Annotated in this window: 32 protein-coding genes; 12 read left to right on the top strand and 20 right to left on the bottom strand. The window is 43.1% G+C overall.

What is annotated here, in order from left to right; genetic code table 11:
• Nucleotides 1-478 precede the first annotated feature (478 nt).
• From HMPREF0106_RS03315 to HMPREF0106_RS03390, 16 genes are all read right to left on the bottom strand, one after another.
• Nucleotides 479-1,288: a Fic family protein gene (locus HMPREF0106_RS03315; protein ID WP_004313831.1), complete on the bottom strand. Its 810-nt coding sequence runs from the start codon at nucleotides 1,286-1,288 to the stop codon at nucleotides 479-481.
• Nucleotides 1,289-1,501: 213 nt separating this feature from the next.
• On the bottom strand, nucleotides 1,502-3,754 hold the full coding sequence (locus tag HMPREF0106_RS03320; RefSeq protein ID WP_009040970.1) for a glycoside hydrolase family 3 C-terminal domain-containing protein: 2,253 nt from the start codon (nucleotides 3,752-3,754) through the stop codon (nucleotides 1,502-1,504).
• Nucleotides 3,755-3,939: 185 nt separating this feature from the next.
• Nucleotides 3,940-5,937, bottom strand: coding sequence for a DUF5125 domain-containing protein (locus tag HMPREF0106_RS03325; RefSeq protein ID WP_009040969.1), 1,998 nt, complete (start codon nucleotides 5,935-5,937; stop codon nucleotides 3,940-3,942).
• Nucleotides 5,938-5,959: 22 nt separating this feature from the next.
• A complete protein-coding gene (locus HMPREF0106_RS03330) occupies nucleotides 5,960-7,450 on the bottom strand; it encodes a glycoside hydrolase family 30 protein (protein WP_009040968.1) in 1,491 nt (496 codons plus the stop codon).
• Between the two features lie 30 nt (nucleotides 7,451-7,480).
• The gene (locus tag HMPREF0106_RS03335; RefSeq protein ID WP_008023874.1) at nucleotides 7,481-9,016 is read right to left on the bottom strand and encodes a RagB/SusD family nutrient uptake outer membrane protein; all 1,536 of its coding nucleotides are present in this window, start codon (nucleotides 9,014-9,016) and stop codon (nucleotides 7,481-7,483) included.
• Complete coding sequence (locus HMPREF0106_RS03340) at nucleotides 9,016-12,021, bottom strand: SusC/RagA family TonB-linked outer membrane protein (protein ID WP_009040966.1); 3,006 nt, start codon at nucleotides 12,019-12,021, stop codon at nucleotides 9,016-9,018. The genes HMPREF0106_RS03335 and HMPREF0106_RS03340 overlap by 1 nt, the downstream gene beginning before the upstream one ends.
• 210 nt (nucleotides 12,022-12,231) lie before the next feature.
• Complete coding sequence (locus HMPREF0106_RS03345; RefSeq protein WP_004313825.1) at nucleotides 12,232-13,875, bottom strand: DUF6377 domain-containing protein; 1,644 nt, start codon at nucleotides 13,873-13,875, stop codon at nucleotides 12,232-12,234.
• A 123-nt stretch (nucleotides 13,876-13,998) separates the two neighbouring features.
• Nucleotides 13,999-16,506, bottom strand: a complete 2,508-nt coding sequence (locus tag HMPREF0106_RS03350; RefSeq protein ID WP_009040965.1) for a family 20 glycosylhydrolase — start codon at nucleotides 16,504-16,506, stop codon at nucleotides 13,999-14,001.
• Between the two features lie 17 nt (nucleotides 16,507-16,523).
• Nucleotides 16,524-17,426: a glycerophosphodiester phosphodiesterase family protein gene (locus tag HMPREF0106_RS03355; protein ID WP_008023870.1), complete on the bottom strand. Its 903-nt coding sequence runs from the start codon at nucleotides 17,424-17,426 to the stop codon at nucleotides 16,524-16,526.
• 57 nt (nucleotides 17,427-17,483) lie between these two features.
• Nucleotides 17,484-19,634, bottom strand: a complete 2,151-nt coding sequence (locus HMPREF0106_RS03360) for a fimbrillin family protein (protein WP_032851618.1) — start codon at nucleotides 19,632-19,634, stop codon at nucleotides 17,484-17,486.
• 18 nt (nucleotides 19,635-19,652) lie between these two features.
• Nucleotides 19,653-20,546, bottom strand: a complete 894-nt coding sequence (locus HMPREF0106_RS03365; protein WP_009040962.1) for a fimbrillin family protein — start codon at nucleotides 20,544-20,546, stop codon at nucleotides 19,653-19,655.
• 19 nt (nucleotides 20,547-20,565) lie between these two features.
• On the bottom strand, nucleotides 20,566-22,017 hold the full coding sequence (locus tag HMPREF0106_RS03370) for a right-handed parallel beta-helix repeat-containing protein (protein ID WP_009040961.1): 1,452 nt from the start codon (nucleotides 22,015-22,017) through the stop codon (nucleotides 20,566-20,568).
• 55 nt (nucleotides 22,018-22,072) lie between these two features.
• Nucleotides 22,073-23,848 (bottom strand): RagB/SusD family nutrient uptake outer membrane protein, encoded by a 1,776-nt coding sequence (locus HMPREF0106_RS03375; protein WP_009040960.1) that lies wholly within the window; start codon nucleotides 23,846-23,848, stop codon nucleotides 22,073-22,075.
• Between the two features lie 13 nt (nucleotides 23,849-23,861).
• Nucleotides 23,862-26,858 (bottom strand): SusC/RagA family TonB-linked outer membrane protein, encoded by a 2,997-nt coding sequence (locus HMPREF0106_RS03380; RefSeq protein WP_008023865.1) that lies wholly within the window; start codon nucleotides 26,856-26,858, stop codon nucleotides 23,862-23,864.
• A 31-nt stretch (nucleotides 26,859-26,889) separates the two neighbouring features.
• Nucleotides 26,890-28,062 (bottom strand): glycerophosphodiester phosphodiesterase family protein, encoded by a 1,173-nt coding sequence (locus HMPREF0106_RS03385; protein ID WP_008023863.1) that lies wholly within the window; start codon nucleotides 28,060-28,062, stop codon nucleotides 26,890-26,892.
• A gap of 219 nt (nucleotides 28,063-28,281) precedes the next feature.
• Nucleotides 28,282-29,931, bottom strand: a complete 1,650-nt coding sequence (locus HMPREF0106_RS03390) for a DUF6377 domain-containing protein (RefSeq protein WP_009040959.1) — start codon at nucleotides 29,929-29,931, stop codon at nucleotides 28,282-28,284.
• Between the two features lie 278 nt (nucleotides 29,932-30,209).
• On the opposite strand from HMPREF0106_RS03390, the gene HMPREF0106_RS03395 reads away from it, so the two are divergent.
• On the top strand, nucleotides 30,210-30,998 hold the full coding sequence (locus HMPREF0106_RS03395; RefSeq protein ID WP_009040958.1) for an aspartate dehydrogenase domain-containing protein: 789 nt from the start codon (nucleotides 30,210-30,212) through the stop codon (nucleotides 30,996-30,998).
• On the opposite strand, the gene HMPREF0106_RS03400 is transcribed toward HMPREF0106_RS03395, so the two are convergent.
• Both HMPREF0106_RS03400 and HMPREF0106_RS03405 read right to left on the bottom strand, forming a co-directional pair.
• Nucleotides 30,981-31,865 (bottom strand): NAD(P)-dependent oxidoreductase, encoded by an 885-nt coding sequence (locus HMPREF0106_RS03400; protein ID WP_004309884.1) that lies wholly within the window; start codon nucleotides 31,863-31,865, stop codon nucleotides 30,981-30,983. The two genes, HMPREF0106_RS03395 and HMPREF0106_RS03400, sit on opposite strands and share 18 nt — an antisense overlap.
• A 171-nt stretch (nucleotides 31,866-32,036) precedes the next feature.
• Complete coding sequence (locus HMPREF0106_RS03405) at nucleotides 32,037-32,660, bottom strand: HU family DNA-binding protein (protein WP_008023859.1); 624 nt, start codon at nucleotides 32,658-32,660, stop codon at nucleotides 32,037-32,039.
• A 416-nt stretch (nucleotides 32,661-33,076) separates the two neighbouring features.
• On the opposite strand from HMPREF0106_RS03405, the gene HMPREF0106_RS03410 reads away from it, so the two are divergent.
• The 8 genes from HMPREF0106_RS03410 (at nucleotide 33,077) to HMPREF0106_RS03435 (ending at nucleotide 44,486) form a co-directional block, all read left to right on the top strand.
• The gene (locus HMPREF0106_RS03410) at nucleotides 33,077-33,643 is read left to right on the top strand and encodes an RNA polymerase sigma factor (RefSeq protein ID WP_008023858.1); all 567 of its coding nucleotides are present in this window, start codon (nucleotides 33,077-33,079) and stop codon (nucleotides 33,641-33,643) included.
• A gap of 148 nt (nucleotides 33,644-33,791) precedes the next feature.
• A complete protein-coding gene (locus HMPREF0106_RS03415) occupies nucleotides 33,792-34,739 on the top strand; it encodes a FecR family protein (protein WP_009040957.1) in 948 nt (315 codons plus the stop codon).
• A gap of 222 nt (nucleotides 34,740-34,961) precedes the next feature.
• Entirely contained in the window at nucleotides 34,962-38,216 is a 3,255-nt protein-coding gene (locus tag HMPREF0106_RS03420) for a TonB-dependent receptor (protein ID WP_009040956.1), read from the top strand.
• Nucleotides 38,217-38,221: 5 nt separating this feature from the next.
• Nucleotides 38,222-39,508, top strand: coding sequence for a RagB/SusD family nutrient uptake outer membrane protein (locus tag HMPREF0106_RS03425; RefSeq protein WP_004313820.1), 1,287 nt, complete (start codon nucleotides 38,222-38,224; stop codon nucleotides 39,506-39,508).
• A 10-nt stretch (nucleotides 39,509-39,518) separates the two neighbouring features.
• On the top strand, nucleotides 39,519-40,460 hold the full coding sequence (locus HMPREF0106_RS03430) for a phosphodiester glycosidase family protein (RefSeq protein ID WP_225473428.1): 942 nt from the start codon (nucleotides 39,519-39,521) through the stop codon (nucleotides 40,458-40,460).
• A 12-nt stretch (nucleotides 40,461-40,472) separates the two neighbouring features.
• On the top strand, nucleotides 40,473-42,254 hold the full coding sequence (locus HMPREF0106_RS0125190) for an IPT/TIG domain-containing protein (protein ID WP_004313818.1): 1,782 nt from the start codon (nucleotides 40,473-40,475) through the stop codon (nucleotides 42,252-42,254).
• A gap of 6 nt (nucleotides 42,255-42,260) precedes the next feature.
• Nucleotides 42,261-43,520, top strand: a complete 1,260-nt coding sequence (locus HMPREF0106_RS0125185) for an IPT/TIG domain-containing protein (protein WP_004313817.1) — start codon at nucleotides 42,261-42,263, stop codon at nucleotides 43,518-43,520.
• Between the two features lie 63 nt (nucleotides 43,521-43,583).
• Entirely contained in the window at nucleotides 43,584-44,486 is a 903-nt protein-coding gene (locus HMPREF0106_RS03435; protein WP_009040955.1) for a glycerophosphodiester phosphodiesterase family protein, read from the top strand.
• Between the two features lie 141 nt (nucleotides 44,487-44,627).
• Here HMPREF0106_RS03435 and HMPREF0106_RS03440 read toward each other — a convergent pair whose 3' ends face one another.
• On the bottom strand, nucleotides 44,628-45,725 hold the full coding sequence (locus HMPREF0106_RS03440; RefSeq protein WP_032851617.1) for an SGNH/GDSL hydrolase family protein: 1,098 nt from the start codon (nucleotides 45,723-45,725) through the stop codon (nucleotides 44,628-44,630).
• A gap of 58 nt (nucleotides 45,726-45,783) precedes the next feature.
• Nucleotides 45,784-47,004, bottom strand: coding sequence for a M16 family metallopeptidase (locus HMPREF0106_RS03445; RefSeq protein WP_009040953.1), 1,221 nt, complete (start codon nucleotides 47,002-47,004; stop codon nucleotides 45,784-45,786).
• 105 nt (nucleotides 47,005-47,109) lie between these two features.
• Between HMPREF0106_RS03445 and HMPREF0106_RS03450 the strand changes: the two genes are divergently transcribed.
• From HMPREF0106_RS03450 to HMPREF0106_RS03460, 3 genes are read left to right on the top strand one after another with little or no spacing between them, the layout of a single operon-like run.
• A complete protein-coding gene (locus HMPREF0106_RS03450) occupies nucleotides 47,110-47,643 on the top strand; it encodes a TIGR00730 family Rossman fold protein (protein WP_004313813.1) in 534 nt (177 codons plus the stop codon).
• A gap of 4 nt (nucleotides 47,644-47,647) precedes the next feature.
• Complete coding sequence (locus tag HMPREF0106_RS03455; protein ID WP_004313812.1) at nucleotides 47,648-48,253, top strand: SIS domain-containing protein; 606 nt, start codon at nucleotides 47,648-47,650, stop codon at nucleotides 48,251-48,253.
• A complete protein-coding gene (locus HMPREF0106_RS03460; RefSeq protein WP_009040952.1) occupies nucleotides 48,241-49,161 on the top strand; it encodes a carbohydrate kinase family protein in 921 nt (306 codons plus the stop codon). Before HMPREF0106_RS03455 ends, HMPREF0106_RS03460 begins: the two co-directional genes overlap by 13 nt.
• The last annotated feature ends 435 nt before the right edge of the window (nucleotides 49,162-49,596 follow it).

The following is a 49,596-nucleotide window of genomic DNA, read 5'->3' as shown; positions in this document are numbered from 1 at the left end:
GCCTTGGCTTGTTTAACGCTATAGCCCCGTCTGGACATCCAGGAACTCATACCACCAAAAGTGGTATGCTGATCGCGGCAAACATCGGCTAAAGAACAATTGTAGTCTACTTTCAATACTTCAAGGAAATGTTTCCAAGTTTTTCCAAATCGATTTTCTGCTAAATCCATAATGCTTCATTTTTATACATCGCAAAAATATAAGAATGAAAAAAGGGCGACAAGATAGAATCGCGGAGACGCTTACGAGTGTGAAGGATGATTCTTTATTATTTTATGTACCTCTTCCACCATAAATATCTGGTCTATAACTATTCAGCTAACGGTGAAACTGATGAACCTTTATTTAAAACTATTAGAGAATTACATAAGTTCGATATTAATAAATGCAACCGCCGTTACTGTAATGGTGATTTCGTTAATGAAAAACAACACAATATACAATGGGTGGAAGTCTTATCAAAAGAAGCCCTACAAGATTAAAACATAAAACTAAATCCTTTATCGTGAGAAGCTTTATATTTTTGAATTTCCAAAGACAGTGATTTTTTCAATTGCACCGCCATGAAATCCAAAAAAGGCTGGTTGGTTTCATCATCTTGCGCCTGTTGTAAAGAAAGGATATAATCTGCCCTATCCTCCTTAAAAATCTTAGCGGGGAAAAGATGATAGCAGAATTGAATATAGTTCATCAGTAAGCGAGCTGCTCTCCCGTTGCCATCCACCCAAGGATGAATAGTCACTAAATTGAGGTGAGCATTAAAACTTAATTCGTATTGTTCACGGAACGTTTCCACATTCTTTTGCCGTTCCTGCAACAAGAAACAAAGTTCTTCTACTTTAACAGGTACTTTTTGATAACCCATATAAGAACGCCCACCTACACCAGCCGTAACGCCACACAAACGGAACTCACCTCTGGAAGAATCGAAAGAGCCGCCTATTGTATTATGCCTTCCCCCTGTTGTCCGCATCAAAGTAGCGTTTAACTTCTGCAAAAAAGCAGGAGTTATAACAGTATTGCGTTGCGCTTCCTTTTTAGCAAGCTCGTATGCTTTCTTCAAGTCCTCATTCATCAGATGATATACCAACGGCTTTCCTTTAGCTGTTACACCTTCATCGAAAAGAAGCTGTGCATCCATTTCGGTTAGTGTAGAACCCTCAATGGCTGTAGAATGGGTAATAAGAGAATAGAGGTAGTACTTCTCATAGTCCACCGACTGACTGATACCGAGTTGCTGAAACTCCTTATACAGTTCCTCTATTTCCAGCCAAATACCTTTTTCCATAATTAGGTTACCTTAATTGTTATTTTTCCCAAAATTACTTCTGATACAACACTTTACCAAGCGAAACGACTACTTTCTTACTATTTTTTTGCAAACGCTGGGAAAATTAGGCAATAAAAAAACGCTAAGTCGATTTGTTGCAATCACTTAGCGTTTTCCGAGTACCCAGACTCTCTGTCATCTCCTTAAAAAAATCTCTAACCAAACATCTACCTATTTCAACTCAAATGGTACAGTACCTTTAATATCTCTGGATGAACTACCGATGATTGCCTCAAACTTACCCGGTTCGGCCACCCATTCGTGTTTAGCATCATCGAAGAAGCTCAATGCTTTCTTATCAATCGTCAGCGTTACCGCCTTCTCTTCTCCCGGAGCCAGTTTCACTTTCTGAAAACCTTTCAACTCTTTTACCGGACGAGGGAGAGAGGATTTCTTATCACTGATATAAAGCTGAACAACTTCCTGACCTTCACGAGTGCCTGTATTCTTCACATTGACTGTGAAAGAAATGGTATCATCTGCAGTCATTGTTTTCTTGTCGGCCGAGGGTTTTCCATAGGCAAAAGTAGTGTAGCTCAATCCATGTCCGAACGGGAACAGCGGTTTGATTTTCTCTTTATCCGCCCAGCGATAACCTACGAAAATATCCTCCCGATAGATTTCATTAATGGTGTCCCCTCTATGTTTAGACTGTGCCAGCTCTTCTTTATTACCGGGATATTCGCCCAGTTTATGAGCACCTACATCTTCCAGTTTTGCAGGGAAGGTGAAAGGAAGTTTTCCTGAAGGGTTAGCGTCTCCCACCAATACGGAAGCAAGAGCTGTTCCGGCTTCCGAACCTAAGAACCAACCCTGAACAATAGCAGGCACTTCATTCACCCAAGGCATAGCCACTGCATTGCCGGAGATATTGACAACAATCAGGTTTTTATTCACCTTTGCCAGTTCGCTTATCACTCTATCCTGCGCGTAAGGCAAACCTAAAGAAGCGCGGTCCGAATCTTCACAATCCTGATGATTGCTCTTGTTCAAGCCACCGAAGAAGACTACATAGTCGGCATCTTTAGCCACTTGCAAAGCTTCTGCAAGCAATTCATCTTCCGAACGGTTATCTTTCAAGTCCTGACCGGTTTTCACACCGTTATACTCTCCTGTCGGGTCGCCTACATACCCACGGGCATATACTATTTCTGCTTTTGAGCCCACACGACTTTTCAGTCCATCCAACGGAGAAATCTCATATTTCACTTTCAAAGAAGAGCTACCACCGCCCACAGTCATCATCTTAATGGCATTTTCACCGATAACGGCTATTTTCTTAGCTTTATTCAAATCGATAGGCAATAAGTTACCGTTGTTCTGCAACAGTACAATCCCTTCTTCTCCAATCTGACGTCCGGCTTGCCCGTGTTCGGGAGAGCCTAAAGAGCCAAATGGTTTGTGCGGGTCCATTGAAGTACGGAAAATCAGACGAAGGACATTACTAACCTTTTCATCCAGTTCCTTTGTTCCTACTTTACCTTCCTTGATTAATTTCAGGTAAGGGAAAGCAAGGAAATAATTATCATAGGCATTTCTCGTTCCGGCAGACAGTCCGTTCGTCCATGAACCAAACTCCAAGTCCATGCCATTGTGAATAGCCTGTTCGGTGTTGTGCACACCTCCCCAGTCGGACACTACAACGCCATCAAAACCCCATTCATCACGAAGAATATCTTTAAGCAGACGTTTGTTGTGACAAGCGTGCTGTCCCTGATAAAGATTATAAGAGCCCATAATCGACCATGTTCCACCTTCCTGAACAGCCGCTTTAAAAGCAGGCAGGTATATTTCATAAAGAGCACGATCACTCAATTGCACATTGGTGGTATGACGGTTGAACTCCTGATTGTTCAATGCATAATGCTTCACACAGGCAGCTACCCCATTCTCTTGTACACCTTTGATGTAAGGAACCACCATAGTGGCGGACAGATACGGGTCTTCTCCCATATACTCGAAGTTACGTCCGTTCAAGGGAGTACGGTAGATATTCACACCGGGCCCCAACAAGATGTCTTTCTTGCGGTAACGCGCCTCTTCACCGATACTTTTCCCATAAAGATGCGACATTTCGGGATTCCATGTAGCAGAAAGACACGTCAATGCCGGATAGGCAATACAGGAATCGTTTGTCCATCCAGCCTGATCCCATTCATCCCACAACACTTCCGGACGGATACCATGAGGACCGTCGGTAGCCCATACTTCGGGAATTCCGAGGCGGGGAACGCCTGCCGAACTAAATTTAGACTGTGCATGAATCATCTTCACCTTTTCTTCAAGGGTCATCCGGTTCAATGCATCTTTCACTCTCTCTTCGATAGGCTTACCAGTGTCCAGATACACGGGCTTCTGCGCAAAGGCAGGCAACGCAGTTATCACAGACAAGCCAAGTAACATTGCTTTGAATTTCATGTTCATTTATGATATAAGAAATAAGTTCATACTTTATTTATATAGACTCCCAAACAGGGGATATTTCCTAGTTGCGGACGAGTTTATTAATGTTTTTTACATTATTCCGACCAAAGATGAATCCTGAAAGGGTACAATTCATCATACCCTTTCAGGATAGTTTCAATAAAAATCCGGCATTAATCTTCAGATCAATTTATTTTCTCAACCTTCAGATCAGCATTTGCATTGCCATTCGTTACATCAATGATAAATCGATAGACAGCTCCTTCTTCAAATGCTTTATTATCCTGCATTTCCAAATTTCCGGAATCTGCAAGTTTAAGCTGTTCCACTAAAATAGAGCTTGCATAATTGCCGAATTCTCCTCCCCAATCATTTTGATGGAAGAACTTAAAACTAATCACTTCCGGGTCACCACTAGTCTTCAACGTTTCCCCGGCTTTCAAGGTTAGCTGATACTTTTTAGAAGCAACTTGCGCCAGACAGAGCGCTTTACTTGGCTCCCAACCTACTTCGGAAGACGTAACAGAAGGCTTACCGATTCCTTTTCCGATAGCCCAGATTGCACCCGTTCCGTCATCTTGCAATTTGGCCGGTTTACCATCTTTCAAAGCCATTACAGAAAAATACTTCAAAACAGCATTAGCTGTCACCCGATAATCTCCGTTAATCGGCAGGAACTTCAATGCACCATCACTTTGTTTCTCAAAGAAGTCAGGATCGATCCACCATTCATTCAAATTATCAATGCCTGTAACAGTTATCATTTGTCCTTGTGTAAACGCCTGATCCGACTTATATATATCAGTATCTGTCACCTCCATCTTATCATTACCAAAGAAAATATCCGGTGCAGGTAAATCTACCTTCCCTACTTTCTCCACTGTCAACACAGCCTTGGTATTGCCTTTCGTCACATCAACTGTAAACCTGTAAATACCTCCTCTTTCGAACTTTTGACCTTCTTCCAGTCCCAAGTTTCCGTCCGATGAGATTTTAACCAATTCACTCGTTGTAGAAATAGCATCACCCTTAAACTCGCCGTTGTCCCATTTATTGATATGGAAGAACTTAAAGTTAATATCATCCACTTTCATGGTAACGCCAGCTATAAATGTCAGTTGATACTTCTTCGCAGTAAGCTGTGGCATACACAGACCGTTTTCCGGAGTCCACCCTACTTCAGAAAGTGCCACCGACGGTTTACCGATTCCTGTTCCAATAGCCCAGATAGCACCTGTTCCATCATCCTGCAACTTGGCAGCCTCACCATTCTTCAAAGCAATGACAGAGAAATACTTCATTTTACCATTGGCTGTTATTTGGTAACTTCCGTCAATCGGCAGGAATTTCAATGTTCCATCTTCCTGCTTTTCAAAATAATCCTGGTCTATCCACCAATTATCATAATCAGGCACCCCTTCAAACGCTAGAATGTCATTCTTCTTCAAAGTCAACTTGATTGCATAGATATCATTCTCTACCAATTCCATATCTTCACCGTTCACCTTTAACTTGGCAAATGGTTCTGCCTCGTAAGTCAACGTATTAAACTTGATAGCATAATTTCCCGGTTCCGTATTAGAAAATGAGATAGCATTAGTAGAACCGGCTTCAATCGTTCCATTCTCCCAGCCGAAGGTCAATTCGTTCCCATTCTCTCCCACTTTCGGAGTCTTGATATACGCTTTCATCTTTTGCGAGAAGTCTCCTGTCACACTATACTTGTACATGGATTGACGTTCCATCCGGTACTCTTTTCCTTCCTCATCCACTAATGTCAGATAGGGGAAGTCCGGTCGTGCCAGAGCGAGTTCTTTCGTCATTTCTGTGGTAGTAAAATGAATGTTCTGAAGAATATATTTCAAAGTTGCCTTTCCATTAGGAATATTAGCATAATAAGGAACAAAGATTTTACCAGTATAGTCATTTCCGCTTGTCTTTGTACGGATGACCGTTTCAGACACTTGTTCTTCTCCATAAAAAAGCTGTGCTTTCAACGTAGAAAGAGGCACATCCACATCCGAGGCTTTAATCGTAAACGGAAGACTGTCACCAAAAAGAGCATCTGCATTCTCTGCTTTGATTTCCATACTCGGATTACCGGGCAAGAATTCGTCATCATTACAGGAATTCATGGATAACATTCCTGCCAAAGCCAATATAATATAACTGTTTTTTTTCATTGTCTTGATCGTTTTAAAGTTCTTATTCCGACTTTGCCCAACGATAGGAAGTCACAGATTTGCCCGGAACATCATAAGCAAAATGACGCTTACCATCACTTAAGGTTATCTTTTTAGTCTTTTCATTATTATTCATCAGTACAAAAGCGTATGTTCCATCCGGATTCTCGAAAGCAGAATACATGATATTGCTATCAGCATAGCCGGATGCACCGATACGTACCGCTCCCGGTTTCACCACACTTGAGAGATGGGCGATGATATAATAATGCGAGTTGCGGATAATTGTCTTATAGTCGCTATTACTGATATCCACCGCTCCGTAGCAAGTCTGGCAACCGCCTTCACGGTTAGGAGCACGGTCATTATCAAGCATCAGGTTCCACACTATAACTCCCCTACACCAGTTGTTGATCGTACCCAATGCTACTTCTTTCATATCTTCCAGCAATCGTTTCGACAAATCACGTCCGCTATTCCATGTTCCGATAGAAGTCTCCGTGAAAAGAAGTTCCTTTTCAGGATAGGCTTTATGTATATTTAAAAGCTCTTCGCGATTCCCGCCATAGTTGTGATAAGCTGCTCCGGCCAGGTATTGGGAAGCAGCTGCGTCCTCATACATCTTACCGGGGTAGTTCTTTTCTGTTGCAATATCACTATAATCATAGTTATGATCGTATGCATAAATTTTCGTAGCTAGTCCGGCTGCCTTGAATTTAGGTCCGAGTGCTGTTTTCACAAAGTCCCTCTGTTCTTCCCAACTCATATAAAGTGAAGCGGAATTACCACGGTTCAACGGTTCGTTCTGGGGAGTTACAGCATAAATATCAATGCCTTCGGCGTTGAAGGCTTGTACCCATTTCACAAAATAAGTGGCATAGTCCTGATAATAGGCTGGATTCAGCTGACCGTTTGTCCATGAATCTAGCGGAGTAAGATCTGTGAGACTCTTTACTTTCATCCATTTTGGACAAGTCCAAGGGGCGGCAATGACTTTAATAGAAGGATTGATGCTCAAAATCTCTTTCAGAATCGGAAGGATATAGTCTTTCTCTTCACTTTGCAAAGCAAAATGCTCAATACCTTTCGTATCACAGCAGGTATATTCGCTCAATGAAAAGTCCGAGCAGCCGATAGAGATACGGATATAGCTAAATCCGAAGCCTTTGTCGTCAGAGAATGTTTCCGTAAGAAAAGCGTGACGATCTTCCGGTTTCATTTGCAGAAGATTAAAACAAGTGGCGCCTGTGATAGCAGCTCCGAAGCCGTCCATTGTCTGATATTGTTCAGTCGGGTTCAATGTGATTGAAGTAGGTGCCAAATTATCTTTCGAACTGAAATTAACGGCATCACGGGTCAAATCGCGAGTCAGGCTGCTAGTGGTTGCATAAATAGTCACATCTCCGGTCGGAACAGGTGTAACCGGTTTCTCCGCATCGTCACTGTTGCTGCATGCAGCTAATATGGTGAAGCATCCTAAAAAGGTCAATGCTATATTTCTCATGTCTATCATAATCTTAAGTTTTCTATGTTTTTAGTTGAATTAATAACCCGGATTCTGGTGAATCTTATCATTCGCGTCGATTACCGACTGCGGAATTGGCAAACGATAAGAGTTCTTATCAAAAGTGTAAATCTGCGCTTTGCGACCTGAATCCTTAGCATACACTGCATTCATCACCTCTTCTACCTTGTCCAGACGGACCAGATCAAACCATCTTTGTCCCTCAAAAGCCAGTTCTAACCGACGTTCTTTAAGTAAGGCATTCAGCAGGACGTTTTTGTTTGAACGGACAGAGGTGGGAAGTGCTCCCAATTTGGCACGGTCGCGCACTTCATCTATTATATCGGCGGCTCCTTCCAAATCCGGCGTATCCTGCATAATCAGCGCTTCTGCTTTCAGCAACAGGACATCGGCATAACGGTACTTGATGATACTGCTGTTGGCAGAGCGGCATTTATACATGAACGGATAATTATCAGACGGATAATAGTTGCTCCAATTACAATCGTAATAGACTATTGATTCTTTGAAACGGACTTCATCCCCTTCCTGTTTGAAAGCACTAATCAGGTCACGTGACGGAGTCACCCATTTCGCCCACGTGAAATTGTTATTCCAATTCACAAGATCACGCCCGAACATCCATGTACACCAGTTACCTGCTCCGGATGTAAATTGTGCTTCAAGAATCGATTCTTTTGTATTACGCATCTTTGCATCTGTTCCCGCAGCATTCATTCCAAACAAATCACTGAAATCATCTACCAGATCAAAACCGTCTGCTTTCACCTCATCACAATATTGGATAACTTTCGTATAATCACGCAAAGGTTTCTCGGCATATATTTTAGCCAATAAGGTACGAGCTACAGATTTGGAAAACAACGTCTTATTCCCCGGCGTATTGTCCGGAGCATACAATACTGCATCCAACAAATCCTTTTCAATCTGCTGATAAGCTTCAAGTTCCGTATTTTGTTTGGGGAAATATTGTGGATATACCTCATCAATGTTTTCAGAAGTAATATCATCAGCCACCGTTGTAATCACAGGGAAATCACCCCACAGACGTACCATGTCAAACATTACCATGGCACGGAATATCTTCGCTTCTGCTTTGTATTGCGCCCGTTCGGCAGTAGTCAACGAATTATCTGTCACCAGGTCAATGTTACAAATGAGTTTATTGGCACGGGCCACATCCTCCAAATAACGGTTCCAGTCACGTTCCAACACAGAATTGGAACCTTCAATCGAGTTATTCTCAAACGGGACAACTTCCGCTCCGGTAGTACCGGCATAAGCATTATCCGAATGGGAATCTGAAATCAAAAGTAAATCCACATACCAATGTTCCTGACGGTCACGCATTTGATTATAAAGTGTTGTCAGATGACTTTCAACTGCAGCTTTATCCTTGAATACGATTTTTGTACCATCACTTGTCACTCCTTCCGTCACATCCGAATAGGTGTCTAATGGCTCATAATTCAGCGAGCAGGAAGAAAGTCCCAATAGCAAGCCGGAGGTTAATCCGTAAAATATAGTTCTTAGTTTCATAATCTTTCCTTTCATTAGAATTCAACATTAATACCAAACACGTATGATCTGCAATGCGGGTAAGTACCCCAATCGATACCTTGTACCGTACCGCTGTTACCCCATTGGTTTACTTCCGGGTCCATTCCCGAATAGCTGGTCCATGTCAGCAGGTTAGTAGCCGTGAAGTAAGGTTGCAAACGGGTAATTCCCCATTTCTTCAGCAGTTTGCCTTTAACATTGTAGGACAAGGAAATATCCTTCAATCTTAGATAACTGCCATCTTCTACAAAATAGGTAGAATTGAGCAATTTGAAATTAGCCTTAGGCACGTCTGTTATCTGTCCGGGTATTTTCCAACGATTCAGTACACGGGCCGACTGATTCTTACCATCATACATACCTTCCGTTTCAATACGTGAAGCATTATAAATATCGTTTCCATAAGAACCTTGGATAAAGATACTCAAATTAAAGCCTTTCCATGAAAAGGTATTAGTCATACCATAGGTGAAATCCGGATTCGGATCACCGATATAAGTACGGTCGGAAGATGATATTTTACCGTCATTGTTCAAATCACGATACATCAATTCACCGGTTTCAGGATCTACCCCATCACTTATATAACCGTAGAAACCTCCCAAAGCACGGCCCGGCTCATTACGTACCACATAGTCATTCACCACATCCGCAGTTTTAGCATCGTAATAAACTTTCTGTAATTCCAGTTTTGTCAATTTATTCCGGTTAAAAGAGATATTAAAGTCTGTATCCCATGTAAATGCTCCTCCACGAAGATTTTTCGAACTAATAGAAAGCTCAAAACCCTTATTTACCATTTCACCCTCGTTACGGGCAATAGACGTAGCGGCTGCGGCACCGGCAGGTAATGATACATTCATCAACATGTTTTTGGTCTTCTTATAATAATAGTCGGCATTAAACGTCAACCGTCCATTCAATATGGTCAGATCCAGACCTATATTGGTCTGTGTCGTGGTTTCCCATGTTAAATCAGATGTACGCAAGTTGGCCTGGCTAATGGTAGGAACAGCATTTGCATAATCAGTAGAATCACCTTCGCCGCCTTTCTTAAACCATTCGATACGACCGATATTGTAACGCTGCAAATATGCATAGTCACCAATACCCGACTGGTTACCGGTTTGTCCCCAGCCACCGCGCAATTTTAAATCGTCAATCCATGTCAGGTTCTCCATGAACTTTTCCGAAGAAATACGCCAGGCTGCAGAGAATGAAGGAAATACGCCCCAACGATGATCGGGATGCAATTTAGAAGAACCATCGGCACGAAGATTAGCTGTTACCAGGTATTTACTGTCGAAGTTATAAGCTACACGTCCGAAGAATGACATAATTCCCCATTGGGACGCACCCGTACCTGTATTATCCCAAGATATTTTATTGGCAGCATTCAGCGTTTGAATCTGATCGCTACGATAGTGGGATCCATTGATCCAGCTATTTGAATAGTCTGAATCCGTCCATGACGAACCGGCCATTACTTCCAAGCCATGTTTCTTGAAGTTTTTATTATAAGTCAATACATTATCAAATGTCAGCACCGTGTTCATATTCCGATTGTCCGAAGCCTCACCGTACTGATTGCGGCCCCAAGCAGTAGAAATCGGATCAAGAAAAGTGGTATTAACGGCGTTGCGACGGTCAAGAGTAAGAGTAGACTTAAACTTCAGTTCCGGAAATGGAGTCAGCAATATATTACCCGATGCCAACAAGCGGTTTTCTTTGTCTTTGTTATTTTTCGCGCGGGCCATATTTTCTAATGGATTTGTGATATTACCCACTCCATAGAAGTTATTGTAATACTGATTAGGGTTCAAAGCATCCCACACCGGCGCATAAGTCGGTGTATTGATAACAGCCAGAATAACACCACCCCGATTCGAGCCTGTTCCCATTGCTCCGCCTCCATTGCTTGTATAATCTGAATAAGAGATATTAGCACTTACTGTCAGCCATTTACGAACCTGATTTTCCAGATTTACCCGGAAATTGTAACGCTTGTAATAAGAGATGTCCAACACTCCCTGTTCTTTGAGGTAACCCGCAGAAAGGTAATATTTCATTTTCTCATTACCATTGGATACAGCTACCTGATAATTTTGAGTCTTTCCGGTCGTATACGTTTCATCAAACCAGTCGGTGCGATCGGGTAATCCGTCCGGCAAAGACACTAGTCCGATTTCATCCTGCAATTCTTTATATTGTGCTGCATTCAGGGATTCTACTTTATCGGCTACTTTGTTCAAACCGAACTGGGCTGTCAAAGAAACTTTGGCATTACCGGATGCACCGGCCTTCGTAGTAATTAGAATGACTCCGTTAGCGGCACGCGAACCGTAGATAGATGCCGATGAAGCATCTTTCAATATCTGCATACTCTCAATATCATTCGGAGAAAGGAACTTGATATTGTCTACAGGCACTCCATCTACTACATACAGCGGATCATTACTACCATTCATTGAAGTAGTACCACGAACACGGATAGACATTTCACCGCCCGGCGTACCGTTAGGCTGAATCACCGAGACACCGGCTGCCTTACCTTGAATGGCCTGTCCTGCCGAAACGATAGGCCGCATATCCAAATCCTTGGTAGATACGGAAGAGATAGCGGTAGTCACATCTTTCCGTTTCACCGAACCATAACCGATGACCACCACTTCATCAAGCACTTCATTATCTTCCTGAAGTGTGATCTTCATCTGTTGGGCTGCCTTTACCTCCTGCGACTTATAACCCACATAAGAGAATATCAAAATGGCGTTTTGCTTAACGTTTAATGTGAAGTTGCCATCTAAATCGGTTATTGCTCCGTTAGACGTACCTTTCTCTTGTACACTAACACCGATTAGCGGTTCTTTTTGAGCATCCAGGACCTGACCGGATGCAGTAATTTGCTGTGCGGATGCACTCAAAGATAAAAACATTGCCAAGATAGCAAAGAAAATCTTGCGACTCCCCGAAAGGATTTTTCGCCTGTTTTTTTTCATGCGTACTAAGTTTTAAAGTTAATAATAAGACGCTCGTCAGCAATGGGCTACTCTCATTACTTTCGAAGCACAGGTCAAAAGTATAAAGAAATTAAAGTGAGCTAACAAGGAGGGGGCAATAAGTGGATCATACAAAACGATAATCATCTCATTTTCATCTATTTACATCCATAGCGTGTACCTAAAAAAGTGGTTGTTTTACAGTCCGAATTAGCGAATTTTTCGCACTAAATCGTCAAAATCCTCTCTCGATCCACGGGCTTTATTCCTTACTTTCGCCCGATAATTATAAATTGTATTCACCGAATAACGAAGAAACTCCGCAATTTGTGAACTATCTTCAATACCCAGACGTATCAAAGCAAAGATGCGCAGTTCAGTATTCAATAACTCGCCTTTCTTCGGCAAAATCTGTTCATTTTCCTGTAATAAGTCATTGAATTTTCCCACAAAGTTAGGGAAGAGATGCAAAAAGGCTGTATCAAAGTTTGCGTACAATTCTTCCAGTTCTTCATCAAGAGCATCTTGGGAACGCGTTATCTTTAATAATTCCGCAATCTGTCCGGCAGACACTTTCTTATTCACCATCCGCCGGTAAGCGTCTAAACGGTTGATATAAGTAGAACACAGCTTGATGAAACGGGCAATATATTCTTCCTTAATCTGATTGGACTCCGAGAGTTCGATATTGGTAGAAGACAGGCAACTATTCATTTGCCTCAACTCCTCATTCAATCCGTTTAACTGCTTATTAGCTACCTGAAGATGATTTCTTGCATCTGCCAGCTTTTTCATCTGACGGTAGATATATCCCAAAGCTACAATCAACAACACCAACAGTGCAGTGATAAGCAGCAGGTTCTGTTGAAGACGGTCGTTCTGCTTTTCAATCATTGCCTGATAGGTTTTATCAATCAATGAAAGCACGTCAGCACTCTGCCAACTACGCAGACGGGCATTGTAGAACTTGGTCGCATTCCACGAAAAGCGCATATATTGGTACGCACGTTCCATATCACCATCTTCGTAAAGTAGCTGGGCAAGCATCCACAACGAAGCATGGTCCTTAATGGCAGAACGAATATCCGATATAGCAGAAAGACAAAGATTCCGTTTCTCTCCCAAACTATCATTACTGTACTTGTAAATCAAAGAACGATGGTAAGTAGCCATCGCATATTGGGGAGTATATGGTTCTATTTTCGTCAACCGGAGATCATTCACTTTCAGGGCTTCCTCATACTGGCGTTGATCGCGAAATGATGCTTCACGCATCAGCAGGTATTCTTCCGATTCCGGAGGCAATATAGCATATAATGAATCTCTATATGCCTGTGAAATACTCCAATAACGTCCCGAAAGGGTTTTATCCTGTGTATAAACGCCCAACTCGCCATACACATGGTCAAAGCAGGTGTAATAATCGGCTATTAAACGAGGAATGATTTTCCGACGGTCTACCGATTCCAGCACATCAAGAGACTCTTTATACATTCCAGTTGATGATAATAATAACGAAAGCTGCAACTGACTTTCTATCTGCCGGTCTGCATCACGCAAGCGCTCTGCAATCCGGATATTTTCATTCAAATAGTGGATGGCAGAGTCGCAAATAAAGGCTTTATATTCTTTGTATATCTGACTGTTCAGATTGTACTGTTCCGCGGAATTAGGTTCTATTCCGTGTGTCAGTTCTTTAAGGTGCTTGATACGTGATTCTCGTTGAACCACATAAATTTCATGTTCCTGAATCGTCAAATCAAGCACATTCAACAGTGAGTCCAAGGTCTTATCGGCCCGGGTATATAGTGGAAAAGAGAGAAGTAAAAGAAATATCAGGTACTTTTTTTTCATCGGAGTATTAAACTTTAATAGAAGATTACAAGACTAATAAAGACAAATGTAGAGAAAATCTTCGTATTTTAAAGAATAAAACGGCTAGAAATTAAAAGTACATCTATTCTACTATTCCACTAATTACTGCCAATAACAGCTGGTCACACTTTGCTTATCCCTATAAAACAACTTTGCTTTTACAACAGCAGCCTGACAGGCTACGGGAGTCTCCCATAGCTCCGACTCAACCGTCGGTTCAGTCCCATCCGTCGTATAGCGTATCTGTGCTCCTTCGATAGAAGTATTTGCATACAGAAGTCCGTCCCGGATGGTGAGTCCGGGATGAGGCAAACGGAAGTTTACCCCTATCCGGCTCCAATAAGGCATTTCCTTTACACTAATTTTTTCATAGAACAGTGCCAGATCCCGGTCAAAGGTTTGCTGCTCGGCTGCACCGGAAAGGGTTTCCCAATCCGGATGCGCATTCCAGCCACGCTCTACCAGTCCCATCACTTTAGGGAACATATAATATTCTACCCATTGAAATCCTCGAATTGTTTCGGCAAACAGTTGTGCCTGTACCCCTTTTATTTGTTTCCTGCCGGAGGCAGTCAATGTCGTTTTTCCTTTTCCTGCGGAACCAATTTCCACCGGATTGCCCGCCATATCCGTACGTGAAGAACGATAGACATCGAACGGAAGCATGGAGAATGCTTTGGATTCATCCACATATCCTCCCCAGAAATGTCCCGGTTCATCAGGATGAGCATCATAAGCCAAATCCAGATAGAAATTATTCACATTGCAGAGGATGACCGGATAACCGTTATTGGCTATCTGATAAGGTATTTCATCCTCTTTCCATTCCGGAACAGTCTTCCACGAATTGATACCGGCTGCCCGTTGAGATAAATAAGTATGAGTGTCTTTTTGATGCCCCAAAGCCACTTCCTGCCAGCCATTAAAAGACAAATGATGCTGTTGCAGGCAATCAGCTACCCGGGTGATGAAATATTCGGCCAGATCATGCGCCTTTTCCATGCCTTGCTCTTCCATTAACGCCCTACATAAAGGGGAACCCATCCATGCGCCCTTAGCCACTTCATCACCTCCCAAATGGATGGTAGCCAGCGGTGTACCGGCTTCCTTATACATAGCCACTATTTCCTGAATCACCTTTTCCATAAAACGATAAGTGGAGGGCAAGGCTACATTCATAACATTATCCGTATAGGCTTGTGCCGAAACATATCGGGAAGTATCCTGCAAGTCACTCAAAAGATATTCTTCCGCTTTCTCCGGATCGGTATCGATGTATTTCTTATAACGTACATTCATTGCCACAATCGCCGCACGTGCATGGCCGGGGGATTCTATTTCCGGGATGACCTGCACATGTCTTTCCGCCGCATATCGTAATAAATCAATGAATTCCTCCCGGGTATAATAACCATTTCCCGATGTTGCAGCATACGGATCATATCCGCCATCATAAGCCGGATACAACCAGTCCTTTTCATCGGTTGTATGTCCCCGCCGCGAACTGATTGCAGTCAACTCCTCCAATCCCGGAATTTCCAGCCGCCAGCCTTCATCATCCGAGAAATGGAACTGGAGCACATTCAGTTTGTAAGAAGAGAGCATATCAATCAGCTTCTTTAAGTTATCCACCGTTGTATAATTCCGGGCAATATCGAGCATCTGTCCCCGATATAATAAGTCCGGATAATCCTGTATAGACATTGCTTCCAACCGGAACGGGCTTTCCTGCCCTTTCAGCAATCCTAACAGGGTCTGTGTACCATTAAAAACTCCATGTGGAGTAGCGGCACTAATCCTTATTTGCTGACCGTCAATGCACAGTTCATAATATTCCTCATTGACTGCTTTTTTCCTGTCAGAAAGATAGTCCAAGACAATGGTTACCGAGGCTTCCGGCACAATTTCCAATCCATGCCATGCAGTGAGCTTCTCTTTCAACAGTTTTCCTTCATTGGCAAAATCCTCATGGAAAGTCAAAGCAAGTTGTTTCTCCAACACCGTTTCCCCTCCGGTAGCAAGCACCTTTTTTACGGAAGGTATGATATCCGTCATCCGGAACTCCGGAGTATCTGCATTTAGTAAACGAAGATTGGTTTCATACGTCTTCCGTGCAGCCGTCCTTTGCCATTCAGTAACAGGCAATGGAATGGCATGTAACGTCACAGGCAGCGGCTTACCTTTCGATGTCCCCGACTGACTTACCCAATAGCTCCCTTCGGGCGCATGTGAATTCTTCGGCACTTCCCCGTCACACTGGAATATCACTCTCAATGAATCTCCCGGAGCCAGTGAACTAAATCCTTCTCCCGGATATATTTTAAATAGAGTCGCATTTACTTCCTCTACCCTAACCGGCGACGAAGCATCCTGCCGGATCGAACGGGGAAACTGCGAATAATAAATCTCCCAGTCCTTTCCAATAGGAGCATCCGAAACATTCTTCAGTACAAAAGAATTCTCATAATATTTACCATTTCCATCGTAGCTTCCCATTTCCCAGGTTAAAGCAACCGGAGCTCTCGACTCATTCGCCGACTTACAACTGCCTGCAAGGAGCAGGATGAACAACCATCCCGCTGCCCATAAAGAAAACTTTATATCGTTCATAAATTTAGTCTTAGTGATTAGTCATGCCATCCTTTACTTCTCAAATAATCGAGCATAAAAGCCGGACTGTCTGTTTGGAGGATTCTTGCCCCCAACTTGTTTATCAGATACCCATAACTTGCGTCCGGATCTTTCCTAGCAGCCTCATCATCATGTCCTCCTGCCAGAGAAGCCCACAAAGTGTTATACCAAATCAGACTTTTCCCTGCCAGCCTGCGTTCCATCCGGGCAGGCACCGGACTTGCAACATTCCGGTAACACAACTCAAAAGCAACCGGATGCAACTGTTCCATATAGTCCTCGACCACCTTCATCGATTTCTCCTCATCAATCGTTACGACGGGCATATAGATTACCTTATCCAGATAAGAACCGAACTCCCGCTTCACCGTCTCCACGGGTTGGGCACCTTTCATTATCACTAAATCTGCAGTATCGGTTTTCTTCAATATCACATATACATCATCAAAAATGCTGTAAGCCTTATCCAGGTTAACCATTATCTGGCCTTTGGCAGCCAGCAAAGCTTCTTCCAAAGTAGGGACAGTATGTTCCGTCAGCCGGCCGTCTTTATCTTTCAACCGAAGTTGCTTTATTTCAGCCAATGTCTTATCTTTTACTTTTCCTGTACCATTGGTGGTGCGATCTACCGTATCATCATGCATCAGTACCAGCTGACCATCTTTCGTCTTACGGATATCAATCTCTACAATGTCCACTTTCATCCGAATAGCACTATCGATAGCCGCCAGGGAGTTTTCGGGGGCAATACTCCAATTTCCACGGTGCGCCACCACCAATACTTTGTCCAGGCACGGATTCAATACATCCTTGCGGATGGCCTCCGCCCGTTGTGCAGCCAGGAAACCTGGCTGCAAACAGAAAAGTAACAAAAGCACTATAAACCTGCTTTTCTTCATATCTATCATTATTTAATCTTTCTGCTCAATTTTGTTCAACTACCTATTGCCTCACTGCTACAACCCGGCATCATAAGCACCAGCCTGCATCTTGTTGACATTACGGGCAACTCCTCGTTGGTCTACTCCAAAGCCGTTTTCACCCACCCAATTGATAAATTGCTGTCCCACAGTTGCGTCGAAAGATTTCACCGCATCAATTACAGCCTGTTTCGTTGCAAATTCATCAATAGTACCGGTTACCGTCCATTGGTAAACACCATCGGTCAAAGTTGCGGCGGGAAGAGTTTGGGATGAATAGTCCGTGTCCGTAGAAACAGCTCCCCAACCTGCATCCGCAGCCTGATATACATTATATCCACCGGAAGTAATATTACCTGCATAAATCGTCCTGCTTCCGGCTCCTTTAGCAAACAATGAATTTACCACTGTAGAAGCCCTGCCCCCTGCACGGAACACACCGTTCGGATTACCTGAATTACCAACAATGGTAGTATTGGCAAGCATAAAATAGGCATCTCCATTGACTGTGATACTATTTCCTCCAGTAGCGGTGGTACCAAGTACGGTTACATTATTCATGCAGACATATCCGTTTCCGGCATGAATGGCAGTTCCCCAAGCGGTCGGTGCATAATTTTCATGCAACAAGCAGTTGTTCATAAACAGAAAGCTGTTTGCTGCGGTGGTAGTGATGGCTCCTCCCCGCCCTGTCGCCTTGTTATTCACCATCTCTACATCATTTAGCAAGACTCTTCCCTTTGATACTTTAACGGCTGCTCCACCATCTGTTCCACCATCACTTCCGCGATTGAAGTTCTTGATGACACAATTATTCAGTTGCAGGGTTGCATCACCTCCACCTGCCGCAACAAATACGGCACGGACACTTCCTGCATCGTTCAATCCATATTGTCCGTTGAAAGTACAACCGTCGAAAATAATATTTGTCTGATTGCCCAGCACTAATAAAGAGTTGGATGTCGCAAACGCTCCACTACCGGTATTTCTGACAAAAGCAGTCGTATATTTACTAATGTCACGCTTCGTCAAATCCGTTCCCGTACTTGAAGGATCATATCCGCCTTCAATCGTTATTTCCACTTGCTTGCTATAACCGCTATATTCTATCTTCACGCCGGAATTTTCTTTCGCCATCTCATAAGAGCCTGCAGCTACATAAATCTTCTTGCCATCCAGTTTGACTGCATTAGCGTTGGAGATGTCACTGTTACCATTCGTTTGTAACAAGTTGCGCAACGCATCCACTCCCATAGCATTGTCCCAATCCATACCGGTTGCGTTTCCGGCAGGCTGTTCTTTTACGTAATAAGCCGCAAGCTGCAATTCTTCTACATCTCCTCCCGACAAAGTACCGCTATCCCACGGAGAAACAATGGGTTCACTAATACTTATAATCGAGCCTTCCACTTTCAACGTGAATTCATAACACTTTGCGGGCTTCAATTCCGGAATACCGGGTAATACCAAATCTTCTCCCAAATAATTCAAAGAGACAAAGGTAGCGGTGGTTCCGGCTTTTCCGGGAGCTACGATGGCAGTATAAGTACAACCGTTCTGTCCTGCCTTACCACCTTTGGGAACTGTAATGAACGGTGATATCAAAGAAGTGCCCGATACCACTTCACCATTCGTGTATCCCTGATAAGAACCGATCTTTACTCCCTGCACCTTGCCTTGTCCGCCTACATCTGCAAGCGTCATAATCACTTTTGCCATTTTCCGGTTCATACCCAAACGAAGAATACGGGAACCATCATCTGTTGCATTCTCCACAGTACATGTCATATAGTCGGCTTTGGCCAGGTTTTCCAGACGTTGCTGGTTGGTGGGAAGTGTAAAGTTGGCCGTACTGGCTCCGCTCACCACCGGATAGAAAGCCGAGTAAGTCACCGGCTCCGCACCCCACCTTAAATAATAGTTATCCGTCGGTATCCATTTTCCTTCCGAGAGTACATAACTCAAATACCCATCCTCACAACTTAACTGAATCTCATCACCCTCATTAAATTGTTTCTGCTGATCTCCCGCCGCACCGGGATTACTGCGGGTAAAGGCAGTATTAATAGAGGCTTCAATCCGGATAGCACCGGAATCTTCACCGTACATAGCTATATTCTTATCTGTATCACAGGCCGCCATACTCGTCAGTAAATACGCAGCCAATATCAGTTTTGTAATCTTCATCGTTTATCTCCTCCTTCTTTAATTCCGGTCGATAAGTTGCCCGGTTGCCCAATTTCTGGCCATTTTAGCAGCCAGTCGGACTGTTGTGTTTACATTGAGAGTTAAGGTATGTTCCACTCCTTTTTCCAGTTCAATGGGCTCTTTTGCAGTCCAGATATACAGTTTCCCGTCATAACTGAAATTGACAGAGAAGCCCTCTGCTATTTTTTGAGGAGGCAGGATACATTCGCAGGATTCCGTTCCTTTATAGGGAGCCACAGTTGCCACTACCGCATCCGCCGCAGGAACAACTACCGGAGCCGCTGCCGACAAGTCACAAGTGGCTTTGACAACAGCCCCATTGATAGCCATATCTCCTAACTTACTCATAGAAGCATCCGTCGTACCATTGACCGTGATTTTTATAATCAGCTTGCTCATGGCATGATTCAAAGAGATTTTCAGTTTCCCATCTGCCGTCAAATCCTGCTCCGGGTCAACTGTCGCTTTCATCAACAGGAAATCGGAAGATTTCACATTCTCTTCGGTAGACTGGTTGGTTAACGCATTGACCGCCAACGAAGCATCCGGAGTGGCTTCACTCATAAATGGCGCATACGCTATCATCGTCACAGGTGTTCTTTCTGCATCCCAAAGCATCTGTTGACCGTCGGACGTGCTCCAGGAACTGCCGGAACTAACCATTTGTTTATGATAGTTATAAGCAGCATTTTCGCTGTTCCGGATCATTAATCCGAAACGTTCCAGATTCATGGCGTCATACCCTGCACGCGACAGAGGTTCATTCACTTCGGTAATGACGCGGATGACATGATCTTCGGGGAAACTGCCCATTGATAGTAACTCATCCTCGTTGTTTGAGCATCCGGCTAGTGCGATACCCAAAGCTATTATATAAAATATCTTCTTCATGTTACAGTCGTTTTAGAGTTTAATTTGTCAGAACCGCATCATAAGCACCGGCTTGCATCTTGTTCGCATTACGAGTCACTCCGCGTTGGTCTATACCGAAAGCATCTTCACCGACCCATTCCACAAACACTTCTCCCAAATCAGCAATAGGCGAAGTCACCGGATTAAAACTTTTCGCAACTTCTATCACCGCCTGTTTGGTAGCATATCCTTTTACCGAACCAATCTGATTGAGATCCCACACATACACTCCCTTTTCATTCAGCATGCCATTCACCGGATTGGGATAAGCCGTGTCGGACGCACTCATCGTTATTCCCGTCACGCGCTGATACACATTATATCCCTTCGAAAAGGCTTCAAAGTTACTGCCATTCAGATTAAAGCTCGGAGCCGAAGGATTTTCAGAGATCAACAGGTTATTAATAAACTTCGTATCACCACCGGCACCTGTCTCACAACGTACCGCTCCATGACTATCGCTCGCATTTCCAATGATTGTATTATTGGTCAGCAGGATACTTCCTCCTCCGTTCAGAGCGGCACCTGTCCCCATATTATCTATCAGCGTGGTATTGTTAATACAGATATGTCCTTCCGACATCTGAATACCATTTCCCCACGAACCGTTATGAGAATTGCCTTTCAACAGACAACCATTCATAAACACCACCGCTGTCTTGCTACTACAACGAACAGCGCCTCCACGACCGACAGCCTTATTATCCAGCAAGTTCACCTTATTCAGCCGCACCTGTCCCGACAAGACAAAGACTGCCGGACCACCCTGCTTGGCAGAAGTCGTTACTGCTGACGTACAATCTCTAATCACGCAATCGGTCAACTCGATGGAAGTATCACCAACACCGCCGCTCACGTAAATTCCACTACCACATTCGGTTGTACTGGCATCCGCTTCAGACACATATCCATATTGGAAAGTAACTCCCTCAATGACAATATGCCCTTTCTTCACCAATAGCAAACCACAGTCACCGGCATCCGCCTGTTTATTTCCGTTCACATCGCCGCTGATAACAGTCACATACGCATCTATATCACGTGCCGAAACATCGGTCCCTTCGCTAAACTGACTATATCCGCCCTTAATCGCCTTTATATTCTTACGAACGATTACACCAAGTCCACTTTCTTCGGACATGACATATTTCCCCTGACTCATGTAAATCGTACTCTTGGACAGATCGACAGAACCGCTCAACAACTTACGGAAGCCAGCCACATCCAACGCCTGTTCCCAGGAACTACCATCCATTTCCCCTTCACCGAATTGAGTCACGAAGTAACTCTCCAGTCCTTTCTGCATAATCACTTCTTCGTCCAGATCATCGTCGTAGTCGGTCATCATCGGCGGATCTATCATCTCATAGTCTTCCTGGCATCCCTGTGCCAACAGGAGAATGAAAGCCAGCATACATAGCTTCGATATTATGAATAAACTATTTTTCATTTTCTTTCTTTTTTAACTTGTACATTAGATAAGAATAATCACAAATTCACCGATTTCACCGGGCAATATCCGGATAACCGGGATTCTGTTTCAGGTATTCATTCTGTTCCAGTTGTGTCTGCGACAAGGGGAACAGTTCATAATGATTGTCCGCATCCCGTGGTTTGTCCCACCATGCTTCCTGATACCTGCCGAAACGAATCAAGTCTGTACGACGACGGCTTTCCGCCAGAAATTCCCGTCCCCACTCATCCAACATTTCTTTCTGATCGAGTACCACGTTGCCTTCCGGCTGGTAAGCGATATTCGCTGTAAAGTTTTCGTAGTTACGCTTACGCACGCTGTTCAGCAATTTACCAGCCTCACCTGCCTGTCCGAGACGGAGAAGGGCTTCAGCTTGAGAATAAATAACCTCTGCCAAACGAATCTCTGTATAGTCGGACTCGATATAATAACCTCCGGTAAACGGATAGAAAGGATACTTCACACAGTAAAGTCCGGAGTTGAAGTCACCATTACCCAATTTAGATTCCTTATAAGCCGGATTGGAGATATAACCTGACTCTGCATTCCCCTCGAATCGTCCGACCTGGTCACGCAAATAAATCACATATTGATTGTCCGGATTCTTGGCATATCCTCCGCTGACAGCGGAGTTGGCAATCTTACCTTCGAGAAAGAACATACCTTCGCGGGTATTGTTACCGGTGTTTACATATTGCTTATAACGTATGTCGCCCTGATATTTGGCAAACTTCCGGGTAACCATTCCCAATCCATAGTCGAACAGTTCGCGTGGCTGCTGATTGTCATAGCTCGGTGAAAGCGCGTATTTCGGATTCCGTTCGCCGTTTCCCTCTATTTTCAGGTAATACGCACTGCCATAAGGCAAACCACGTCCGTAAACCGTTCTTCTGTCATTTTGTAGATGCCAGCTGGTCAGCCCGTAAGAACCGGGAAAACCGAAGATCACTTCATTGCACATTTCATTGTTCCAGTCGAAAGGTTCATACCAGTTATCTGCAATCGCATAATATCCGAACTCTCCTCCCGTGATACGTTTACACATATCGATACATTCCTGCCATTTCGCCTGACCGATCCATACCTCCGCATTTAGATAGAGACGAACCAATAAGGATGCCGCAGCAGCTTTCGTGAACTGTCCCTGTTGGCTACCATTCCCGGATTGTCCACTCTTGGAGGGCAAGGCCGCCAGACAGTAGTCTTTCAATTCACTCTCGATGAAATCGAACATTATCTGCGGAGAGACTTGTTTCCGGTTTTCCGGCAGTTCGTTCACAGCCTGGTCTGATGTGGTGGTCAGAATACAGTTGCGATGGGTATTCAACAGACGGAGATAACCCCAGGCACGCATACAACGCAACTGTGCTTTAAAACTTTCAAACTCACTGTCACTCAAACCAAAATTGGACGGATTCAATTGGTTCAAGTCGTCCAATACCATATTACATTGGCCGATACCTACATAAAAGTTTTCCCATTCGCTCAACCAGTCGCCCTGATTGATATCATCATATTGATGACGGTGATACATTTCCCACAAACCTCCATCGTACCACCAAGTGCCACGAGTGGGAGTAATCAACTGGTCTGCGGGAAGTTCCTCGTTCTCATGACGTATCCAGATACAGCAATACATGTGCTCAAAGGGACGGAAAACGGCGTTGATAACATCCTGTTTCGTGTTATAATAGTTCTTGGACATCACCTGGTCATACACCGTTTCCGACAGATCCGTACAAGACGGTAAGCCTAACACTGTGCCCGCCATCATACTTAATCCTATGATATATTTTGTTATTTTCATAATGGTTCTTTTTTTAAAAACTAACTTGTAAACCTAAAATAAACTGGAAGGCAGACGGATAATAGTTGTATCCTCCTCCGAAAGTACCCGGCGTCAGTCCGTTCACTTCGTAGGTAGAAGGGTCTACACCGGTGAACTTCGTGAATGTATAAAGATTGTTGGCTGTGCCGAACAAACGTATCTTTTCAATATACTTCTTATTCAGGTTCATGGTATATCCTAAAGTGATGTTGTCTATCTTCAGGTAATCACCCGGTTCGATGAAATAGTCGGTAATCACATTCTTACCCGTCATGATATGCGCATTCTTCGAATAGGCGGTAGTCAACTGGTTGGTACTCATACTCTGCAAGCCGAAATAGAAATCGTGCACATTGAATATATCAAACCCGGCAGCACCACGGAGGGCAACAGTCAAGTCGAAGTTCTTGTAAGTGAAGTTGTGCGTCATAGAACCGGTGAATTTCGGCAAACCGTTTCCGGTCACTGCCTTGTCTTCTTCCGTACCCTGCGCAACAGGAATCACATTTCCTTTCTTGTCATAAATCAGCCAGTCACCCTTTTTATCCACTCCTGCATAGCGGTAGGTGAAGTAGTTGCCGATACGTTCGCCTTCTTCAATCCGCTGCAAATATCCCGGATTGTTAGGATTCGCCATGTTGCAGGTGGAGTAATATTTCTGTCCCTTGTATACATCATTGGAGAAGCTGACAAACTTATTGTTATTGGTAGCTCCCACTAAGGTGAAACTATAAGTGAAATCCTTTGTCCGGACAGCATTTACGGTTATGTCAAGCTCGAAACCGGTATTGCGCAATGTACCTACATTGGCATAGATAGTAGAAAACAAATTGGGCGGAACCGATACGGAATAGCTACCGAGCAAATCGCTTTGTTTACGGTGGAAATAGTTAAATGACCCGGTCACTTTGTGCTTGAAGAGCGAGAAGTCCAAACCGATATTCTGATTGTGCCCTTTCTCCCAACGGAGTTCCGAATTGACATTCTTACTCGGTCCCCATACATGGAAGTTGTTGCCGCCATACTGATACCAGCCATAGGCTCTATAGGTTGCCAAAGACTGGTAATTACCTATTTCCTGATTACCTGTCACCCCATAGTCATAACGCACTTTCAAGTCGTCAATCCATGAGAGTCCTTTCATAAACTTCTCATCCGAGATACGCCAGCCGACAGATATCGCCGGGAAATTACCCCATTTATGATTCTCACCAAAGCGGGAGGAACCTTCGTGGCGTAAAGAGAAAGTGAACAGATAGCGCTCTTTCCAATCGTAATTGACACGTCCGAAGAAGCTGATTAATTTATGGTCATTTTTATAAGAACTCATCATGGTTTTTCCTTCTTTGGCTGCTTCCAGACCGGAGCCCAGATTATTGTACGTCAATCCGTCGGAAGAGAAGTCCCAGTTTTCGGCTCCCATACCCGAACTTACCCCATAATTGTAGCTATAACCTACCATTGCACGGATTTGATGATCCTTGATGCGTGTAGAGAAGTTGGTCACCCATTCGAGATTGTTGTTAGTGTTTTTATCAAAGTCACGGCTCGCTTTTCCGGCAACGCCCGAATTGACATTGGGACCATAAGTAGACGGAATGAACCATCCGTTGAACTTATCCACCTGATACTGTGAAACAGTAACCTGTGATTTCAAGACCATGTTCGGATTATTAGGATTGAACAACGGCAACAAATTAACGGCAGCAGTAGCATTCCATTCCAGCAATTTAATCTCTGTGCCATTCTCTTCCTCATTCAATTGTTCGACAATATTCGAGCTGTCGCCTCCAGACGGAAAACGATAATATCCGTTAGCTGATTCAGGATCATAAACCGGCATTGTCGGATTATTCTTGATGACACTGCCATAGACACTGGCTGACTTGTTCCGGTCGATGACACGGGGAGTCATGTTAGCTGCAAAGGTAAACAGGCCGTCTTTCGTTGTGTGGCTGATGGTAGCACGCGCACCATATTCCCTACGGTCGGAACGCAAGTCAATTCCCTGCGCTTTGCGATAATCGGCTGTTACACGATAATTGGTTCTCGCATTGCCTCCGGAGAAGGTCAACGTGTGCATGTGTGTCACTCCCAAACGGGTAACGGCATCAAACCAGTCCGTACTGGCTCCCATATCGGAAAGTGGATTGGAAACCGTGCGGTAAGCACGATATTCTTCCGCATTCATAATGTCGAGCTCTTTCTTTGCTTTATTGAAGGTGACGGCAGCACTGTAAGTCGTATGCACTTCCCCGTCACGGGTTCCTTTTTTCAGATTCACAAGGATCACACCGTTGCTACCCCGTGTACCGTAGATAGCGGAAGCGGCACCGTCTTTCAACACATCGATCGATTCAATATCGGCGGGATTGATATTCGTCATATCGCCTCCTGGCACTCCGTCTACAACAATCAACGGGCCCAGCCCGGCATTACGCGAAGATATGCCACGAATCTGGATACTTCCCGTACTGTTCGGATCGGCCAAAGCCGTATTGGAAACAGATACACTGGATACTTTCCCCTGCAACAGCATGGAAGCATCGAGACTGGAGATTTGATTCAGGTCTTTCGCACCGACATGGGAAATAGCCGAGGTCATTTCTTTCCGTTTCATCGTACCATAACCCACCACTACCACTTCATTCAACGCTGTGGATTCTTCTTTCAACACGATTTTCAGTAATTGCCGGTCTTTGATAGCCACCTCTTGTGTCTCATAACCGATATAGGATATTTTCAGGCGACCGTTCTGCGGAGCATTCACCTGAAATTTACCGTCGATATTGGTGATGGTGCCTTGTTTCGTCTCTACAACTACCACCGAAGCTCCGATGACAGGTTCCCCCTTTTCGTCGATCACCGTACCGGATATTTTACGTTCCTGCTGCACTTCTAAAGAAGCTCCTCTTGCCTGAATACCGGAAAACAGCATCAGCAATATACCTAACAGACAGGTACACGTTTTGAAATGAATATTTCTCATAAATAGATGATTTTTATATTAGATGATAAAGTTAACGAAGCCCTCTTGCCTGTAATGCCGGAATCAACAAGTCCGGTAAGTCCGTCTGTATCATACATACCATCGGATAGATTTGCAAGAGTTCATTCAGATAATCCTCGTTCAGTGTCCATTCGGATACGCTACTGCCACTTGCCGGAAGCATATTTACCGTAGCAAGCATTCCGTCATTGATTGAACTTCCCAAAGGAGTGCTTTTTCCGTTTGTCAGGTAGCTGTATTGCACAAAGTAATTGCCCGGCAGCCCTATCATCGGTTTATGACTTCCTGTCCATGTGTACACGTGCGCTTTAGGAGTAATGCCCAATACTTCTTCTGCTTTCTGCGCACTGTTACAATAGAAAAATACAGATTCCATCATATCCAGTTTCATCACGATATCCACCACCTGCTGCGAAGTAGCCGTGCGCGGAGAGTAGTCGAGATTGTAATAAATTCTACCTCGGCCTGCTTTCAGAAACTCTTCCAGAGTAGGCATTTTTTCATCAGTCACCCGGCCATTCCGGTCTTTTAGGTTGTACTTCTGTAATTCCGCATAGGTCATTTTTGTGATGTCGCCTGTGCCATCCGTAGTGGCATTAATGGTTTGGTCATGGCATACCACTACCACTCCGTCGCTTGTCACATGAGTATCACACTCGATCACTTCCGCGCCCGAATCAATGGCATCTTCTACGGAAGAGACTGAATTTTCGGGAACAGTCCTGTCCGACGTGTGCGCCCGGTGTGTCATGACCCATACTTTTTTGTTGTCCGGCTCTCTGAATTGCTTCATCGCCTCCGTCAGTGCCAACAGATTATAGATACGGATTCTCTTCTGCACCTCATACTGACCTGCTGTAACATGCAATGTGTAGTCGCCACTTTGGGTATAGGCATAAGTGATAGGGGTAGCAGCTTTTCCTTCCTTGACCGTCCCGTCACCAAAATCGACAGTAATATCGGTATTTCCATCAATGTTGTTGAATTTGACCTCCACCACTTCTTTCAGCAGGGCACGGGTACTTACTTGCAGGTAAGGATTCTTTTTCACAGGATCATCGTCAGAGCAAGCGTTGCAAACTATTCCCAATAGAATAGCCCAACAGCATAACCAGCTTATCGGCTGGCGTTTTGTTCTTCTTCCTTTTTCCGGAACAAAAAAATGCAGTAATTCATTTTTCATTTGTATTTCTATAAAGGTTAATAAAAAAAGAAACTCCCGAAGGCGGAACCTGTTCGTTCCGTTCGGTTATGACAAAAATAGAGGGAAATGCCCCGATAAAAAATAGCAAAGGGAATATAAGTGGAAATCTACAATTCTCTCAAAGAAATAACCACTTGATTATTAATATCTTATTTCTAAATAAGCTCACATTAAAAGGTAGATTGGGCACAGATTTTATTAACGGATTTTTGCCACCAAATCTTCAAAATCGTCTCGTGAAACACGTGCTTTTGTTTTTACTCTCGAACGGTAATTATAGATTGTATTCACTGAGTAATGCAGAAGTTCCGCAATCTGCGAACTGTCTTTTATTCCCAAACGTATCAAAGCAAAAATACGCAGTTCGGTATTCAGTAATTCATCCGGTTTCAAAACGATTTGTTCTTCCGGCAATAATAAGGCATTGAGAGATTCCACGAAATTAGGAAAGAGATGCAGGAAAGCGGAATCAAAGTTCGCATATAATTCTTGCACTTCAACGGTTACAATGTCATTGCTAAGATGTGTCATCTTGAGCAATTCTGCCACTTGTCCGCGTTGCAGTTTCTTGTTTACCAGCTTTCTGTACGCTTGCAAACGGTCTACATATACAGAGCACAGTTTGAAGAAACGGGCAATATAGGCTTCTTTAATGAGATTGGACTCGGAAAGCTCGAGATTGGTGGAACGAAGATGACGGTTCACTTCTTCGAGTTCTTCATTTAACGAGAAAAGCCGTTCGTTTACTTCCTGCAATCCTTTTTTCGCGATGGAAAGGGCTTTCATCTGCCGGTAGATATAGATTAATGCGATCACCAACAGTAATGCCAACAAGGCTACGCACGCAATATAGATCAGTAATTCCCGGTTCTGTTGCTTGATAATATCCTGATAATTCCCGTTTATCATAGAAAGCGGGGTGATATTCATCCAGCTCCGCAACCGCGTTTTATAGAATTGTGATATTTCCCATGAGAAATTGATATAGTCATAGGCACGTTTCAAATCTCCTTTTCTATTCAGTTCTTGTGCCAGTACCATCAAAGAAGATTGCTCCTTAATGGCGGAACGCACATCTGAAATGGCTGAAAGCACCAGATAATACAAATGCTCGTCTTTCTTGCCCATGCTCTCAAAAAGGCGGAAACGCTGATAGGCTACCAGTGCATATTGAGGCGTTCCGAAAGAAGATTCCGCAAGCCGACGGTCACTGAATTCAAGAGCCTCATCGTATTTTCCGGCTTCTCTTAATTGCGTCTCACGCAACCACAGGTATGTAGCCGAGGACGGATCTAAAGTGACCTGCATCGAATCACGGTAGGCATGGCTCAATTTTGCATAGCGGGAAGCAAACATCTTATATCGGGGTTGTGCCGCTCCTGCTTCGAAATATACATGCTCGTAACAAGTATAGTAATATCCCAAAAGTGACGATGGCAATGTCTGACGATCAATCGAGTTAAGTATATCCGCTGCTTCCATATACATTCCGATAGAGGATAACAGATAGGATAGTTCCAATTGAATGTTAAGTTCCCGCTCTTTGTCATTCAACTGGCGAGCCAGCAGCATATTTTCATTCAGATAGTGGAGTGCGGAATCGGAACTGTATGCTTTATATTCAAGATAAATATCATTATTCAGATGATAGCGTTCGACAGAAACGGGAGGTGTCTTTCGTGCTTCTTTTTTCAGTTCATGGAGTTTGTTCTCTTTGATCTGTACATAAATATCGGCTTCCTTAATCGTTTTATCAAGCACATTCAACAATGAATCCAGGCTTTCACCAGCAAAAGCCGAATAACAGGAAAAGAAGAGCAAAAAGCAGAGTAGACAGTTCTTTTTCATTGGGCGGATAGACTTTAGTGAGTATGAGATGATAGAGATTAACCGGACAAATGTAGAGAAAATCTTCGTAACCTAACTATAAATGGCTCATAAATTAAAGGAACAAACAGACTATTATAAAGAAAAAACAGAAGCCAGACAGAGTATATGTTACATTATTATTAATAAAAATGAGTCTTACTCTATCAGACAAATCCATTCCCAGATACAGACCTGATGAAAATAAATACCATATTACCAATCCAAGCTCTTACCAATAAAAGTATTATCTTTGTTGCATGAAAAAGTTAGTCATTGTAGGATGTGGACGACTTGCAGAAATCGTTGCGAATGCAGTTGTCAAAGGCTTATTACCAGATTATGATTTGGTAGGTGTCTATTCGCGTACGGCTTCAAAAGCAGCGCACATCGTTCATAAAATGCAGCAACATGGCAAGCCTTGCATTGCTTGCGCCACATTGGAAGAGTTATTAGCATTAAAACCAGATTATCTGGTGGAATCGGCCTCTCCTGCCGCTATGCGGGAATTGGCTTTGCCAGCATTGAGAAACGGAACCTCTGTCATTACCTTGTCTATCGGTGCTTTGGCAGACGAGACATTCTATCGGAAAGTGGCAGAAACAGCCAAGGCAAATGGTACACGAATCTATATCGCATCCGGAGCTACCGGTGGATTCGATGTTTTAAGAACTGCCTCTCTGATGGGAAATACGACGGCCCGCTTCTTCAATGAAAAAGGTCCTAACGGACTCAAAGGGACTCCCGTTTATGATGATTCTTTGCAAACGGAGCAACGTACCGTTTTCTCCGGAAGTGCTGCGGAAGCTATTCGTCTCTTTCCAACCAAAGTGAATGTTACAGTTGCCGCCTCACGAGCTTCTGTCGGTCCGGAGAACATGCAGGTATCCATACAATCTACCCCCGGATTTGTGGGAGATACGCAAAGGGTAGAAATCAAAAATGACCAGGTGCATGCCGTAGTAGACATTTATAGTGCTACATCAGATATTGCAGGGTGGTCAGTAGTGAGCACCCTGATTAATATCGCTTCACCCATTGTATTCTGACAGATTGGCCAATACTTTTGCGCTCAGGCGGTCAAACGCCTGACGCGTGCGGCCAGTAGACACCTGCATACAACGTACATGCGGGTGATTGAGCAGTTGCTCACTCCCCAACGCACCAATCGTATCACAAAAGCAAAGGTTATCACCTTCCAACCATTCAGCGAAAGCTGCCTCATCCCATGCCGGCGACAAACCGGTATTGAATAAGATTTTCCGATTACCCATCTGCCTGAATTCCTCTTCATGCAGCAGAACCGTATTTTTATTAAGGCAACAGCAAATGACTTCACTCTCTGCAAGGAGTTTCTCCAACGGCAAAAAGCAATATCCTTTGGCAGTAGCCGCTTCTTTCTCACTGCGGGCATAATATGAAATATCAGCACCAAAGAACTTCAAAGCGTCCGCTATCATGCCGCCCGACTTACCCAATCCGACTATTCCGACTTTTAAGCCGGTGATCTCACGAGGTAACTCCTCCCACGATTCCTGCCCGAAGCCATGCAAACAGCGCACCAACTCACTGACGACATATTCTACCACTCCCTCATCACCATAATCCCGGATACCTGTTACCGTGATACCCCGTTCATTGGCATAGCGAATATCGACATTCGCACTTTCGGGAGAATAGAGCGAGCAACACATTCCAATGTATTTCACATTCAGACAACATTCAAGTACATACCGGTTGATACGGGAGGTATAACTCAAAAGCACCGCATCGGCATCTCCGATACGGGCAATGATTTCATCATCACTCGCGGGTACATCAGGATACATCACCACCTGACCGGCAAATGAATACAACGCTTTTTCGGCCGACGGAACCAGACTGACCGGCTCTATAGCTACAAGTTTCTGAAACATCGTTTTTTTATTTTAGAAGTATTATAAAAACAAACATACACGGTTACCGGATTAGCAACCCAACATGGGCGCTAAGATACAAATTTCTAGCCATAATATCATTTAATGATGGACGATAACAGTATGTTTTAGACACACGAACGCAAGTTAAACATATCCAATCAGAGTTCACTACTCGCCATCCGGTTCCTTTCGTGGCAGTGCTATAAAATGCATCTGATTACCCCGTCCCTCCCGCTTGATAATGCCTTCGGCCGCAAAAGATTTAAGATCGTCCAATGCAGTATTCTTCAAACGCCCGGTAAGTTCTGTATAAGTGGTTCTTGTGATGAAGCCATGCTCTCCGATATATTGCAGGACGAGTTTCTTCAGGTTCTCCCTGTCCCACTTACGCGAAGTATTGAAATCGACACACTTTCTGCGCTCCAAATCTCCGCGAATACCTACACGCATACTCTTGGAAGCACGGAAATTCACCCCGTTGAAAGCTACGGATTCAGAACGAATATCATTCTTATTTGCTACCAATCGGGAAGCTTTCACTTTGGCTGAAAAGAAACCGAACTCTCCCAATTCAACGCGGTATCCTTCACCCAGATATTGCAATACATCCTCTTTCAGTTCTATAAGGATACCTTCTATCACTCCTTCCTTAAATCCGGTTCTCTTAGCAACGCCACGGATCAATCGTTCTGCCGGAATCGTTCCACTGTAGACAATGTCGGCATACATTGTTTCCGTTTCTCCTTCCTTAGTAGTCAAGGCAGGCTTCTTCTTTAAATTGTAAAAGGCCATAATCTTATTATTATATTTAAGACTTTTCAGTGCAGAGAATAAAGATTTTCAGTGCAGAGAATAAAGATTTTCAGTGCAGAGATTTATCATAGTTTATGCACTCGGGTAGTTGTCCAGTTGTAACGGGACAATAGTCACCTTATAGAAAAACAAATATCACCTTATAAAGTGATATTTATCACTGCATAAGATGACCACTTGTCTTTGCAAGGGTAAAAAACAGTAAAGATACAAAATTAATTAGCGGAAAGCAAGAGACGGTACAATAAAGCTCAATATATGATTGTAATATGATTGCAAAATAAAATTCATCTGCCAACTACCGGACATCGGTTTCTCTTTATTTATTCACATAGATTTGTTTATTTCTAAATTATTTCAGTACATTTGCCTGACCTACTTCTATTACAGAAAGGATGAAAATAGACGAAATACAGTGCATAAAAGAACTACGCAACGGCTCTTACCAGGCTTTTACCCAGATTTATGAAGCCTACGCCGACCGACTTTACAGCTTTGTTCTTAAACAACTAAAAAATCGTTCCCTGGCACAAGATATTGTTCAGGATACCTTTTTACGCCTATGGGACAACCGTAGCCAACTGAATAGCTTTGGCAACCTGCAAGCCTTTATTTTCACTATTGCCAAACATCAGGTAATCGATTATTTCCGCAAACAAGTCAACGAACTACAATTCGAAGACTTTATGGAGTATTGCGAGAACCAAGAGAGCGATGTATCTCCAGAAGACCTATTATTGTATGATGAATTCCTGCAACAACTGAAGAAATCAAAGAATATTCTGTCACAACGGGAACGAGAGATTTATGAACTAAGCAGAGAAAAACATATTCCAGTCAAACAGATTGCCGAGCAACTGGAGCTTTCCGAGCAAACAGTAAAGAACTATCTGACTTCCGCTCTGAAGATCCTTCGCAGCGAAATAATGAAATATAATATTCTCTTTATTTTCTTCTTATAATATCGTCACTGCAACACATCACAAGGGGAAGGCAATAATATCTTCTCCCACAAAAAAGATCTCTATCTGATTTTTATGTTATAAAACACAAAGAAATCATAGTACTCTCTTATTCCATTCACGTATAACCAATAGAAACACCTATAATATGGCTACACATTTTAAAGATTTATACCGCCGATATATGGAGAAGGGACTACCTTCTTCTGACTTGAGAGAGTTCAAAAAAGAACTTGACCACATACCGGATGAAGAACTTTGGAATACCATGATAAACATGGAAAAAGATTCTGCACCGGAAATCGGGATGCCCCCCATGATGAAAAAGCAGATACGTAAGGAACTTCATCAAATCATCTGGAGAAGACGCTGGTATCAATTTGCGAAATATGCCGCTGTCATCGCTCTACTCGTCACCTCTTTCTTCGGCATATATTCCTTATTCGATACTCCAAGTTCGCAACAAATGATAACTGCCAATGTAAAACCCGGCAGCAAATCAGAGATCATATTGCCGGACGGAACAAAAGTGCAACTGAATGGTGCCACTACCATCAGATATGACGTCAATGATACAGAACAACGACTCGTACATCTATCAGGAGAAGCTTTCTTCGATGTAGCCAAAAGCCCGGACTGTCCTTTCAGAGTCATGGTAAATGACTTCCAGATCGAAGTATTGGGAACTTCTTTCAATGTGAATACATATAAGAAAGATGTTATCGAAACCTCTCTGCTTACCGGAAAAATTAAAATATCCGGCGGCTCTCTCCCGCACGAATATACGCTTACTCCCGGTGAAAAAGCAACCTACTCCAGTGTAGACAAAGCCCTCAAAATTACAAAAGCTGATGTGCATGTAGAAACAGGCTGGTGTAATGATTATCTAATTTTCGACTCCGAGCCTTTAATTGATGTTATAGAGCAAATAGAACGGTGGTATGGAGTAGAAATAGAACTAAAATATCCACAGATTGCACAAGATTTACTGTCCGGTTCTTTCCGCCATGAAAATATACAGAATGTTATCCATTCATTGAGCCTTCAGTATAAATTCAAATATGAGATACATAAAGATAAAATCATTATTTATTAACCTCAAAAGAAAGGAGCCTATGAAAGATATAATATAAGCTATTTAAAGAAAAACAACCAAAGAATCGCCCAATCCTTTGGTTGTATGAAAGTCGATAAAATTAATCCATTAAAACATGAAAAAATAGTATCAACTATGAATTACACAAAGTTAATTTTTTCCTTTAAAAAGAGGAGACATAATCTCCTTATTTTTAGAAACTTTACCATTTTGCTCACTGGAATGATTTTACTATCCACAACAGAAGCATTGGCACAAAAAGGAAATGTGTCGGTAAACATCAATAATGGTACGGTGAAAACATTCATAAAGGAGATCGAGAAACAAACCCGGTATACATTCGTTTATCGGAACAATGTCCTCAACGACCAATCGAAAGTGACCGTCAACTGTAAAAATAAGCCTCTTGATCAAGTACTGTCACAAGTATTCACTCCATTAAATGTTTCTTATTCGCTTAATAACAATACCATAGTATTAGTGAAGCAAGAAGTGCAACAACAGAAAAAAAACGAAAAGAAAACCATCAAAGGTACTGTGACAGATGGAAAAGGCGAACCGATTATCGGAGCCAATGTAATACAGGAAGGTGGCATCGGAACAATTACAGATGTTGAAGGAAATTTCACCGTCACAGCAGACCTATCCAAGCCGTTGGAAATATCCTACATCGGATACAAAAAGAAATCTATCCGCATCGGTGCTTCACCAACAATCAACATAGCGCTGGAAGAAGATGCACACGTCATGGATGAAGTTATCGTCATCGGATATGGCTCCAAAACCAAGCGGGATGTTACCTCTTCCATTGGAACTTATAAACCGGGAGAAGTCAATGTCCGCCAGGTATTAGGTGTTGACGAACTGTTGCAGGGACGCGTATCCGGAGTGAATATAACGTCAGCATCCGGTGTACCGGGAAGTAAAAATCGGGTCAGTATCCGTGGAATCGGTTCAATTACCGCAGGTAACGAACCACTATATGTAATTGACGGAGTACCTATCAACAATACGTCAGGAGATACTGGTGCTTGGGGAGCACAATCAATGAACGGTCTGAATGATTTCAATCCCTCCGACGTAGAATCTATACAGATTTTGAAGGATGCAGCTTCCGCTGCTATTTATGGCTCACGTGCAACAAATGGTGTTATCCTGATAACAACTAAAAAAGGAAGCAAGGGACAGGCCAAAGTAAACATTGACACGAATGTTAGTTTCTCCAACCTGACCAGAACAGACAAACTGGATATGACCGACACTGATCTGTTTCTGGAAGTTCTGAACGAAGCTATCGACAACTATAATCTGCAAACCAACAGTACGCAGGCACGTATTGATAACCCTGCACCGGGAAAAGCACAGACAAACTGGCTCGATCTGGTACTTCGTACGGCTGTTACCTACACGACTACCGCGTCTGTGTCAGGCGGAACAGATAAAACGAATTATTACTTGTCCGCCAATTACAAACACAACGAAGGTGTAATTATCAACAATCAGCTCAAACGTTACAATTTGAAGGTTAATCTGGACACGGAAATCAAAAAGTGGCTCAAGGTAGGAACCGCCCTGAATTTAAGTTACTCGCGTAATAACCGCGTTCCCACCGGCTATAATATAGGAACCAGTGTCATTACCCGCGCCATCGAACAACGTCCATGGGATTCCCCTTATCGTCCCGACGGAGAATATGCTGTCGGAGGACAGGAGTTGGCCAACCATAACCCGATACAGGCTCTTAACGAAGAAGATGTATATATCGATAATTACCGTGCCCTCGGTTCACTCTATATGCTGTTTAACATAACGAAAGACTTGAACTTCAAAACTACACTCGGAGAGGATTTCAACTATACGGAAGAACACATTTATTACACAGCCGATCACCCCTATGGCAATAAAGTAGGAAAGCTTATTGACGGACGAAAATCTTATGCGAGTACTTTATGGGAAAACGTGCTCACTTATAAACACTCCTTTGAAGAAGATTTCTCTCTGGACGTCATGCTGGGGCATTCTATACAAAAGGATGTAACTTCCTCAGCCGCACAAACGGGTATCGGATTCCCCTCTCCTTCTTTTGACGTCAACTCTGTTGCTGCCGAATACTCGGATATAAGTACAGGACTTTCTTCATTCCTGCTCCAATCATTCTTCGGCCGTTTAAGTCTGAACTACAAGAACCGCTATTTACTAACGGGAACCATGCGTGCTGACGGTTCTTCCAAATTCATATCCAGCAATCGCTACGGATATTTCCCGTCTGTCAGCGCCGGTTGGAATTTGGGAGAAGAATCTTGGTGGAAATATCCACAAACCGATGTAAAGTTCCGCGCAAGCTGGGGTTGCACCGGTAATCAGGGAGGTATCGGCTCTTATGCTTATCAAGCATTAGCCGGTGGAGGGTACAACTATAACGGTGAGAACGGTTTAGGACTGACTACTGCAGGCAACCGCGATCTTAAATGGGAAAAAGCCCAACAAGCTGACGTCGGAGTAGACCTTTCTTTTTTCAGAGGTGCGATCACATTCACAGCAGATGCATTTATCAAAGATACCAAGGACTTGCTTTACCAAAAGCCAACTCCTGCTACATCGGGTTATACCAGCCAGGTATGTAATATCGGATCAATGCGTAATAAAGGACTCGAATTTACCTTAGGAGCCAACCTTAGCAAAGGTTCATTCTCATGGCATTCAGATTTCAATATCTCCTTTATCAGAAATAAACTGACTGCGCTTCTCGACAATAATGAGATATTGACAACCAGCTCGATGCACGCCCTTAAAGTCGGCGAACCGATAGGGTCCTTCTATATGATTAAGTGGAAAGGTATTTACCAGTCGGATGATGAAATTCCTGCCAAGATTTACGATCAGGGCGTAAGAGCAGGAGACTGTATTTACGAAGATGTGGATGGTAACGATGTCATAGACGAAAACGACAAACAGTTTGTCGGCTCGGCTAATCCAAAGTTCACCGGTGGTTTCAATAACACATTCAAGTACAAAGGCGTTGACTTGAGCCTGTTCTTTACATTTTCGTCAGGCAACAAGCTCTATGAACTGTGGACCGGAGGTTTACGAATGGGTAACGGTACATGGCCGATACTGAAATCATCTGCAGAATCCCGTTGGACGGGACCAGGCAGTACTAACGAAAATCCGCGTGCCATTTATGGTTATACGTGGAACTCAACCAAGTTTGTCAATACCCGAATGTTACACGATGCATCTTATATCCGTTGCCGTACAGCTTCTATTGGATATACCCTCCCAAAAAGTTGGATTAACCGGATACATATCGATAATCTACGCATATATTTCCAGGCAGATAACCTCTTCATATTAACGAAGTGGCCGTATCTGGATCCGGAAGTAAATGTAAGCCTCTCTGCAACCAATATGGGATATGATTATCTCTACCCATCCCAACCGCGTACGTTTACAATAGGTGTCAATCTTAAATTCTAACAGATATGAAGAATTTTATTATATCGTTATTAACAGTATTATTGGTGTTTGCCACTAGTTGCAACGAAATGGACCAATATCCGCATAATGCCGTATCCAGTGATAACCTCACCGAGGAGGATGCTCAATTACTGCTTACCGGACTCTACTTTTATATACAAAACAAACCAACAGTCAATGGTTATCTTACACAAGACATTGTCGGCGGAGATCTTGTCCGCGGCGGAGCGACAGGACTGAAAGATCCGGTATTATTGGTAAAAGACCTGGTTACCCCTGAAAGCGGTTTCGTCAGCGGACCGTGGGATGGATTTTATACTGCTCTCTACCAAGTAAATTCACTGATTGTCGCAGTTGACAAATTAGCAGCCAGCCAGTCACGAAACGAGATACTGGGAGTAGCCAGTTTCTTCCGTGGTCTGATTTATTATCACCTGGTTACCCGCTATGGAGAAGTTCCCATTCTCGAAGCTCCTTTCTCGGGAGACATCGCAGCATCTACCGAAACAGAAGGATGGAGTTTTGTAGAAAAGAATTTTCAGGTAGCAATAGATTATGCTCCTACTTTTTCCGACAAGTATTACGTCTCAAAACAAGCGGCAAAGGCTTTAATGGCAAGAACCAAACTTGCACAAGGCAAAATGACTGAAGCTGCCAAACTTGCTGAAGAAGTGATAGGTGATGCCAATTTCTCACTTGCCGACTTCGACCAGATCTTCCGTGGAAAAGCAAACCGAGAAGAAATATTCTCATTTGTCAATCTGCTCAATGAATCAAGCGTAAACTTGAGTGCTTCCCTCTATTCACGTGCTTCTGCCAATGGAGGTAGCTATACATATGCGCCGACGACAAAAGTGATGAATATGTTCGAACCGGATGATAAACGAACCGCCATATCAATTGATATGCAGGAAACAAATGAAGTCATTAATAAATATCCCGGTGGAGAGGTGACTACCGATCCGATCATTATTACCCGTTTGGGGGAAATGTACCTGATCAGTGCTGAAGCACAAGGACTTTCCAAAGGGCTTACCCGTTTGAATGAGCTTCGGAACTTTCGTGGTCTTCCTTCTGTACACCCTGCCACTGAAGAAGACTTCATAGATGCAATTCTCAATGAGAGACATACGGAACTACTGGCAGAAGGTTTCCGTTGGTTCGACCTTGTCCGCCTCAACCGCCTGGAAAGTGATCTCGGCTTTGAGCGCAAGTATAACAAATTACCTATTCCTGCCAAAGAAAGGTCTCTCAATAAACTTTTAAATCAAAATTCATATTGGGCTAACTAAAACAATGAAAATGATGAACTTATTAAAATACATGCAGATTCTGTCATTTGTATTACCAGTGGCTTTCTTAAGTTGCTCAAACGATACAATTGAAGACGTACATTATACCCCGCAAACAAAAATCGGTCAAAAACTATTAGCGGGTAGTGAAACAGTGGCACGTGTATATACCGATACCAGCTTTGTTGTTGCATTGGGAGTTACGGAAACAGATGTCCATTTTCAAAAGGCAGACAGCCGCTCTACTCATATATTTATAATCGACATTGATTTGAATGAACCAGGGGTTTCATTAGAAGTAGGTATGCCGTATGATGCGGATGTACGCAACAACTTCCAGCGGCAGACACTAACAGAAATGGCAGATTACGCCGACCGTCCGTGGCACCGGGTAGCTGCCATGATTAATGCTGATTTTTGGGATGTCAGTACAATGGATATCAGGGGGCCCATTCATCGCAATGGAGTGATCTTAAAAAACTCATTCATCTTTAAAGAAACACTTCCCCAACAAGCTTTGAGTTTTATCGCGCTGACGAAAGACAACAAAATGGTAATTGCCGACTCTGTGGAGTATCGTGGTATGCAGTACAACCTCAAAGAAGTGACCGGGAGCGGAGTTATCGTGCTACGGGATGGAGAAATATCCGGCGCGACTTATCCAGGTATCGATCCGCGTACTTGTCTTGGATATTCAGATGATGGTCATGTCTACTTCATGGTGGCTGACGGACGTGTAGAGTTCTACTCATACGGACTTACTTATCCGGAAATGGGTTCAATAATGAAAGCATTAGGATGCTCATGGGCTGTGAACCTGGATGGTGGCGGTTCTACCCAAATGCTTATACGACATCCGATAGCGGATATATTCCAAATACGGAACCGGCCTTCTGATGGACAGGAGCGACCTGTCGTAAATACGTGGATGGTAACAGTCAATGAACCTTAAAAAGCAGAAAGTATGAAGAACTCAATATTTATTTTATCTATCCTATTTTGTTGCAACTTGTTCTGTGGATGTTCGGAATCGGACGAATCCGATTCCCGACAATTTCCTCCGAAACTCATTTCCATTATTCCGAAAGCTGGATCGACAGGAGGTACCGCAATTATTTCAGGAGTTCATTTTTCTGAAACAGCAATTGATAATGAGGTATTTATTAACGGAGTACAAGCGGAAATTATCGATGCAACCCAGAATCGTTTAGTGATTGCTCTTCCCAATAATCCGGAAGGTACTTATTCAATCAAAGTTAGTGTGAAAGGGGAAGTTGTAGAAGGACTCAAATTTACTTATGCAACACCTCAAGCTCCACCTGAACTTGCTGTATTACAGGTTATGCCCTCCTCTGCCTATGCAGGAGATTTAGTGACACTGATCGGTCAGTGTTTCAGCACAGTGGTATCAGAAAATCAGGTGACAATCAACGGAGTGACTGCTGAAGTTAAAGAGGCGACTTCCAGCCAACTCAAAATTATCATTCCCGACACCGAGGAAGGCAGTTACCCTATCCGTGTGAGAATTGGTACTAAAGAAGCTGAAAGCCCCCTGTTTACTTACCTTCACACAGTGACATTAACGACCTCTTCTCTAACCCCCGCACGTGGAAAAGCCGGAGAGGAAGTGGTGATTTCAGGAGAAGGATTTGGAACAACGGTCGAAGAGAACATGGTTTCCATAAACGGAAAGCAGGCAACCGTAAAAGTTGTAACCGCAACAACGCTAACCATTATTGCTCCGGAGAATCCTTCCGGTACCTATCCAGTCAAAGTTACTGTCGCAGATAAAACGGTAGAGAATCTAAGTTTCACCTACGAAGATTTATCTTACACAGTTGCAACAGTAGCAGGTAACTCCGCAACTACCTCTACTGACGGTAAGGGAACGGCTGCCTCTTTCAAATTCCCGCAGGGACTAGCTCTCGCACCCAATGGTGACATATGGATTGCCGAAAGAGGAAATAACGTCATCAGAAAAATGGATCAGGAATATAATGTTTCAACTGTTGCCAAAAGTGGCACCGTTACATTTAATGCTCCCTGGCAAGGTGGTTTCGATCTCTCGGGCATATATTATGTAGCCAATAAAGCTTTAAATAATATTATTAAGATTACACAGGAAGGCACTTGCTCTGTGTTCTCCACCGAAACAACCTTTAAAAGTCCGATGAGCGTCACTTTTGATAGTAATGGTAATATGTATATCGCGGACCGCGATAATAAGGCAGTAAAGAAAATAACATCCGGCGGTACTGTAACTAACTACGATATGTCTTCACTCAAAGCCGGTCCCAATTGTATGGCGGTAGATAAGAAGGGAAGAATCTTTGTAGGTACCGGCGGTACTTATCAGCTGCATATGTTCGATACGGACGGTACACTAAAAACTGTATTCGGAACTGGCGTAGTACCCACTGCTGCGACTTATTCTGATGGTGAACAGAACGACCTGTCAAAAGCAACCATGGGGGCAACATTCGGCATTGCATTCGGCCCGGATGAGGTACTTTATATCACCGATTATACAATGCATACCATACGTACGCTAACACCGGATGCAGAAGGCGACTATACGAAAGGAACATTAAAAACAATAGCCGGTATTCCGGGAACGAAAGGTAAAATTGATGGTTCTGCCCTGACAGCTACATTCAATTGCCCTGCAAGCGTACTGGTTTCGGATAAAGTATATATCGCTGATGAGCAAAACCATTTGATTCGTACCATAACAGTAAATAAATAAAAGACTATGAGAAAGATATACATACTACTGCTCGCCTGCCCACTCTTATCATTGTTTGTAGCCTGCAATGATAATGACTACAAAGCGTCAGTGACAGAGCTTAGGCTGGTCCTCGTGAAACCCACCAATGTTTATTCCGGTGAAATAGCTACAATACTGGGACGTAATTTCAGCACGGTGCCGGAAGAAAATGCTGTTTTCATCAACGACCAACAAGCAACCGTTATAGAAGCATTCAAGGACGAACTGAAAATAATATTACCTGAAATGGCTCCGGGAAAATATTCCATCCGCGTCAAATCCCCCTCGGGTGAATTGACAGGCCTCGAGCTCAATTATCTGAAAACACCGGATCAGGAATATATCGTTCAAACAATCGTTGGACAGAAGGGAGTATTCGAAATGACAGACGGAGTCGGTACGGAAGCCACAACCAAGCTTCCCACTGGTATCGCTTTTGCTCCGGATGGCAGTTTATGGTTTACAGAACGAGGATACAACTATATACGACGTATCTCTCCGGACTTCCTGGTCACTTCACTCCTCGATGTGGCAGTAGACGGTAGCAGTGCTATCTGGCAAGGTGGATTCGATTCGAAAGGAAACTATTATTTCATCGACAAAGGAAAAGGAATGTTACGGAAAATAGAAACCGGCAGTATGTCTGTTTCAACCATAGCATCCGAAATGAAGAGTCCAATGAATGTTACATTCGATGATGAAGATAACATATATGTATCGGCACGCGACAATAAGGCGATTTATAAATTCACACCTTCAGGTACAAAAACAACTTTCGCCACTCTTAACGTATCTCCCAACTATATTGTGTTCGACAAAAACAAGAATATGATTGTTGGTACTTCTAATGGGTATGTGTTGATTCAAATCAGTCCAGATGGCACGCAAAAAACAATTGCAGGAGACGGAGTAAAAGGACAAGAGTATTATGACGGAGAACCCGGTAATCCGCTTAGTGCAAAAGTGGGTGCTACTTTCGGGGTAGCTGCCGGTTCAGATGGATGCCTGTATCTTTCGGATAACACGTACAACTGCATCCGCAAACTAACTCCTGACGCAAATGGAGACTACTCGAAAGGAACGCTGGAAACCATCGCTGGTTCTGGGAAAGCAGGTTTCTCCGACGGAAAAGGACTGAAGGCTACCTTCAACCAACCGTATGAAATCATAATTACGGAGGACTGCAAAACAATGTATGTGGCAGGCGCCGTCAATTACCTGATTCGCCGCATTACTGTCAAATAATAGCGAGCACCCGGGGCGATGCCCCGGGTGACTTTTACCATCATTAATGAATTCTATTAAGTTATGACGAAAAAACTTTTTTTCTTACTACCTATTCTGCTAACCGCATTTTCCATCAGCGCACAAACAAGGACTGATAAACTTTTGAAAAATCTACATGATAATGAATCGAAGTATATCTTTGTTATCGCTCATAGAGGAGACTGGCGCAATGCGCCGGAAAACTCCCTGCAAAGTATCGAAAAAGCAATTGCAATGAAAGTTGATATGATAGAACTTGACATACAACCGACTAAAGATGGCAACTTTATTTGTATGCACGACGAAACTCTCGACCGTACTTCTACGGGAAAGGGACCGATAAAAGATTATACGACCGAGGAACTGAAAAAGTTCGTCCTACGCAGCGGCAACGGAATCAAGACCCGCCAACCAATCCCCACACTGAAAGAAGCATTAAATGTCTGTAAAGGCCGTATTCTTGTCAATATAGACAAAGGAGGTACTTACATAAAAGAAATTATGCCTATCATCCAGGAATGTGGAATGGAGAAACAGGTCATCATCAAAGGATACTATCCTGTAGAGAAAGTGAAAAAAGAGTATGGCTCCAATGAAAGCATGCTTTATATGCCTATCGTTAATTTATGGGATAAAGAAGCAGTTGCCACTATACAAACTTTTATCAAAAACTTTACCCCAATTGCTTACGAATTATGCTTCAAAGATGATGCAAATCCGAATCTAAAAATAATAGATGAAATCGCTAAATCAGGTAGTCGGATATGGATGAATACTTTATGGGATAGTCTATGTGGCGGACATGATGATGAAAATGCTCTATTGGAAAGTAAAGATAAACATTGGGGCTGGATGTTAAAGCATAAAGCAACAATGATACAAACAGACCGTCCACAAGAACTTATTCATTATTTGGAGGAAAAAGGATTGAGAGATTTGGAATGATCTTCTCTATAAGTCATTCGAAACATCTTATTAAAGAAGTAGTGGGCTTCTTGTTTTCAGGAACAACTTAACACATTTGCAAAAGAAAAAAGGTCAATTCACCCCCATGAATTGACCTTTATTTCTTCTTATTTCTTTCCGTTATTCGTCTCTAAACTTAATTTTCAGAATCTTGCTGATAGCAGGTTTATACTTCTTTAGCATCCGGTCGAATCCCAAATCGTTCGGATGAGTTCCGTCGATGGTTCCCTCGTGATCTGTTCCCAAGAAACGGTCTTCTTTAATGAAATACAGGTTCTTTACGCCTTTTTTACGCAGTACTTCTACTTGCTCGGCGATAGCCTCATTCTGTTGCTTTACATTCTCACGGGCTTTCTGATTAAAGTTTCCCGTTTCGCGTATCAATGTCTGTATGATAATAATAGGTGTATCCGGATGTTTCTCCCGCAAGGTCATTACAAAGCCTACAGCCCGTTCGGTAATCTCTTTTGGAGAAGGATTGGGAATACAATCCAAGATAAAAGCGTCTGCATCAATATTCGCTAACATCCCGGCAACTTCTTTCTCCATTTTTCCATTACCACTCAATCCCAAATTAATGAAATTATATCCACTGCTACGGGATAAGCGGGCCGGATAGGCCATACCCGGACGGCTGGCAGAAGCTCCCTGCAAAATGCTGGATCCGTAGACTACTATTTTCTTTTTGAACGGATTTTCTCCTTTATATATGTGAGCATCAGAAGAGACGCCTATCTCCAGACTCTTCAACTCATCGTATAAGGGCAGATACAACAAACATTCTTTCTCTTCGGTTCCCATATTATCGACAATCACTCTTTCCGTAGTCACGCCACCCGGCATCCCTACTCCGGCAAATTGCCATTTCCCATCCCGTTTGATATACAAATCCAAGCCTTTTTGGGCTATTCTGGTCAAGTTTGGCAGTTGGTAATTGTCAGGAACAGTCCATTTAGCTTTTATCACCGGACTGTTCGTTGTGAAGGAAATAGCCAAACCTGCAGAGTTGGTGAATAGCTTCTTTACTGCGGGAGGCATCGTACAATACTTTGCTGTATCTACCCGATGGAAATATTCACCTTCGGTAGTCGCTTTTCCTACCAATAAAAGCTCTTGGGCGGGCACATAGGTAAAATTGTTCTTCTGCTGCCCGAATGTTGTAAGGGGAAACATTATCAGACCCAGGCAAATCCAGAAATTTCGTGTTAAGTTTCTCATGGTCAGTTTAATATTAACAGTTTATTAATTGTCAGTATATCGCAGCAGTATCAAAAAGCTACTTATAAATCAGCGTTGATAAATACTCTTCTGCAAACATTTCATTGGCAACCTCCAGTAGTTGCTCTGCCGTTAACTCTTCAATACGCTTAAAAACAAGCTCGGATGATTCATATTTATGATAATGAAGGTATGTTTTCGCCATTCCCAATGCATTATTCTCAAAGTTATCAGATGCCACTCCGATTTGTCCGATCAACTGCTTTTTCGCTGCTGCCAATTGGGAGGAAGTCATTTTCACATCACGCATCCGCTTCAGTTCCTTATAGGTCAGTTTCAAACAGGTATCCATGTCATCCACATCCGTCCCGAAATAAATACAGAAAGCCCCTGTATCCGTGTAAGAGGTCAGATTGGATTCGACATTATAAACCAGTCCTCTACGCTCACGAAGGGATACATTGAGTTTGCTATTCATTCCGGGACCTCCGAGGACATTGTTCAATAAATAGAGAGCCGTGCGTTTGTCGTCATACGCATTATAGCCACGGCTACCCATCATTACATGTGCCTGGTGTGTGTCTCTAGAAACCGTCAAATGTTCCGGCATATAAAGAGGCGGAGGTGTGCGACGATTCTCTACTCTTACATCAGGAATATCCGAAAGGTATTTTTCTACCAAGCGGATGATTTTCTTGAAATCATATTGTCCCTGAACAAAAAACACCATATTCCCCGGTTGGTAAAACCGGCGGGTAAACGATAGAACATCCTCTGTGCGAAAACTCCGCAGCAGTTCCGGTTTACCAAGAATGTTTCTTCCCAATGGATGATTGCGGAAGATCATATCTTCAAAATCATCGAAGATCAGTTCCGACGGAGTATCTTCATACGACTGGATTTCATCGATAATGACCTCCGTTTCTTTTTCTATTTCATGCTGCGGAAAAGTTGAATGAAATACAATATCCCCCAACAGTTCAAGCGCCCGTTCCAGATGTTCTTTCAGGAAAGCGGCATAGACCACCGTTTCTTCCTTATTAGTGTAAGCATTCAGGTCGCCCCCCACATTCTCCATCCGGTTGAGGATATGCCAGGCTTTCCGCTTCTCCGTTCCCTTAAAAATCAGGTGTTCTACAAAATGGGCCATTCCCTGCTCATTCTCCGCCTCATCGCGCGTTCCGGCATCGATCGCAAAACCACAATAAGCTACTTTTGAGAGGGTCGGTTCATGGATAATACGTAAGCCATTTGGCAATGTATATTCGTTGCAATGCATTGTTTTCTACTTCCTTATTGAATTAATGCCGCAAAAATACAATAAAACTTATTGCTGTTTATAGAAAATTGCAGATATTTGTGGACTATAACAGCAACAACGTATATGGAAAAGATAGGAATATTCTGTTCCGCTTCCGAAAACATTGACAAAGTGTACTTCGAAAGTGCCCGCCAAATAGGAGAATGGATGGGGCAGAAAGGCAAAACCTTGATATATGGAGGTGCCAGCCTCGGACTGATGGAATGTATCGCCCGCGCCGTGAAAGAAAACGGCGGCAAGGTCATCGGAGTTGTTCCCGCCAAACTGGAGGAGAACGGCAAAGTAAGCACTCTGTTAGACGAAGAAATTCACACCCGCAATTTGAGTGACCGCAAAGATATCATAACGGAGAAGTCGGAGGTGCTAGTCGCACTACCCGGAGGCGTTGGTACGCTCGATGAGATCTTCCATGTAATAGCCGCTGCTTCTATCGGTTATCACCGGAAAAAGGTCATCTTCTACAATGAATATGGTTTCTATGACGAACTATTGAAAGCACTCCACACGTTGGAGGATAAAGGTTTTGCACGGCAACCATTCTCAACCTATTACGAAGTAGCAAACACATTGAACGAATTAAAAGAAAAAATAAACTGATTATATGATAGACTCCATCAAACAACTTTTGCAACAGGAAGCACAAGCTGTGCTCAACATCCCAATAACAGACGCTTATGAAAAAGCAGTAAAACTGATTGTAGAACAAATACATCAGAAAAAGGGAAAACTGGTAACTTCCGGTATGGGAAAAGCCGGACAGATTGCCATGAACATTGCTACAACTTTTTGTTCCACCGGTATTCCATCTGTCTTTCTGCATCCCAGCGAGGCGCAACACGGTGATTTGGGTATTTTACAAAAAAATGATTTACTCCTGTTGATCTCCAACTCGGGCAAGACACGGGAAATTGTGGAATTAACCCGTCTGGCTCATAATCTGGATCCGGATTTGAAGTTTATTGTTATTACTGGTAATCCGGACAGTCCGTTGGCAAAAGAGTCGGATGTTTGTCTTAGTACCGGTAAGCCGGCTGAAGTCTGTGTGTTAGGCATGACTCCTACTACCTCTACCACTGCCATGACAGTGATCGGAGATATATTGGTGGTACAAACCATGAAAGAAACCGGATTTACGATCGCCGAATATTCAAAACGCCATCATGGTGGTTATCTGGGAGAAAAATCAAGATCACTATGCGAAAAGTAATCGGTATCGGAGAGACAATCCTCGATATCATCTTTCGAGGTGACCAGCCTTCCGCAGCCGTACCGGGAGGCTCTGTATTCAATGGCATCGTCTCATTGGGACGAATGGGAGTAAACGTCGGTTTCATCAGTGAAACCGGAAATGACCGTGTAGGCAATATTATCCTGCAGTTTATGCGTGAGAATAATATTCCAACCGATCATGTCAACGTATTCCCGGACGGTAAATCACCAGTATCTCTGGCTTTTCTCAACGAGCAAAGCGATGCAGAATATATATTTTACAAGAACTATCCCAAGCAACGTCTAGACGTCCTATTCCCTAAATTAGAGGAAGATGACATTGTGATGGTGGGGTCGTATTATGCACTGAATCCGGTACTGCGGGAAAAGATTCTCGAATTACTCGATCAGGCACGGGAAAAGAAAGCCATCATCTATTACGACCCGAATTTCCGCTCTTCTCATAAGAACGAAGCCATCAAACTGGCTCCAACCATTATTGAGAATCTTGAATATGCGGATATTGTACGCGGTTCATTGGAGGATTTCCTCTATATGTACAACATACAGGACGTAGACAAGATATACAAGGATAAAATCAAATTCTATTGCCCACGATTCATCTGTACTGCAGGTGGAGAAAAAGTAGCGTTGCGCACCAATCTGGTCAACAAAGATTATCCGGTAGAACCGTTACAGGCAGTCAGCACCATTGGGGCCGGCGACAATTTTAATGCAGGACTCATTTATGGATTACTCAAATATGATGTTCGATACCGCGACCTAAATAACTTGAATGAAGATATATGGGATAAAATAATCCAATGTGGAAAAGACTTCGCAGCCGAGGTTTGCGGAAGTTTCAGTAATTCAGTATCCGTGGAGTTTGCTAAGAAATACAGGTAAAATTTACCATAATGCACAAAAGGACACAGAGCTTTATATCATTCGCTCAACAACTATATAGGAGTATACAAACGTATCTGAAAAGAGGAATCGGACTCTTTATGGAAGACATAGAACAGTTGCGCAGCATTTTATTAACAGATAATTGATTGTTGATAAAGGATAAATATGGCTCAGTTGTAATTCTTGGGGATTTGATTCAGTGCAATCACATCCTTAAAATTTAATTCAATTCTATATTGGAATGAATGAGATTTTGTTTTCAATTACTGATTTGCATAAGTATAACATGAACTTTGGATTCATAAGTTTCACCCGTTTCACCTTATAACTGAAACATCGATGAATAAGGAGATAGCGGGTGAAAGCGTAGGAAAAAAACAGGTGAAGGCTTCCATTATCGCTTTCACCTTTTGAATTTATTTATACCGATTG

Source organism: Bacteroides sp. D22 (assembly GCF_000163675.1).
In the GTDB taxonomy this organism is placed as follows: Bacteria; Bacteroidota; Bacteroidia; order Bacteroidales; family Bacteroidaceae; genus Bacteroides; species Bacteroides xylanisolvens.
The sequence above is the reverse complement of the archived record's forward strand: the minus strand, read 5'-3'. Positions and strand labels throughout refer to the sequence as shown.

What these genes read in the sequence shown, in the direction of transcription:
- HMPREF0106_RS03315 (WP_004313831.1), bottom strand. Translation starts at nt 1,288, where the DNA reads ATGGAAAAAGGTATTTGGCTGGAAATAGAGGAACTGTATAAGGAGTTT.
- HMPREF0106_RS03320 (WP_009040970.1), bottom strand. Translation starts at nt 3,754, where the DNA reads ATGAACATGAAATTCAAAGCAATGTTACTTGGCTTGTCTGTGATAACT.
- HMPREF0106_RS03325 (WP_009040969.1), bottom strand. Translation starts at nt 5,937, where the DNA reads ATGAAAAAAAACAGTTATATTATATTGGCTTTGGCAGGAATGTTATCC.
- HMPREF0106_RS03330 (WP_009040968.1), bottom strand. Translation starts at nt 7,450, where the DNA reads ATGATAGACATGAGAAATATAGCATTGACCTTTTTAGGATGCTTCACC.
- HMPREF0106_RS03335 (WP_008023874.1), bottom strand. Translation starts at nt 9,016, where the DNA reads ATGAAAGGAAAGATTATGAAACTAAGAACTATATTTTACGGATTAACC.
- HMPREF0106_RS03340 (WP_009040966.1), bottom strand. Translation starts at nt 12,021, where the DNA reads ATGAAAAAAAACAGGCGAAAAATCCTTTCGGGGAGTCGCAAGATTTTC.
- HMPREF0106_RS03345 (WP_004313825.1), bottom strand. Translation starts at nt 13,875, where the DNA reads ATGAAAAAAAAGTACCTGATATTTCTTTTACTTCTCTCTTTTCCACTA.
- HMPREF0106_RS03350 (WP_009040965.1), bottom strand. Translation starts at nt 16,506, where the DNA reads ATGAACGATATAAAGTTTTCTTTATGGGCAGCGGGATGGTTGTTCATC.
- HMPREF0106_RS03355 (WP_008023870.1), bottom strand. Translation starts at nt 17,426, where the DNA reads ATGAAGAAAAGCAGGTTTATAGTGCTTTTGTTACTTTTCTGTTTGCAG.
- HMPREF0106_RS03360 (WP_032851618.1), bottom strand. Translation starts at nt 19,634, where the DNA reads ATGAAGATTACAAAACTGATATTGGCTGCGTATTTACTGACGAGTATG.
- HMPREF0106_RS03365 (WP_009040962.1), bottom strand. Translation starts at nt 20,546, where the DNA reads ATGAAGAAGATATTTTATATAATAGCTTTGGGTATCGCACTAGCCGGA.
- HMPREF0106_RS03370 (WP_009040961.1), bottom strand. Translation starts at nt 22,017, where the DNA reads ATGAAAAATAGTTTATTCATAATATCGAAGCTATGTATGCTGGCTTTC.
- HMPREF0106_RS03375 (WP_009040960.1), bottom strand. Translation starts at nt 23,848, where the DNA reads ATGAAAATAACAAAATATATCATAGGATTAAGTATGATGGCGGGCACA.
- HMPREF0106_RS03380 (WP_008023865.1), bottom strand. Translation starts at nt 26,858, where the DNA reads ATGAGAAATATTCATTTCAAAACGTGTACCTGTCTGTTAGGTATATTG.
- HMPREF0106_RS03385 (WP_008023863.1), bottom strand. Translation starts at nt 28,062, where the DNA reads ATGAAAAATGAATTACTGCATTTTTTTGTTCCGGAAAAAGGAAGAAGA.
- HMPREF0106_RS03390 (WP_009040959.1), bottom strand. Translation starts at nt 29,931, where the DNA reads ATGAAAAAGAACTGTCTACTCTGCTTTTTGCTCTTCTTTTCCTGTTAT.
- HMPREF0106_RS03395 (WP_009040958.1), top strand. Translation starts at nt 30,210, where the DNA reads ATGAAAAAGTTAGTCATTGTAGGATGTGGACGACTTGCAGAAATCGTT.
- HMPREF0106_RS03400 (WP_004309884.1), bottom strand. Translation starts at nt 31,865, where the DNA reads ATGTTTCAGAAACTTGTAGCTATAGAGCCGGTCAGTCTGGTTCCGTCG.
- HMPREF0106_RS03405 (WP_008023859.1), bottom strand. Translation starts at nt 32,660, where the DNA reads ATGGCCTTTTACAATTTAAAGAAGAAGCCTGCCTTGACTACTAAGGAA.
- HMPREF0106_RS03410 (WP_008023858.1), top strand. Translation starts at nt 33,077, where the DNA reads ATGAAAATAGACGAAATACAGTGCATAAAAGAACTACGCAACGGCTCT.
- HMPREF0106_RS03415 (WP_009040957.1), top strand. Translation starts at nt 33,792, where the DNA reads ATGGCTACACATTTTAAAGATTTATACCGCCGATATATGGAGAAGGGA.
- HMPREF0106_RS03420 (WP_009040956.1), top strand. Translation starts at nt 34,962, where the DNA reads ATGATTTTACTATCCACAACAGAAGCATTGGCACAAAAAGGAAATGTG.
- HMPREF0106_RS03425 (WP_004313820.1), top strand. Translation starts at nt 38,222, where the DNA reads ATGAAGAATTTTATTATATCGTTATTAACAGTATTATTGGTGTTTGCC.
- HMPREF0106_RS03430 (WP_225473428.1), top strand. Translation starts at nt 39,519, where the DNA reads ATGATGAACTTATTAAAATACATGCAGATTCTGTCATTTGTATTACCA.
- HMPREF0106_RS0125190 (WP_004313818.1), top strand. Translation starts at nt 40,473, where the DNA reads ATGAAGAACTCAATATTTATTTTATCTATCCTATTTTGTTGCAACTTG.
- HMPREF0106_RS0125185 (WP_004313817.1), top strand. Translation starts at nt 42,261, where the DNA reads ATGAGAAAGATATACATACTACTGCTCGCCTGCCCACTCTTATCATTG.
- HMPREF0106_RS03435 (WP_009040955.1), top strand. Translation starts at nt 43,584, where the DNA reads ATGACGAAAAAACTTTTTTTCTTACTACCTATTCTGCTAACCGCATTT.
- HMPREF0106_RS03440 (WP_032851617.1), bottom strand. Translation starts at nt 45,725, where the DNA reads ATGAGAAACTTAACACGAAATTTCTGGATTTGCCTGGGTCTGATAATG.
- HMPREF0106_RS03445 (WP_009040953.1), bottom strand. Translation starts at nt 47,004, where the DNA reads ATGCATTGCAACGAATATACATTGCCAAATGGCTTACGTATTATCCAT.
- HMPREF0106_RS03450 (WP_004313813.1), top strand. Translation starts at nt 47,110, where the DNA reads ATGGAAAAGATAGGAATATTCTGTTCCGCTTCCGAAAACATTGACAAA.
- HMPREF0106_RS03455 (WP_004313812.1), top strand. Translation starts at nt 47,648, where the DNA reads ATGATAGACTCCATCAAACAACTTTTGCAACAGGAAGCACAAGCTGTG.
- HMPREF0106_RS03460 (WP_009040952.1), top strand. Translation starts at nt 48,241, where the DNA reads ATGCGAAAAGTAATCGGTATCGGAGAGACAATCCTCGATATCATCTTT.